General features: G+C 64.6%; 39 protein-coding genes. 7 read left to right on the top strand and 32 right to left on the bottom strand.

The annotated features are described in order from the left end of the window. The first annotated feature begins 144 nt into the window (after positions 1 to 144). A complete protein-coding gene (locus V5F77_RS22955) occupies positions 145 to 507 on the top strand; it encodes a hypothetical protein (RefSeq protein ID WP_429007673.1) in 363 nt (120 codons plus the stop codon). Positions 508 to 562: 55 nt separating this feature from the next. Here V5F77_RS22955 and V5F77_RS22950 read toward each other — a convergent pair whose 3' ends face one another. The 15 genes from V5F77_RS22950 to V5F77_RS22880 form a co-directional block, all read right to left on the bottom strand. Further along, positions 563 to 2089, bottom strand: a complete 1527-nt coding sequence (locus V5F77_RS22950) for an EAL domain-containing protein (protein WP_429007672.1) — start codon at positions 2087 to 2089, stop codon at positions 563 to 565. 550 nt (positions 2090 to 2639) lie between these two features. After that, positions 2640 to 6152 (bottom strand): transcription-repair coupling factor, encoded by a 3513-nt coding sequence (gene mfd / locus V5F77_RS22945; RefSeq protein ID WP_429007671.1) that lies wholly within the window; start codon positions 6150 to 6152, stop codon positions 2640 to 2642. Positions 6153 to 6237: 85 nt separating this feature from the next. Next, positions 6238 to 6540: an FAD assembly factor SdhE gene (locus tag V5F77_RS22940; protein WP_429007670.1), complete on the bottom strand. Its 303-nt coding sequence runs from the start codon at positions 6538 to 6540 to the stop codon at positions 6238 to 6240. 157 nt (positions 6541 to 6697) lie between these two features. Further along, positions 6698 to 7465, bottom strand: a complete 768-nt coding sequence (surE, locus tag V5F77_RS22935) for a 5'/3'-nucleotidase SurE (protein ID WP_429007669.1) — start codon at positions 7463 to 7465, stop codon at positions 6698 to 6700. A gap of 261 nt (positions 7466 to 7726) precedes the next feature. Beyond that, positions 7727 to 9247: a serine--tRNA ligase gene (gene serS, locus V5F77_RS22930; protein ID WP_429007668.1), complete on the bottom strand. Its 1521-nt coding sequence runs from the start codon at positions 9245 to 9247 to the stop codon at positions 7727 to 7729. 101 nt (positions 9248 to 9348) lie between these two features. Then, the gene (tatC, locus tag V5F77_RS22925; RefSeq protein WP_429007667.1) at positions 9349 to 10149 is read right to left on the bottom strand and encodes a twin-arginine translocase subunit TatC; all 801 of its coding nucleotides are present in this window, start codon (positions 10147 to 10149) and stop codon (positions 9349 to 9351) included. Further along, positions 10146 to 10742, bottom strand: a complete 597-nt coding sequence (gene tatB, locus V5F77_RS22920; RefSeq protein WP_429007666.1) for a Sec-independent protein translocase protein TatB — start codon at positions 10740 to 10742, stop codon at positions 10146 to 10148. Before tatB ends, tatC begins: the two co-directional genes overlap by 4 nt. 55 nt (positions 10743 to 10797) lie before the next feature. Beyond that, a complete protein-coding gene (locus tag V5F77_RS22915) occupies positions 10798 to 11028 on the bottom strand; it encodes a twin-arginine translocase TatA/TatE family subunit (RefSeq protein ID WP_429007665.1) in 231 nt (76 codons plus the stop codon). A gap of 172 nt (positions 11029 to 11200) precedes the next feature. Further along, positions 11201 to 12292: an ABC transporter ATP-binding protein gene (locus V5F77_RS22910; RefSeq protein WP_429007664.1), complete on the bottom strand. Its 1092-nt coding sequence runs from the start codon at positions 12290 to 12292 to the stop codon at positions 11201 to 11203. Then, positions 12289 to 13002: an SMC-Scp complex subunit ScpB gene (scpB, locus tag V5F77_RS22905; RefSeq protein ID WP_429007663.1), complete on the bottom strand. Its 714-nt coding sequence runs from the start codon at positions 13000 to 13002 to the stop codon at positions 12289 to 12291. Before scpB ends, V5F77_RS22910 begins: the two co-directional genes overlap by 4 nt. Further along, positions 12999 to 13805: a segregation and condensation protein A gene (locus V5F77_RS22900; RefSeq protein WP_429007662.1), complete on the bottom strand. Its 807-nt coding sequence runs from the start codon at positions 13803 to 13805 to the stop codon at positions 12999 to 13001. The genes scpB and V5F77_RS22900 overlap by 4 nt, the downstream gene beginning before the upstream one ends. A 4-nt stretch (positions 13806 to 13809) precedes the next feature. Beyond that, the gene (gene nagZ, locus V5F77_RS22895; RefSeq protein ID WP_429007661.1) at positions 13810 to 14823 is read right to left on the bottom strand and encodes a beta-N-acetylhexosaminidase; all 1014 of its coding nucleotides are present in this window, start codon (positions 14821 to 14823) and stop codon (positions 13810 to 13812) included. A 134-nt stretch (positions 14824 to 14957) separates the two neighbouring features. Further along, entirely contained in the window at positions 14958 to 15899 is a 942-nt protein-coding gene (locus V5F77_RS22890) for a peptidoglycan DD-metalloendopeptidase family protein (protein ID WP_429007660.1), read from the bottom strand. A gap of 359 nt (positions 15900 to 16258) precedes the next feature. Continuing rightward, the gene (locus tag V5F77_RS22885; RefSeq protein ID WP_429007659.1) at positions 16259 to 17527 is read right to left on the bottom strand and encodes an alpha/beta hydrolase; all 1269 of its coding nucleotides are present in this window, start codon (positions 17525 to 17527) and stop codon (positions 16259 to 16261) included. A gap of 92 nt (positions 17528 to 17619) precedes the next feature. Then, on the bottom strand, positions 17620 to 18273 hold the full coding sequence (locus V5F77_RS22880; RefSeq protein ID WP_429007658.1) for a protein-L-isoaspartate(D-aspartate) O-methyltransferase: 654 nt from the start codon (positions 18271 to 18273) through the stop codon (positions 17620 to 17622). Positions 18274 to 18541: 268 nt separating this feature from the next. Here V5F77_RS22880 and recG point away from each other — a divergent pair, with 268 nt between their 5' ends. Both recG and V5F77_RS22870 read left to right on the top strand, forming a co-directional pair. Continuing rightward, the gene (recG, locus tag V5F77_RS22875) at positions 18542 to 20650 is read left to right on the top strand and encodes an ATP-dependent DNA helicase RecG (RefSeq protein WP_429007657.1); all 2109 of its coding nucleotides are present in this window, start codon (positions 18542 to 18544) and stop codon (positions 20648 to 20650) included. A gap of 6 nt (positions 20651 to 20656) precedes the next feature. Next, positions 20657 to 21085 carry a YbaN family protein gene (locus V5F77_RS22870; RefSeq protein ID WP_429007656.1) on the top strand — a complete coding sequence of 143 codons (429 nt, stop codon included), beginning with the start codon at positions 20657 to 20659 and terminating at the stop codon, positions 21083 to 21085. A 40-nt stretch (positions 21086 to 21125) separates the two neighbouring features. Here the strand turns inward: V5F77_RS22870 and glmS are convergent, their stop codons facing one another. Together glmS and glmU are read right to left on the bottom strand one after the other, a co-directional pair. Next, entirely contained in the window at positions 21126 to 22949 is a 1824-nt protein-coding gene (glmS, locus tag V5F77_RS22865; RefSeq protein WP_429007655.1) for a glutamine--fructose-6-phosphate transaminase (isomerizing), read from the bottom strand. Positions 22950 to 23088: 139 nt separating this feature from the next. Then, positions 23089 to 24432: a bifunctional UDP-N-acetylglucosamine diphosphorylase/glucosamine-1-phosphate N-acetyltransferase GlmU gene (gene glmU / locus V5F77_RS22860; RefSeq protein WP_429007654.1), complete on the bottom strand. Its 1344-nt coding sequence runs from the start codon at positions 24430 to 24432 to the stop codon at positions 23089 to 23091. A gap of 170 nt (positions 24433 to 24602) precedes the next feature. Here glmU and V5F77_RS22855 point away from each other — a divergent pair, with 170 nt between their 5' ends. Further along, a complete protein-coding gene (locus V5F77_RS22855) occupies positions 24603 to 24992 on the top strand; it encodes a hypothetical protein (RefSeq protein WP_429007653.1) in 390 nt (129 codons plus the stop codon). Here V5F77_RS22855 and V5F77_RS22850 read toward each other — a convergent pair. Beyond that, entirely contained in the window at positions 24952 to 26577 is a 1626-nt protein-coding gene (locus V5F77_RS22850) for a glycoside hydrolase family 17 protein (RefSeq protein ID WP_429007652.1), read from the bottom strand. The two genes, V5F77_RS22855 and V5F77_RS22850, sit on opposite strands and share 41 nt — an antisense overlap. 229 nt (positions 26578 to 26806) lie before the next feature. Here V5F77_RS22850 and V5F77_RS22845 point away from each other — a divergent pair, with 229 nt between their 5' ends. From V5F77_RS22845 to gltA, 3 genes are all read left to right on the top strand, one after another. Next, complete coding sequence (locus V5F77_RS22845; protein ID WP_429007651.1) at positions 26807 to 27262, top strand: hypothetical protein; 456 nt, start codon at positions 26807 to 26809, stop codon at positions 27260 to 27262. Between the two features lie 214 nt (positions 27263 to 27476). Beyond that, a complete protein-coding gene (locus V5F77_RS22840) occupies positions 27477 to 30119 on the top strand; it encodes a glycosyltransferase (protein ID WP_429007650.1) in 2643 nt (880 codons plus the stop codon). Between the two features lie 336 nt (positions 30120 to 30455). Further along, positions 30456 to 31766: a citrate synthase gene (gene gltA / locus V5F77_RS22835; protein WP_394081878.1), complete on the top strand. Its 1311-nt coding sequence runs from the start codon at positions 30456 to 30458 to the stop codon at positions 31764 to 31766. Between the two features lie 126 nt (positions 31767 to 31892). Here the strand turns inward: gltA and lpxB are convergent, their stop codons facing one another. The 14 genes from lpxB to V5F77_RS22765 form a co-directional block, all read right to left on the bottom strand. Further along, positions 31893 to 33068, bottom strand: a complete 1176-nt coding sequence (lpxB, locus tag V5F77_RS22830; RefSeq protein WP_429007649.1) for a lipid-A-disaccharide synthase — start codon at positions 33066 to 33068, stop codon at positions 31893 to 31895. After that, positions 33065 to 33925: an LpxI family protein gene (locus V5F77_RS22825; RefSeq protein ID WP_429007648.1), complete on the bottom strand. Its 861-nt coding sequence runs from the start codon at positions 33923 to 33925 to the stop codon at positions 33065 to 33067. Before V5F77_RS22825 ends, lpxB begins: the two co-directional genes overlap by 4 nt. A gap of 82 nt (positions 33926 to 34007) precedes the next feature. Beyond that, positions 34008 to 34814 carry an acyl-ACP--UDP-N-acetylglucosamine O-acyltransferase gene (lpxA, locus tag V5F77_RS22820; protein WP_429007647.1) on the bottom strand — a complete coding sequence of 269 codons (807 nt, stop codon included), beginning with the start codon at positions 34812 to 34814 and terminating at the stop codon, positions 34008 to 34010. Between the two features lies 1 nt (position 34815). After that, positions 34816 to 35331 carry a 3-hydroxyacyl-ACP dehydratase FabZ gene (gene fabZ, locus V5F77_RS22815; protein ID WP_429007646.1) on the bottom strand — a complete coding sequence of 172 codons (516 nt, stop codon included), beginning with the start codon at positions 35329 to 35331 and terminating at the stop codon, positions 34816 to 34818. Then, the gene (lpxD, locus tag V5F77_RS22810; RefSeq protein WP_429007645.1) at positions 35328 to 36395 is read right to left on the bottom strand and encodes a UDP-3-O-(3-hydroxymyristoyl)glucosamine N-acyltransferase; all 1068 of its coding nucleotides are present in this window, start codon (positions 36393 to 36395) and stop codon (positions 35328 to 35330) included. Before lpxD ends, fabZ begins: the two co-directional genes overlap by 4 nt. Positions 36396 to 36458: 63 nt before the next feature. Next, positions 36459 to 38894: an outer membrane protein assembly factor BamA gene (bamA, locus tag V5F77_RS22805; RefSeq protein ID WP_429007644.1), complete on the bottom strand. Its 2436-nt coding sequence runs from the start codon at positions 38892 to 38894 to the stop codon at positions 36459 to 36461. Positions 38895 to 39062: 168 nt separating this feature from the next. Continuing rightward, positions 39063 to 40208: an RIP metalloprotease RseP gene (gene rseP, locus V5F77_RS22800; RefSeq protein ID WP_429007643.1), complete on the bottom strand. Its 1146-nt coding sequence runs from the start codon at positions 40206 to 40208 to the stop codon at positions 39063 to 39065. A gap of 195 nt (positions 40209 to 40403) precedes the next feature. Continuing rightward, positions 40404 to 41576, bottom strand: coding sequence for a 1-deoxy-D-xylulose-5-phosphate reductoisomerase (gene dxr / locus V5F77_RS22795; protein WP_429007642.1), 1173 nt, complete (start codon positions 41574 to 41576; stop codon positions 40404 to 40406). A gap of 10 nt (positions 41577 to 41586) precedes the next feature. Beyond that, positions 41587 to 42399 (bottom strand): phosphatidate cytidylyltransferase, encoded by an 813-nt coding sequence (locus V5F77_RS22790; protein WP_429007641.1) that lies wholly within the window; start codon positions 42397 to 42399, stop codon positions 41587 to 41589. After that, the gene (locus tag V5F77_RS22785) at positions 42396 to 43160 is read right to left on the bottom strand and encodes an isoprenyl transferase (RefSeq protein WP_429007674.1); all 765 of its coding nucleotides are present in this window, start codon (positions 43158 to 43160) and stop codon (positions 42396 to 42398) included. Before V5F77_RS22785 ends, V5F77_RS22790 begins: the two co-directional genes overlap by 4 nt. Before the next feature lie 31 nt (positions 43161 to 43191). After that, on the bottom strand, positions 43192 to 43755 hold the full coding sequence (gene frr / locus V5F77_RS22780; protein ID WP_429007640.1) for a ribosome recycling factor: 564 nt from the start codon (positions 43753 to 43755) through the stop codon (positions 43192 to 43194). 193 nt (positions 43756 to 43948) lie between these two features. Continuing rightward, positions 43949 to 44665: a UMP kinase gene (gene pyrH / locus V5F77_RS22775; RefSeq protein ID WP_429007639.1), complete on the bottom strand. Its 717-nt coding sequence runs from the start codon at positions 44663 to 44665 to the stop codon at positions 43949 to 43951. 20 nt (positions 44666 to 44685) lie between these two features. Beyond that, positions 44686 to 45609 carry a translation elongation factor Ts gene (gene tsf, locus V5F77_RS22770; protein WP_429007638.1) on the bottom strand — a complete coding sequence of 308 codons (924 nt, stop codon included), beginning with the start codon at positions 45607 to 45609 and terminating at the stop codon, positions 44686 to 44688. A 104-nt stretch (positions 45610 to 45713) separates the two neighbouring features. Further along, positions 45714 to 46715 carry a 30S ribosomal protein S2 gene (locus V5F77_RS22765; protein ID WP_394014915.1) on the bottom strand — a complete coding sequence of 334 codons (1002 nt, stop codon included), beginning with the start codon at positions 46713 to 46715 and terminating at the stop codon, positions 45714 to 45716. Positions 46716 to 46866: the final 151 nt, after the last annotated feature.

Below are 46866 nucleotides of genomic sequence, written 5' to 3'. Positions count from 1 at the left end.
TCTCTACCACCGGGGTCGCGACATACCGTGTCGCCTCATTCCGGGAACGCCGCATCAAGCCGGCACCTCCAGACGGACGCCGCCGGTCACGCGGGGGAACCGGGCCGATGCGGCCAGCGTTCAAACGAAGAGGAGAAAGCAGCCATGAAAACAACCATTGCTCTGGCCTTCATAGGCCTTGCTGCCCTTACCGGCCCAGTGGCCGCTCAGGGCGTTGTGCGCGGCGCTCAAGAAGGGGCCGCCGTCGGCGGTAACGCCGCCGGTCCGGTGGGCGCGGCGGTGGGCGGCGCGGTCGGTGGAGTCACCGGTGGTGTTGTGGGCGGCGTGAAGGGCGTATTAGGCGTGCCGCAGAACACCAAGGTAAAAAAACACACTGGCAGCTCTTCGAGCGCAAAGAGCAAAAACCGGCCGGCAACCACGACCGGTGCGAGTACGCGCCCCACGACGGACACCACACCAAACGGGGCCGCAACGACAATGCCGAATCCGGCGCCTGCCAGCAATTGATATCCGGCTCATTAATTAGGGCGACGCCGCGACGCACTTTGCGTCCTGGCTCCGATCAAGCTGCCTGGGCGCGAAGATGCATGAGCACGGCGTCCACTTCCAGTGGCTTAGAGAACAGGAACCCCTGGGCAACCTGCACCCCCGTGCTGCGCAAAGATTCCAACTGACTTTCTGTTTCGACGCCCTCGGCAATGACCTTTACACCAAAGTCGCGTGCGAGCTTCACGACAACATCCACAATGTTCGAATTGTTGCCTACGGTCTCCAGGTCATGGGTGAATGATTTATCCACCTTGATCACGTCCACCCGTATTGCCCGCAGGCAGGCGATATTGGAAAAGCCGACGCCAAAATCGTCCAGGGCGATCTGCGCGCCCAAATCTCTCAGCCGCCCGACAACCTCTTGCACGACGGGCAGCCCATAATCGACCATTTCACGTTCAGTCAGCTCGAACATCACCCGATTGAGACAACATTCGTGCCCACCGAACGCCGATTTTGCCGCATCTACCAAACGTGGGTCGGCAAGCTGATTTGGGGGTACGTTGATCCCCACATAAATATCATCGTTGAGGGTCCTCAGGCGCCGCAGGTCCTTGGAAGCTTGCCGCATCACCCATTCGGTTGTGTCGTGGGCGAGCGCGCTTTTCTCGATCCAGGGAATGAAGGCCGAGGGCTGCAAAATCCCGAATTGTCCGTGACGCCAGCGTAGCAGCGCCTCTACTCCAACCCATTCACCGGTTTCTATCTGCACGGTCGGCAAATACAGCAGATAGAACTCGCTGCGGCGCAGGGCTCCGCGAACCTGCCCGGCGATAGATAGGCGGCGGCGCATCATAGAGAGCGGGCCAATCCAGCACGCTGCACCCAGCGCAACGAACATGCCGATATGCAGAGGAAGGCGCGCGGCCCAATTCTCGGCCAGAGTGAGTTCCGGGACACTCGCACCGACTGTCAGCGGCCAACGCGCCGATGTATGGGAGACGACAGCCTCCGGCTTCCACCATGATGTTTCTGGAAAATGGATCGACGGGCGGACAAGCGTCTCACCTTCACGGAGGGACCCTGCAGCAAAATGGATCGTCGTCATTGAATCGGCCTGAGACAGGATGAACGGCGTTAGGAGACATTGCGCATCCACAAGCGCTGTGGCCATCAGGCCATTCTCACCGCGCACCGCCACCTGGACGATGGCGTTCTCGGATTGCGGCGACTGACATAAGCCTTCACCCGACACGGCGTCCGCAGGGGGAACCCAATGACATAAAACCTGGCTGTCGGTCCGCACTTCGATGCCCTTGACCGACACGGTCCGCAGCAGACGACCGACGATGGTTGCCATCTCGCCTTGGCGGCAATCCGAACGAGTCTCCTCCGCCACAGTACGCATGGCCTGGGCCGTCAAATCGAGGTTTCGCTCCACCCAGGAGACAATCCCGATTGTCTGATTGTGGGCGTTTAACAAAGCATCGGACCGCGCGGCTCTGTAGTCAAGAAAACAAGACACCAGAAAAAAGAACGTCATCACACCGATGAATACAAAAATGAGCTTCGCCTCAGCTCTCTTCGATGTAGGAAACATAACACCGACTTTCGTATTCTTTGTTAGAGGCGAAAACGCAGGGCACAAAGATAAATCACCGCTGAAAAACGGCACTCTTCTCATAACCCTTGGGTGAGCCAAGCCCATTGCCCAGACGGCAAGCTGGCGGCCGCCCGCACATCCCCACACCAAGGAATACCGTCGGCACCGGACCCGGACCGGCGACCGAGGAGAACGGCACCGATCGATGTGAGGGCTTTCGAAACCGACATCTTAAAGAACGCCCGTACAGCGCCCGCAACCTTGTAGAAACCACAACCTAACCACGAGCACAGCCGCGTCAACAGGCCGCCTGACCGCGGTCAGGCCGTGTACCGGACATGGATCCAGCCAACTTAGCTCCCCAGTCCCCGAGCAAGGACATCGACCCTATCACCCCGAAGACAATGCCAACGCAGCCGAGCCCTTTGCCAAGCCCGGGCATGACCATTGGATCATCCCTTTGCAGACTCCCTATCCCCATGTTCACCCTGCCCGATCAGAGGTAGAATTGCACGGATATAAGTATAGATAATATGCCTTATCGGCCTCAGACGACCCTGCGTTTCTCGGTGAGCGCAGCAAGCTTCTTCAAAATGGCAAGGGTCCCCTTCAACCTAGCCTCGGCATTAGGCCATTCACGCAAAAATACCACCTTGAAGTCCGGCCTCACCTTGGCCTGTGGTCCCTCGGCGTTGATCATCTGGACGAGGCCGGAGGGATCGGCGAACTGGTTGTCGCGGAACGCCAGCACCACGCCCTTCGGGCCCGCGTCCACCTTGCCCACATTGGCACGGCGGGCGAGCGCCTTGATCTGGGTGAGGCGGATCAGGTGCGTCACCTCTTCCGGCGCCGGGCCGAAGCGGTCCACCAGTTCGGCGCCGAAGGAATCCAGCTCCGCGTCGGTCTCGATGTCCGCGAGCCGGCGATAGAGCGCGAGCCGCACATGCAGATCGGTGACATAGTCTTCCGGGATCAGCACCGGCATGCCGATGGTGATGTTGGGCGACCATTTGTCGGCCGCGATCTCGGTGATGCCAGCCTTCAGGTGCGCAATCGCCTCCTGCAACATCTCCTGATACAGCTCGTAGCCGACTTCCTTGATATGGCCGGACTGCTCGTCGCCCAAGAGATTGCCGGCGCCGCGAATGTCGAGATCGTGGCTCGCGAGCTGGAAGCCGGCGCCGAGCGTCTCCAGGGATTGCAGCACCTTGAGCCGCCGCTCGGCCTGGGTGGTCATGGGCTTTGCGGCGGGCGTCGTAAACAGCGCATAGGCACGCGACTTCGCCCGTCCGACGCGTCCGCGCAATTGGTAGAGCTGGGCGAGGCCGAACATGTCGGCGCGATGCACGATCAGCGTGTTGGCGTTGGGCACGTCGAGCCCGCTTTCCACGATGGTGGTGGAAAGCAGCACGTCATATTGCCCGTCGTAGAAAGCGGACATGATGTCTTCCAGCGCGGTTGCCGCCATCTGGCCGTTCGCCACCGCCACCTTCAGTTCCGGCACCTGCTTTTCCAGGAACTCGCGCACTTCGGCGAGATCGTCGATGCGCGGCACCACATAGAAGCTCTGGCCGCCGCGATACCGCTCACGCAGCAAGGCTTCGCGGATGGTGAGCGGGTCGAACGGCGTGATGAAGGTGCGCACCGCGAGGCGATCCACCGGCGGGGTGGCGATGAGCGAGAGTTCGCGCACGCCCGTCATGGCGAGTTGCAGGGTGCGGGGAATGGGCGTCGCGGTGAGGGTGAGGACGTGCACCTCCGCCCGCAGTGCCTTCAGCCGCTCCTTATGGGCAACGCCGAAATGCTGCTCTTCATCAACGATCACCAGGCCGAGATCGCGGAAGTGGATGCCCTTGCCCAGCAGCGCGTGGGTACCCACGACGATATCCACATGGCCGTCAGCGAGCCCCGCCTTCACGGCCGTCATATCCTTGCCCGTGACCAGACGCGAGGCCTGCGCGACGTTGACCGGCAAGCCCTTGAAGCGCTCGGTGAAGGTGCGGAAATGCTGGCGCGCCAGCAGCGTGGTCGGCACCACCACCGCCACCTGCTTGCCCGAAAGCGCCACCGCGAAGGCGGCGCGCAGCGCCACCTCCGTCTTGCCGAAGCCCACATCGCCGCACACCAGGCGGTCCATGGGATGGCCGGAACCGAGATCGTCAAGCACCGCCTCGATGGCGGCCTGCTGGTCGTCGGTCTCCTCATAAGCGAAACGGGCGCGGAACTCGTCGTACAAGCCCGCCGCCGGCACAAGCCGCGGGGCTTCCGAAAGCTGGCGCGCGGCGGCGATCTTGATGAGCTCGCCCGCCATCTCGCGGATGCGCTTCTTCATCCGCGCCTTGCGCGTCTGCCAGCCGCCGCCACCCAATTTGTCGAGTTGCGCCTCGGTGTCCTCTGAGCCGTAGCGCGTCAGCAGTTCGAGATTCTCCACCGGCAGGAACAGCTTGTCGCCGCCGGCATAATGGATCTCCAGGCAATCGTGGGGCGCGCCCATTGCCTCAATGGCCTTTAGCCCGACGAAGCGGCCGATGCCGTGGTCCACATGCACCACGAGGTCGCCGGCGGTGAGCGCGTTCAGCTCGGACAGCACATCCTGCGCGCGCCGCGCCTTGCGCTTGGGCCGTACAAGGCGATCGCCGAGGATGTCTTGCTCGCCAAGGATGGCGAAGTCGGGCGTCTCGAAACCTACCTCCAGCCCATAGACCGCAAGCGCCGCCTTGGTCTTCGGCAAGGCATCCAGAAGGGCGAAGCGGGAGATGGGGGTGGTGTCCTTCAGCCCATGATCGGCGAGCACCGTGCCAAGCCGCTCGCGCGAGCCTTCAGACCAGCCGGCAAGGATCACCTTCTTGGTCTTCTGCAACGTGCGCACGTGTTCCACCGCCAGGTCGAACACATTGACCTCGGGATCGGCGCGTTCCGCGGCAAACGAGCGGCCCTGCACGCCGCCAATATCGATCACCTTGCCGCGCGAAGTTTCGGGCGTCGCAAAGGAAGAAATCCGCACCAGGGCCGAAGCAGCAAGCCGCCCGCTCCACTCCTTGCCGGAGAGATAAAGGCGGTCGGGCGGCAGCGGCTTGTAGGTCGCGCCACCCGCCGCCAAACCCAGCGCCTCCTTGCGGGCGCCGTAATATTCCTCGATCTGGCCGATCCGCTCGCCGGCCGCTTCTTCCGTCAAGGGATCAACCACCAGGGGGATACCCTCAAGATAATCGAACAGCGTGTCGAGCCCTTCGTGGAACAGCGGCAGCCAATGCTCCATGCCGGCATGGCGGCGGCCTTCACTCACGGCCTCATAGAGCGTGTCGCCCTTGGTGTTGGCACCGAATTCCGCGAGATAGGCCATGCGGAAGCGGCGCATGGTGTCGCTGGTGAGCTGGAATTCGGCCATGGGCACCAGTTCCAGCGCCGACATCTGGCCCGAGGTGCGCTGCGTCTCCGGATCGAAGGCGCGAATGCTTTCCAGCGTGTCGCCGAAGAAATCCAGGCGGATCGGCTGGACGAGGCCGGGGGGGAACAGATCGATCAGGCCGCCGCGCACGGCATATTCGCCGGTGTCACGCACGGTGGGCGTGCGCAGATAGCCGTTGCGCTCGGCCCATTCCACGATGCCTTCCAGCGCCATGGCATTGCCCGGCTTGGCCGCGAGCGACTGGGCAGCCAGCACTTCTTTTGCCGGCACGCGCTGCACGCTTGCATTGACCGTGGTGAGCAGGATGCTCGCGTCCCCGCCGTGGACGCGGGCGAGCCGCGCCAGCGTAGACATGCGCCGCGCCACGATGGCGCCGTTCGGCGAAGCGCGGTCATAGGGCAGGCAATCCCAGGAGGGAAAAGTCAGCACCTCAAGCTCAGGCGCATAGAAGGCCAGTCCCCGCTCCAGCGCCGCCATCCGCTGGCCATCGCGGCAAAGCACCACGAGGCTCGGCCATTTCGCCCCCTTCTTCGCCGCGAGCGAGCGGGCGAGATCGGCGACGATCAAGCCTTCCAGGCCGTCGGGCACACGCGAGAGGGTAAGGGGGGCACCGGGGGCGATGTCTTCGACGAGGGGACGGGGACGCTTCACGGATCGGTTCCAATTGGGCGGACGGACGCCGGTTCCACGAGCGCGGCGGCCCGGCTTAGTAGGGAGAAACAGGGCAGACGGCGCGCTAGAGCCCGCGCGGCACACCCCGGCCGGACAAATGGAAGCCCTGGAGCCGGCGAAATATCTCGGTGTCTTGCTCAGCCGGCACCGGCACATTGCCGCCGATCCAGCCGATGAGGTCGGGATCTTCCACCTCGATCAGGATTTCGAACTGCGCGACCTCATCCTCGGTCAGTGCCTCGATCTCGGCATCGGCGAAGCGGCCCATGAGTAGGTCCATCTCCCGCGTGCCACGATGCCAGGCCCGGAACAGGATGCGCCTGCGGCGCACATCAAGGCCTGCGCTCGACTTCTCGGTTCCCGTCACGGTTTCGTCCTCCCGCGCGACCCGGATCGCGCAACGGCAAAATGCGGCCGGGCCCTTCAGGACCCGTCCGTGCCTTCGCTTATAGTCGCTTTCAGCCCGCGCTGGCCAGTGCCGGCGCGGGCCTTCCCGGCGACGCCGCGACAGCCTGAATGCAGGACTATTTTTCGTCGAACACCTGGGCAAGGCGGGTCATGAAGGGTTCGTCCGTCATGTCCAGCCGCAGGGGGGTTACCGAGATGCGGCCCTCGTCCAGCGCCCGCAGGTCCGAGCCGGGCACGGTGCCGAACACCCGCCGCTCGAAGCCGATCCAATAATAGGCATTGCCGCGCCCGTCCTGGCGCGCGTCGATGCGCATCAGATTCTGGTCGCGCCGGCCCTGCGCGGTCACGGCGATGCCCTGCACCTCCTCGGGCGGGCGATCGGGGAAGTTCACATTCACCAGGAGCCCCGCGGGAATGCCTTCCTTCAGCAAGGTGCGGATCACTTCCGGCGCATGCGTTTCAGCGGTGTCAAAGGAGGGGTTCATGCGCGTCTTGATGCCGAATGCCTGAGACAGCGCGATGGAGGGGATGCCGAGGATGGTGCCCTCGATGGCACCCGCCACTGTGCCGGAATAGCTCACGTCCTCGGCGATGTTCTGGCCCCTATTGACACCCGAGAGCACCAGGTCCGGCGCCCTTCCCTCCATCAGATGGCGGACCGCCATGATGACGCAATCGGTGGGCGTCCCCTTCACCGCGAACCGCTGCTCCTCCACCTGCCGCAGGCGCAGCGGGTCGCTGAGCGAGAGCGAATGGGCGACGCCCGACTGGTCGGTCTCCGGCGCCACCACCCACACGTCGTCCGAGAGGGTGCGCGCGATGCGCGCGCATGCGTCGAGCCCCGGCGCATGGATGCCGTCGTCGTTCGTCACCAGGATGCGCATGGGATGGGTCCTCTTCTCCGACCGCCTGGTGCCGGCGGCATGGATGGCGCGGACACCACGTTGGCAGACCAGCCAGCGACCGTGCGGCACCCGATGAGCGCTGCTTACCCGGAGTGCCGACCCACTGCAACGAAAGTGGGAGGTATTTGCGTTGGGCTGCTCGCGAAAATGAGGCTGGGCGCGGCCTCGGCAGCAGGCACATGCCCCTCCCCGCAAGCGGGAGGGGGCGCCAGGGGCCCATAAAATCCTGCCGTGCAGCGCCTATTTCAATTTCTCGATTACCTTCAGCCCGCCCATGTAAGGCAGCAGCACCTCGGGCACGGCGACCGCGCCATTCTCCTGCTGGTAATTCTCCAGCACCGCCACCAAGGCGCGGCCGACCGCGACCCCGGAGCCGTTCAGCGTATGGACGAAGCGCGGGGCACCCGCTTTTCCGCTCGCATCCTTGGGGCGGTAACGCGCATCCATGCGGCGGGCCTGGAAATCGCCGCACACCGAGCAGGAGGAAATCTCGCGATACATCCCCTGCCCCGGCAGCCACACCTCGATGTCATAGGTCTTCTGCGAGGCGAACCCCATGTCGCCGGTGCAGAGCGTCACCACGCGATAATGCAGATCCAGCTTCTTCAGCACCGCCTCGGCGCAGGCGAGCATGCGCTCGTGCTCCTCCAGCGACTTTTCCGGCGTGGTGATGGAGACCAATTCCACCTTGGTGAACTGGTGTTGGCGGATCATGCCCCGCGTATCACGCCCCGCCGACCCTGCCTCGGCCCGGAAGCACGGCGTGCAGGCGGTGAGGCGCAGGGGGAGTTCTTCCTCGGACAGGATGGATTCGCGGACGAGATTGGTGAGGGGGACTTCGGCCGTGGGGATGAGCCAGCGCCGTCGTCCCACTTCAGCGGCGTTCGTAGCATCAAGGAAAGTCCTGATAACGAGACTGCCAGCCTCGCCCGCCAAGAAGGCATCTTCTTGCTCGGACGAAATATTCGCAATGCGGCTTGCCAATTCGCGAAGCTCGCTCGGGCGCAAGCTCTGCATCAACCACTCAGAGCCGGGCGAATCCAAGACGCTGTCCGAATTCTTCCAATTTACTTTGGAGGCGGCAAAGAACTGATCTTCTTCGAACTTGGGGAGCTGGGCCGTGCCGAACATGGCGTCATCGCCGACCAAAAGCGGCGGGTTCACTTCCGTATAGCCATGCTCTTCCGTATGCACGTCCAGGAAGAACTGCCCCAGCGCCCGCTCCATGCGCGCCAGGGGGCCCCTGTTGACCACGAACCGCGCGCCGGACAGCTTCGCGGCCGTGTCGAAATCCATCATTCCGAGGCCTTCGCCGACCTCGAAATGCTGTTTCGCCGCAAAATCATAGGCGGGCTTGGTACCGGAGACGCTCTTCTCCACATTGTCGTGCTCGTCCGCGCCATCGGGCACGCTGTCCAGCGGCACGTTTGGGATGGCGGCAAGCTCGGTGGTCAGCGCGGCGTCGAGCGCTTTTGCTTCCTGCTCCAGAGCGGGAATATCCACCTTCAGCCGGCCGACTTCCTCCATGAGGGCAGCGGCGCGGGCTTCATCCTTCGCCGCCTTGGCCTGGCCGACTTCCTTCGACGCCGCATTGCGGCGGGCGAGCAGGCCTTCCAGCGTGGTGAGCGCGGCGCGGCGCTGCTCGTCGAGGACGAGCAGCTTGGCGCGCAGGGCGGTTGCCTCCGCCACATCGACGCGGCGGCGCGTCAAGGCCGTGACGAGGCCCTCGGGCTGCTCGCGGATCCATCTGATATCGTGCATGAAACCGGCTCCGCCGCGAAAAGGCGAAGGCGCGCCGCCGCCCTTTAGGACGGACGGGCATCACCCCGCGCCTGAAACAGTGTGGGATGCGCCCGAAAACCTCAGTCCGCCGCCTCAGCCGCCGTGCGGGCCGCTTCGGCCGCGTTCCGCCGCTTCTCGACGATGCGCACCAGATAGACCGAAATCTCGTAGAGAAGCAGCGTCGGGATCGCAAGGGAGAGCTGGCTGACGACGTCCGGTGGAGTCAGTACGGCGGCCAGGATGAACACGCCGACGATGGCATAGCGCCGCGCCTTCACCAGCATGTCCGCCGTCACCACGCCCACCTGCGCCAGGAGAGTGAGAATCACCGGAAGCTGGAAGCAGATGCCGAATGCGAGGATCAAGGTGGTGATCAGCGAGAGGTATTCGCTGACCTTGGGCAGCAGCGAGATTTCCGCCTGCCCGTTTCCACCCACCTGCTGCATGCCGAGGAAGTAGGTCATGGCGAGCGGCATGGCGACGAAATAGACGAAAGCCGCGCCGATCATGAAGCAGATGGGCGTCGCAACCAGATACGGCAGGAAGGCGTTCTTCTCGTGCTTGTAGAGGCCCGGCGCGACGAACATGTAGATCTGGCTCGCCACCACGGGAAATGAAATGAACGCCGCCCCGAACATGCCGAGCTTGATCTGGGTGAAGAGAAACTCCTGCGGCGCGGTATAGATGAGCTTCACGCCGGCGGAGAACCCGGAGGCAAATTCATAGGGCCACAACAGGATATTATAGATCTGCTTCGCCAGCATGAAGCAGATGAAGAAGGCGATCAGGAACGCGATCACCGATTTAATAAGGCGCGCGCGCAGCTCGATCAGATGCTCGATCAGCGGCGCCTTCGAGGCGTCGATTTCATCCGTGCTCATGCCCGCGATCCATCGGCTTCGGGAGCGGACGGCGCTGCGCCTTCGCCGGGCGGCGCAAGCAGGACCGGCTCGGCGGCTGGGGGCGGCAATGGCACGAGGGGCTCGCTGGAGACGGCGATGGTGGGCACAGCCGGCGCGGATGCGGTCGGTGCGGAAAGGGCCGGCGCCGGCTGGGCCGCCGCAGGACCGACGATCTCAGCCGTGGCCGCCGTGATGGCCGCGGCCGCGCTCATGGCGGCAGCTTCATGGGGCGAAATGGTCTTGGGCGCCGACGCAGGCTCGACCGGCTTGGTCGTGCCTTCGACGGTGGAGCGGATTTCCTCGCGGATGCTGCGCAGCGGGTCAAACACGTCCGACCCCGGGAACGAGGATTTCGCGCTCTCGGCGATATTGCCGATCTCGCTACGCATGTCCGAAAGGTCAGCTTCCCTAAGGGCATCTTGAAACTGCCCCTGGAACTCGCTGGCCATGCGGCGCAGCTTTGTGACTGTGCGCCCCACGGTGCGCAGAACCGATGGCAATTCCTTGGGCCCGATGACGATCAGCGCAACAATGCCGATCAACATGAGCTCCGACCAGCCGATGTCGAACATGACGGCTCAATGCCTGCGGCTCAGCCGCGGCCTCCTCTCGCGCCCGAATGAAGCCTCAGACGGCCTTCTTCTCAGCCTCGGGAGCCGGCGATGCCTGGTGCGGTATCGGACGCGGCGCCTCCGGGGCGGAAGCGGGTGCAGGCGTGTCGTCCTCGGCCATGCCCTTCTTGAAGGACTTGATGCCCTTGGCCACGTCGCCCATCAGGTCGGAGATCTTGCCGCGACCGAACAGGAGGAGCACCACGGCCAGCACGATGATCCAGTGCCAGATGCTCAACGAACCCATAACACTTCCTCCAAATACGTCGCGCGTTCGGCGCCCGGCGCGGCTTTGCGCCGCTCACATGCAATGACTCTAGAGCATGTCCCGGTAAAGTTGAACGACTTTTCCCGATTGGGATGATCGTCCTCCTCACCTTCCGGCCTCCGCCCGCCAAGCGCTCCCCGGCCCACGAGCGTTACCCCTGGGAAGCGGCGAAAACAAGGACTTCGGCGGGATCCACCATCACCCCGATCTCGCGTCCAGGCACCGCACCGGGGGGCGCGCGCAACCGCGCCACCACCGGGCGGTCGCGTCCCTCCACCATCACTTCAACGAGATCGAGCTCGCCCAGGAACCGCCGCTCCACCACCCGGCCGCGAATCCCGCACGGGTTGGCAGTGAGCGTGATGCCCTGCGGGCGGACCGCCACCACCGCCGGCCCGTCTGGCATGCCGACCGGCGCCGCGAAGCTGCCGAGCGGGCTGTCCACACGCCCGGAGCGGACCCGCGCCTCCATCTCGTTCAATTCGCAGAAGAAGCGCGCCGCGCCGATGTCGACTGGCGTACGATACAGTTCCTCCGGCGGGCCGACCTGCACCAATTTACCGTTGCGCAGCAAGGCGACGCGGTCGGAAAGACGCATCGCCTCCTCGGGATCATGGGTCACGATAATGCACGTGGCGCGCGCGTCACGCAGCACCGCCAGCGTATCGGCGCGCACCTGGTCGCGCAGGCGCCGGTCGAGGCCGGAAAACGGCTCGTCCAGCAGCAGGATTCCGGGACGCGGGGCGAGCGCGCGCGCCAGCGCCACACGCTGCTGCTGGCCACCGGACAATTCATGGGGATACGACCCCGCGTAGCGCTCCAGGTCGACCCGGGCGAGCGCGCGCAGCGCCTCCCCTTCCGCTTCCGATTTGCGCAGGCGCGAGAGACCGAACATCACGTTCTGCAGATTGGTGAGATGGGGGAACAGGGCATAATCCTGAAACACCAGGCCGATGCCGCGCCGCTCCGCCGGCACGAAGACGGACGGGCCGGCCATCTCGATGGTATCGACGCTGATACGCCCGCTGTCCGGCCGCTCGATGCCGGCCGCAAGGCGCAGCAGCGAGGTCTTGCCGCAGCCGGAATTACCCAGCAAGCACAGCACCTCGCCCGGGCGAACATGCAGCGTCACGCCGCGCACGGCTTCCACATCGCCATAGGACAGGCGGACATCCTCAAAGCTGAGGCCCTTGGCAATGGCGGCGGGGGTTCGCTGGCGCACGGTTTCGGTCTCGATGTTCATTCCTCGTCCTCGTCACCCGGCGGAGGCGCAAGGGCAAAATCGAGCGGCTCAGCCTCGAGCGGCTCCTCGTCCTCGCGCAAGGTGTCGTCATCCGAGGGCAGCGGGATCGAGAAGCCGGACGGGATGCGCCCATCCAGCAGCCCCGCGCCCTTCAGCTCGTCCAAGCCTGGTAAATCCTGCACGCCATCAAGCCCGAAATGCACCAAAAAGGTGGGCGTGGTTCCATATGTCACGGGCCGGCCCGGCGCCTTGCGGCGGCCGCGGAGTCGCACCCAGCCACTTTCCAGCAGCACGTCCAGCGTGCCCTTGGAGGTGGAAACCCCGCGTATGTCCTCGATTTCCGCCCGCGTCACCGGCTGGTGGTAGGCGATGATCGCAAGCACCTCGATCGCGGCGCGCGACAGCTTGCGCGGCTCCGCCGCCCCGGCCGCCACCACATGGGCAAGGTCGGGAGCCGTGCGCAGCATCCAGCCCCCCGCGACCTTTACGACATTGACGCCGTGGCGGGCATAATCCGCGGTCAGCGCGTCCATCAAAGCGGGGATGTCCGCGTCCGCCGGCAGATGCAGGCGCAACATCGCCGCATCCAGCGGCATCGCGGACGTGAACAGCAGCGCCTCGATCACCCGCAGGTCACGCGCCAGCGCGAGCGCCCGCTCGTCCTCGGGACGAGCATCGAACAGATCGACGCGCGGCGCGGCGCGGTTCATGCTCCGCCCTCTTCCGCCGCCCGGTTACGCAACCAGAGGGGCGCGAAGGGCGCATCCTGGCGCATGTCCAATGTCCCGTCCTTCACCATCTCCAGGCTCGCCGAAAAGCTGGAGGCCAGTGCGGTCGCTCGCTGCTCGGGGGTCGTGAGATAGTCTAGCAGGAAGTGGTCAAGGCGCATCCAATCCCCGGCGACGCCACCCAGCAGCCGCTCCAGCCGCGCCCGTGCTTCGGCCAACGACCACACCGCACGGGTTTTCAGCGTGACATAGGACAGCGCCTGCTTCTGCCGCTGGGCGGCATAGGCCGTGAGCAGATCGTACAGCGTCGCGGTATAGGTGACCTTTTGCGCCGTGTCGCGCGGACGCTCCGGCACCTCACGGGCGAACACGTCGCGGCCGAGCCGCTCACGTGCCATCAACCGTTCCGCTGCCTTGCGGATCCGCTCCAGATGCCGCAGCCGGCGGGCAAAGGCGGCGGCCATCTCTTCAGCGCTCGGCCCGTCCTCCTGGGGCGGGAGGGGCAACAGCAGGCGCGATTTCAGATAAGCGAGCCAGGCCGCCATGACGAGATAGTCGGCGGCAAGTTCCAGCCGCACCTTTCGCGCCGCATCGATGAAGGCGAGGTACTGATCCGCGAGTGCGAGGATAGAGAGGCGGGTCAGATCCACCTTCTGGGTGCGGGCGAGCGCCAACAGCAGGTCCAGCGGGCCTTCGAAACCGTCGATGTCCACCACGAAAGCGCCTTCCCCGGCCGAGGCGGGAATATCCTCGGCGAATTCGGGGGAATCGGGCGCAGTGGACATGGCGTTAGCTGGATATCCCCAAAAGGGTCGCGAGCCGAAGCCGGGCCGCATCGGCGTCGAAGCCGTCGGACGCGACCCGCATTGCTAACGCCCGTTCGGCACGTTCGGCGGCAAGACCGGCGAGCACCGGGGCATTGTCCGCCACCTGCTCCATCTCCGCCAGGGTTCCGTTGCAATGCAGAAGCATGTCGCAACCGGCCGCGATCGAAGCCGCCGCCCGTTCGGCGACGGTGCCCGAAAGCGCTCCCATGGAGAGGTCGTCGCTCATCACCAGCCCCGAAAAGCCGATGAAGCCGCGAATAATCTGTTCCATGACCAACGGAGAGGTGGTCGCCGGCCGTTCCGCGTCCAGCGCCGCATAGACCACATGGGCGGTCATGGCGAGGGGCAGGTCGGCGAGCGGCTGGAAGGCGGCGAAGTCGGTCCGCTCCAACTCGGCGCGGTTTGTTTCCACCACCGGCAACCGCTCGTGGCTGTCCACGCGGGCCCGGCCATGGCCGGGAATATGCTTGACCACCGGCAGAACGCCGCCATCCAGCAGTCCCTCAGCCGCCGCCCGGGCCAACGCGGCAACCTCGGCCGGCGTCTCTCCATACGCGCGGTTGCCGATGATGCCATGCCCCTCGGGCAGGTGGAGGTCCGCGACCGGCAGGCAATCCACATCGATGCCGAGATCGGCGAGGTCTGCGGCGATCAGGCGGGAGTTAAGGCGCACCGCCTCAAGGCCTGCCTGCCGATCGCGAGCATAAATGGTGCCAAAGGCCTCGGCCGGCGGATATTCGGGCCAATGGGGCGGGCGCAGCCGCTGCACGCGACCGCCCTCCTGGTCGATCAGCACCGGTGCCTTGCGGCCAAGCGCATCGCGCGCCTCGGCCACCAGCAGACGCACCTGGTCCGGAGTTTCGACATTGCGGGCAAACAGGATCAGCCCCCAAGGCGCGCGGGCGCGCAGGAAATCCCGCTCCTGTGGCTGCAGCCGGGCGCCGGAAAGGCCGACGATGAAGGCATTCTCGGTCATGACATGGGCCTATCTAGCCGTCGGCGACGCGTCAAGACGCAGCGCTTCGGCTTGGGAGCCAACGAAAAAAGGCCGGGACTGCGCCCGGCCTTAAGGTGGTTCTTGGAGGAACAACTGATCCGGCGAACCTCGGTTCAGAGGCCGGCCACATATTGGCTCGGGTCCACGGGCTGAGAGCCCTTGCGGATTTCGAAGTGGAGCTGGGGCGTCGACACCCCGCCGCTTTGGCCCGCCTTGGCGACGATCTGGCCGCGGCGCACCGTGTCGCCGCGCTTCACCATCAGTTCGCTGTTGTGGGCATAGGCGGTGACATAGCCATCGGCATGCTTGATGAGCACGAGATTGCCATATCCCTTCAGCTCGTTGCCGGCATAAGCGACGGTGCCATCCTCGGCGGCGCGCACGCTGGTGCCTTCGGGAACGGCAAAGTTCACGCCGTCATTGCGGGTGCCGCCGGGCTTCGGACCAAAGCCGGAGATCACCCGGCCGCGCACCGGTGCACGGAACTGGGGACCAGAACTGGGGCTCCGGACGCCGTCGTCGGCATCCTCGGCCGGCGTCACCTTGGCGGCAGTTTCGACTTTGGTCGGCGCGGCCGAAGCAGTCTTGGAAGGCGCCGGAGTCAAGGCGGCAGTAACAGTTGGCGCAGGCGCAGCCGGTGCGGCGACAGGCGGCTTCGCGGCTACCACGGTCTTAGGAGCGGCAGGCTGTGCGGCAAGCGGCGGTTGGGCAGGCACGGCGGTCACCACCGAAGGCTTCGCAGGAACGGGCGCATGGCGGATCTGCGCAAGATTTCCAGCCGTACCCGGAGGCACCACAAGATTCTGCCCGATCTTCAGCTGAGAGTCCGGCGAAATGCCGTTCGCCGTTGCAAGCTGGGCCCGTGTCATGCCGTAGCTCTGCGCCACGGAAGTCAGCGTTTCGCCAGGTGTGACGACATGGCTTGCCGCACGCGCCGCGGTATGCACCGCGGGCGGCACCGCCGGAGCGGCGGCATAATTCCCGGCGCCATAATTGGGAGCACCATAGAGCGGCTGTCCACCCGAGGGCGGCGGCGGCGGGGCCGCATACGCCACCGGAGGACCGGAGGGCCCCAGGGGCGCGGATGTGATGGGGCCCGAATCCACACGAGCGGTCGGCGCTGCGCCGAGCGACCCCGTCACTTCCGGAGACCCCTGGCTAGCCATTGGCCCCGGTGTGGAAAAACGGGAGGTATCCGAGCTGCATCCGGCGAGCGCACCGGAGACCAGCCCGACCATGGCGAGCCGCGCCAAGACGTTTTGTCCCAAGTTTTCGCAGGAAAAAAGCATGTGACCGAACTCGCACGCAACGAACATGCGGCCACTTAAGAGCCCCAGCAGTAAACGGCGCCTTAAGCTGCGGAGCCATCCGCAGCATTTCCTTCAGTGTGACAATTACGCAACGTCCAGTCGGATTATTCTACCTTTGGCGGCGTCGTCAGCAGATGGGTGGCGGATCCAGCCGTGGAGCTGATGTGCCCCGTCAGGCTTTCCACCTGCGCGCCGTAATTGTCGCGGGTGGAGGGATCGATCACCGCCACCGGGGCCGAAAGCACCACGCCAGCCGCCGTGCCGATGCTGGTCGCCGTGCCGGCCGTCACCTGGATGATCCGGTCGCCCACGCCCTCACGCCCATCCGTCATGGTTTGGCCCTGGGCGAGGCGGGCACCGATCATTTTCACCACTTCCGGGCTCTCGGCGAACTTGCCGTGGTTCAGCTTGTCGTCGGTCTGCAGCTTGGTAAGGTCCAGCACCGTGATATTGTCACGCTCGAATTCGGTGCGGAACGGCTCCGCTTCCGGGTTCACCTGTCCGAGGCGGAACGACGAGCCCCAAACCTGCTTGGAAACCTGCAGCGCGCGGTCGTCCTGCGACACGAAAATGGTGAAGTTCGGCTTCGGCGTGCCGAAATCGGCGTATTGGGTGCGGAAAATGTCGACATCCACATCGGGCGCGGCGAGCATCACGTTACGGATCTTCGGCGCGATGCGGCCGTTTCGGATCGCCATTTGCCGCAGCGCCTCGAGCGTCACCCAATTGCCCATCGAGTGCGCGAGAATGGAAATCTCGCCCACAGCGGGATCCTTGGCCAGACTGGTCAGCAAGGTTTCCAGCGCGTCGCGCGAATAGGACGCGCTTTCCCGGTCATATCCATAGGCGAGCAAACTGCCGCGCGATGGCCATGTGAACAGGATCGGCGTCACCGGAGAACGGGAATCGTGGACGATCTGCGCGAAGCGGAAGACCGCGTCCTCGAACCGGTTATTATAGCCGTGGATGAATACGAGCGCCTGCCGGCGCGGCGTCCTCTTGATGCGCTTGTTGAACCAGTCCAACGCCGCACTCTGGGTCAGATTATCAGCCCGCAAGGTGACGAAATCGGTCGCCGGATTGCCGGGCACACTCTTCGGCCACTGGACATCGCCAATCTTCCGACTGCCGTCCGGCGGAATCGAGACGGCGATCTCCGCAAAGCTTAGGGTCTTACCCCGGTCGCCGGAAAACATGTCGAGGCGTGTGGAGGGCGCACGGGTCGTGGCGACCACCATTTCGACGATGCTCGCTCCGGGTACGGTCGCCTCGACCGGAACGAGAATACCCGCCGGCCGGCCACCGCATGCAGCCAGGGCGAGGCTAAGCACAATGGCGATCGCCACCGAACGGCCGCACGAAACGCGTCGCATCGTTTCCCCTGAACTCCCCCGCCGACCCATGCGGACACCCCGTGGATAGAGGAGGGGGAAGAGAGGCGCAATGCACGAAATTTCTGATTTGTTTACAGAGTCGCTGCGGCTCCGGCGACGAGCGGGACGAATCGCACCGGCATCATCTCGGTGGCCGAGAGGCCGCCCGGACCTTTCACGAAGCGCGTCAGCATCTGCACCTCGCTGGGATCGCCCATGGGGGCGACGAGGATTCCGTCGATCCGCAGTTGGTCCACCAAATCCTGCGGCAGCTCCGCCGTCGCGGCGGTGATCAGGATGCGGTCGAACGGCGCGCGCGCCGGCAACCCGGTCCGCCCGTCGCCGACGAAGGCCGTGACATTGCGCAGGCCGAGCACGTTGAAGCGCACCTGCGCCTCGCTCACCAATTGGCGGTAGCGATCGATGGTCGCCACCTGCCCGGCGAGATGGGACAGAACGGCGGCCTGGTAGCCCGAGCCGGTGCCGATCTCCAGCACACCGTGCTGGGCGTTGACGGCGAGAGCCTCGGTCATGGCGGCGACCACGCTCGGCTGCGACATGGTCTGCCCGCACGCGATGGGCAAGGCGACGTCGTCATAGGCATGGCGACGTAGGGCGGGATCAACGAACAGAGCGCGCGGCACCAGTTCCATGGCCCGCAGCACCGCCAGATCCTGAATGCCGCGATGACGCAAACCCAGCACGAACGAGATGCGTTCCTGCTTTTCGGCGTCGGTATCCGCCATGGCGCCGTCTTGCTCCCGAAATTGCTCGACGGACATGTTAGACCACTTTCATTCGGATCGGCGCGGGCATTTTCTCGAAAGCGAGCGCCAACGTCTTGATCGCAGACGGTTTCCCGGCTTGCAGAACATGGGGAGCGCAGAGGTCCGTTGCAACGCCGCAGGTCACTCGCCGATTTCCGCCGCGCCACCATGCGCAGAGCCAGCGTACGGGACAGGCGCGAGCAACACACTTGCGCCATGCGCCCGCCTCGGCCACCTTCGCCGCGCCATGCGCCCGGCCCTGCTCGATCCCCTCTTTGCGCCCCTGACCAGCCTTTCGGGCATCGGCCCCAAACTGGAAAAGCCGTTCGCCCGCCTGCTGGCGCGCGAGACGCCGCGGGTGATCGACCTGCTGTTCCATCTGCCCTCCGGCTATGTGGACCGCCGCGCCCGCCCGCGCATCGCGGATGCCCCGCCCGATACCGACGTGACGGTCGAGGTATTTGTGGAGGACCACCAGGCCCCCGCGCCCGGCCGCCGCGCGCCGCATCGGACGCTTGTGAGCGATTCAAGCGGCGATCTGACCGTGGTGCATTTCAACATCGACCGCACCCGCATCGAGCGCCTGCTGCCGGTTGGCGAGACGCGCTGGCTGTGCGGACGCATCACGCTTTATGACGGCATGCGGCAGATGACCCATCCGGACCGCATCCTCGATGCCGCCGGCCTCGCCAAGCTGCCGCCCATCGAACCCACCTATCCGCTCGTGGAGGGGCTCGCCGCCGGCCATGTGCGCCGGGCCATCGAGGCGGCGCTCACGCGCATCCCCGACCTGCCGGAGATGATACCGGCCGCCGCGCTGCTGGCGGACTTGTTCCACGAGGGCCGCTGGCCGAGCTTCCGCGATGCGCTCCATCGCGTGCACCGGCCGGCGGACCTCGCCGAGGCGCAGCCCACCGGCGCCGCCTGGCAGCGCCTCGCGTTTGAGGAATTGCTCGCCCATCAGGTGACCTTGGCCCTGGTGCGGGCCCGGCAGGTCGAGACCGGCGGGCGGGCGAGCATCGGCGACGGGCATATCACCCGTGCCGTGCGAAGCGCCCTGCCCTTTTCGCTCACCGGCGCACAGGAAACCGCGCTCGCCGCCATATCGGCCGATATCGGCTCGGAAAAGCGCATGCTGCGCCTGCTCCAGGGCGATGTCGGCTCGGGCAAGACCGTCGTGGCCCTGCTGGCCGCCGCCGGCGTGATCGAGGCCGGACGTCAGGCGGCGCTAATGGCGCCGACCGAAATCCTCGCCCGCCAGCATCTGGAAACCATCGCGCCGCTGGCCGCTAAGGCCGGCATCGAAACCGCGATCCTCACCGGCCGGGAGAAGGGGCGCGCGCGCGAGGCGATTCTCGCCGGCCTTCGGGAGGGGCGCATCGGCCTCGTGCTCGGCACCCACGCGCTGATCCAGAACGATGTCGCTTTTGCCGATCTCGCGCTCGCCATCGTGGACGAGCAGCACCGCTTCGGCGTGGAACAGCGCCTCGCGCTCTCCCGCAAGGGGGAGGCGGTGGACATGCTGCTGATGACCGCCACCCCCATTCCCCGCACGCTCGTGCTGACCTTGTTCGGCGACATGGAAAGTTCAGAGCTGCGAGAGAAGCCGCCAGGGCGCCTGCCCATCGACACGCGCTCTGTCTCCATCGAGCGGCTCGACGAAGTGGTCGCCGCCGTGGGGCGGGCCCTTATGCAGGGTGCGCAATGCTATTGGATCTGCCCGCTGGTGGAGGAAAGCGACGTCTCCGACCTCGCCGCCGCCAGCGAGCGCGCCGAGAGCCTGCAGCATTATTTCGGCGACAAGGTCGGCCTCGTCCACGGCCGCCTTTCCGGGGCGCAGAAGGATGCGGTGATGGCCCGCTTCGCCAGCGGGGAAACGCGCATCCTGGTGGCGACCACGGTGGTGGAAGTGGGCGTGAACGTGCCCAATGCCACCATCATGGTGATCGAGCATGCCGAGCGCTTCGGCCTTGCCCAATTGCACCAATTGCGCGGGCGCGTGGGGCGCGGCGACAAAGCCTCCACCTGCCTGCTGCTGTATCGCGGCCCCTTGAGCGAAACCGCCAAAGCGCGGCTCGCCATCTTGCGCGAGAGTGAGGACGGCTTTGCCATCGCGGAAGAGGATCTGCGCCTGCGCGGCGAAGGTGACGTGCTCGGCACACGCCAGAGCGGCTTTCCCGGCTTCGCCCTCGCCCGGCTGGATGTGCACGCGGCCCTGGTGCCGCAGGCGCGGGAAGTTGCCGCGCGCATCGTCGGCGCCGATCCCACGCTCGGCGGGGCGCAGAGCGCGCCGGTGCGGATGATGCTGTATCTCCACGAGCGGGATGCGGCGATGCGCTTGCTCTCGGCCGGCTGAAGGACGATGGTCCCGCCCGATATGCCAGCCACCCCCTCCCCCGATCCCCGCGCGCGTCCCACCGATCTGCGCGGGATGCTGATGCACCGCGCCATTTTCGCGGCGGGCTGCGTGTTTCTCACGCTCGGCGCGATCGGCATGGTGGTGCCCATGATGCCGGGCACGGTGTTCTTGATTCTCGCCGCGTGGTGCTTCGCTCGCACCTCGCCGAGGTTCGAGGCCTGGCTGCTGAACCACCGCTATCTCGGGCCGAGCGTCGCCCGCTGGCAGGAAACCGGCGCCATCCCCTGGCCGGTGAAGCTCCTCGCGCTCACCAGCTTCGTCGGCACCTGGAGCGCGTCCTGGTATGTGGGCGCGCCGACGGTGGTGTTGATCGGCCTCGGAATATTCTTCAGCGTTCTGGCGCTTTTCATGGTGACGCGGCCGTCAAGGTGAGACGGCGGCATCCCGAACCTGACGCCGGCCCCACCCCCTATCACTCCACCGTGACGGATTTCGCCAGATTGCGCGGTTGGTCCACGTCGGTGCCCATGATTACCGCTGTGTGGTAGGCGATGAGTTGCACAGGGATGGAATAGACCAGCGGTCCCACCGTCGCCGGCATTTCCGGCAGGATCAGCTTCTGGATCGCGTCCACATGAATCTGCGCGGCGCCGGCGGGATCGGTGACGAGGATGATCTTGCCACCGCGCGCCGCCACCTCCTCCATGTTGGAGACGGTCTTGTCGAAGATCCGGTCGGAAGGTGCGATCACCACCACCGGCATCCTCTCGTCGATCAGCGCGATCGGACCATGCTTCAGCTCCCCGCCGGCATAGCCCTCGGCGTGGATGTAGGAGATTTCCTTCAGCTTCAGCGCGCCTTCCAGCGCCAATGGATAATTGGTGCCCCGGCCGAGATAGAGCACATCCTTCGCCTTTGAGAGGGTGCGGGCCAGCACCTCGATCTCCGGGCTCAACTTTAGTGCCTCGGTCATCAGGCGCGGCACTTCCATCATGGCGCGCACCAGCCGATGCTCATCCTCGGCGGAAAGATGCCCTTTGGCACGCCCAAACGCCACCGACAGACACAGCAGGGTCGCAAGCTGACAGGTGAAGGCCTTGGTGGAGGCTACGCCGATTTCCGGTCCCGCCAGGATCGGCAGCACCACGTCGGCCTCGCGGGCGATGGTGGATGTCGGCACGTTCACCACCGCCACCACCTTCTGTCCGCACTCCTTGGCATAGCGCAGGGAGGCGAGCGTGTCGGCGGTTTCGCCCGACTGGGAGATGACGATGGTCACTCCCCCCGGCGGCAACGGCGTCTCGCGATAGCGGAATTCCGAGGCGATGTCGGTGCTCACGGGAATGCGGGCGAAACGTTCGAACCAGTATTCCGCTACCGCTCCAGCATAGAGAGCCGTGCCGCAGGCGGTGATCGACATATGACTGACGTCGGCAATGTCAAACGGCAGCTCCGGAAGGCAGACGACTTCCTCGGCAATGTCCACGTAATGGCTGAAAGTGTGGGCGATGACCTCGGGCTGCTCGTAGATCTCCTTCGCCATGAAATGGCGATGGTTGCCCTTGTCCACGACCAAGGTGCCGGCAGCCACTTTCTGGATCGTCCGCTGAACGATCGCGCCGCGCTCGTTGCGAATCTCGACGCCGCCACGATGCAAGATCGCCCAGTCGCCTTCCTCAAGGTATGAAATGGTATCTGTGAACGGGCCGAGTGCTATGGCATCGGAGCCGAGGAACATTTCCCCTTCGCCGTAGCCGATGGCCAGCGGCGAGCCGCGCCGGGCTGCAATCATGAGGTCGTCAAAGCCGTCAAACACGAAGGCGAGCGCGAACGCCCCCTTCAGGCGCGGCAGCACGGCCCCGACCGCGCTCACCGGGTCCACGCCCGCCAGCAATTCCCGGTCCACAAGCTGGGCCACTACCTCGGTGTCGGTGTCGCTCTTGAAGCTGATGCCGCGGCCGATCAGCTCTTCCTTTAACTCGCGAAAATTCTCGATAATTCCATTGTGCACCGCCGCGACACGCTTGGTGGCATGGGGATGGGCGTTGCGCTCGGAGGGCTTGCCGTGAGTCGCCCAGCGGGTGTGCCCGATGCCGGTGTGGCCATGAAGCGGATGCCGATCCAGCTTCTTTTCGAGATTTCGCAGCTTGCCCTCGGCGCGGCACAAGGTGAGGTGGTTATCTTCCAGAGTCGCGATGCCGGCGGAATCATAGCCGCGGTATTCCAGGCGGCGGAGCGATTCCACCAAGTTTTCCGCAACGGGCGTCTTACCAAGAATGCCGACAATGCCGCACATGACCGATTGCGCTCCGTGAAAATTCCACCCTAGGCCGTTTAAAGCCTGCTTCGCCTTTCCCCGCCACCCCAGGTGGCGCAGCGCAGCATCACTTCCTCTTTCGCTTCGTGACCTGCAAAGCTCCTCAGCGCGGAAGCGCTTAGTCCTTGCGCCTGGTTCGCTCGCGGAACCCTGGCGCCCAGCCGGGCTTCACCACCTGACGGCCGCGAGCAATGGCCAGCGCATCCTCCGGCACATCGTCGGTGATCACCGAACCGGTGCCCACATAGGCGCCGGCGCCAATCGTTACAGGGGCCACAAGCGCCGAGTGCACACCGATAAAGGCTCCCGCGCCGATCTCGGTCCGCGACTTGGTGAACCCGTCGTAATTACAGGTGATCGTGCCAGCGCCGAGATTGCTGTCGGCGCCCACATGGGCGTCTCCCACGTATGAAAGATGGTTGACCTTAACGCCGCGTTCAAGGTGAGCCGCCTTGGTCTCTACGAAATTGCCGATGCGCACTCCCGTATCGAGCCGTGTGCCCGGCCGCAGCCGCGCATAGGGGCCGATCGTCACCCCGCTCTCAAGGTGTGCGCCTTCCAGATGGCAGAAGGAGTGGATCACGACGTCGTTGCCCACCCGCACGCCCGGCCCGAACACCACGTGCGGCTCCACGACCACGTCGCGGCCGAGCTCGGTATCGGCGCTGAAGAACACCGTCTCGGGGGCGACCAGGGTCGCGCCGCCGGCCATGGCGGCAAGCCGAAGCCGCTTCTGGATGATGGCTTCCGCCTCCGCCAGTTGGATGCGGCTGTTGACGCCCGCCACATCCTCGGCCTCGCCCTCGGCGGCGATGGTGGCGTGGCCCTGAGCGCGGGCAATTTCCACCGCGTCGGTGAGATAATATTCGCCCTTCGCATTGGCATTGCCGATGCGGTCAAGCAGGTCCAGCGCATGGGCGCCCGACAGCGCCATTAGGCCGGCATTGCAGAAATCGATCTCGCGTTCCGCGGAGGAGGCGTCCCTTTCCTCACGGATCGCCAGCAATTCCCCACCATGGGTAATGAGACGCCCATAGCCTGTGGGATCGGCCGCATGGAAGCCGAGAGCCACCACGGCCGCGCCGCTCGCCAGCGGCGCGCGCAAAGCGAGCAGGGTCTGCGGACGCACCAGGGGTGTGTCGGCATAAAGCACCAGCACATCGTCCACCGGCTCAGCCAGCGCGGCGCGGGCCGCGAGCACCGCATGGGCGGTACCTAGCCGCTCCTCCTGCAGGAACACATGGGCGTGGGGAGCAATGCGGTGCGCTTCCTCTGCGACATCTGCCCGTCCGGGACCGACCACCACGGCGACCCGGGTGGCACCAGCCGTGCGGGTCGCCTCCAACACATGGTGCAGCATGGTACGGCCGGCGATCTTATGGAGCACCTTGGGCAGGCGCGACGCCATGCGTGTGCCTTCGCCAGCGGCCAGAATCACAACAAGAAGACTGCGTTCGCTCATGGGAATCCTCGCGCCACGACCAACGCGGCCGTTCTAGAGCGAAACGGGCAGGCTTGTCGCCATCCGATCGAGAAACCAGCCGAACGCGGCGGGGCCCGAACGGCGCGGCAGGAGTTGTCACCGCCCCCCGATGATGCCATCTGGCAGGGACGAAATCGCAGGATGCTCCCATGGACACCGCCACCGATCGCAGCTTCCGTCCCGGACCGCGCGCCATGAACTGGCTGATTGCGCTCGGCATGGGCGCCACGGGCTGGGCGATCTACGTTCGCTATTTGGTGATTGAACCATCCAGCGTCGGACTCGCCTGCGACGTCGGACTTGCCACCTTCCAGTGCAAGGTGCGAGCGGTCACCATCGCCCTGTTCGGCTGGTCTGTATTCGGCGGCATCGCCCTCCTGGCCGCTCTGGCCCAGCTCTGGCGACCGCATCTGATCACCTTCGCTATCGGCCTTGCGTTCGCTGGCATCGCGCTGGTGCTCTACAACAACATCGCTGGGGCAATCGCTGCGATGCTGCTCATCCTTTCGCTCGCGCGGCCCGGACCCGCCACAGCGTAAAGGCCAGCACCAGACAGATCAGCCCGAACCAGACCGCCTGCCAGTTCTTCAGCGTTTCGTTGAGCGGCACGAACAGGCCGGCAACCAGCAGCCACCAGAAGGCTGTGCGCTCCGCCATGCCCGCACCCGCACCTGCCGGCAGTCGCAATGCGGCAAACAACCCGAGCGCCGCCGCGACCGGAGTCAGCGCATTGAAGGGAAAATCCTTGTAGCGGGGGTCGAATACCAACTCGAATGCCGCTTCGCCGATAGCGAGCACACCAAGGACGAGAATCACCGCCGCCGCCACCGCAAATCTATCAGCGTCGCTGCGACGCGCACTGTCGAGGGCGGTCGCGAGCGATGGCAACCTTGTGCCCGCTCCGATGGCGGCGGGAATCACCGCCAGTGCCGCAAAGGAGACCGCGACGAATGCAATATTGCGCGTCCAGCCGATCCAGCCCAGGCTCTCCAGCGGCAGGGTCGCGAGCGCAGGGCCGAAGGTCGCCCCACCAGCAAACGCAATCAGCGCCACGGCGACCCAGTCGCGCGGGCGCACGGTCTTTCCCCGCCGCTGCGCGCCAAAAAGTGCCGCACCGAAGGCAAGCGCCACGATCGCGAGACCTGCCACCGCCTGTCCGCGCCAGAACGAATGGTCCTGCACCGGCTGGCCCCAATGGAATTTCGGCTCACGCGTGCCGGCATCGATCAGCCCCCAATGGCCGCCGACCGTGCCTTCGTTGGCCCGCTTCCAGGGCTGATCAAACGCCTCGATGACGTTCACACGGTAGCCCTTTTCCTTCGCCAGCTTCAGCAGCTCGTGCATCACCAGCGCCTGCTCGGAGGGCGCCGGCAGCGCGCCCTCACGCATGCGTCCGGCACTGGGCCAGCCGGTCTCGCCGATCAGGATCTCCTTGCCAGGAAACAGCTTCGCCACATGCTGCCGGGTCTCGTCGATATGTCGCGCCGCCTGGTCTGCCGCCACCGGGACGTCCTCCCAATAAGGCAGGATGTGGACTGTGATAAAATCGACGTCTGCGGCCAGGGCCGGCGCGCGCTCCCAGAACTCCCATACATCGGCATAAGTCACGGGCGTCGCGCCGACGCGTGATTTCACATCGCGCAGAATGGCGGAAATGTCGGACGACGAAAGTTCGCCACGCAGCATCACCTCATTGCCGACGACCACGCCCTCAATCACGTCGGGATATTGCTGCGCCAGTTTCACCCCGGCATCAATCTCACCCTTGTTCTTCGCGCGATCGGACCCGAGCCAGATGCCCTGGAGCACCTTGAGGCCATGCTTACGGGCCAGTGGAGCGACCTTGTCGAGACCCATCTCGACTGAATAGGTACGCACGCAATCGGTGATCTTGGCGAGCTGGGCGAGGTCCTCGTCGATCTGCTGTTCCGGGATATCCAGTCCCTTGACTAAGGGCGACTGTCCGTCACGGAACGGCGCGTAGGATACGCACTGGAGCTTTTCGCCAGCGGCGAGCGGAGACGGCGGCATCGCCACTGGCCGTCCCATCCAAAAGGCAAGAGCGACCACCGCAGTGCAGACGACGAGGGCAAGCAGGGCCGGCAATCGCAAAGACGATGTCATGAAATCTCCCGACGGCTGGGCCGCTGCGCTGATCCGCGACATAAAGCTTCAAGAGAAGCCTGTGAAGCCATTGCGGTCCCAGCGGGGCAAGGCGCAGGTGGAGCACTGCCTTCCACAGCCAAGCATGCCGGCGCCGATTGTTTCCGAAGCGTCCTCATGCTGACAAATTCCCCACATTCTTCTAACGTGCATCCGCGGATCGCCTTCCGCCCCTCAGCCTTCGAACCCAATGGCCAATATGGACCGTTTCCGTCTTACGCTCCTCGCGGGCGCCCTCTTCCTCGCGTTCGCCGGCCCTGTATCCGCCCAATCGCAGGGAAATGACCAGAAGCCCGCTGCTCCGGCCGAGCAGATCACACCGGAACAGCAGGCGGCGCGTGACGCGCAGCGCCGGTCCGTTGAAGAATTCACCGAAGCCGCGAAACTGCCGGGCAATGCCGGTCTGCCGGAATGTGTCTGGACCGGCCGGCGTATTGCCGCGCTCCTGTGGCGCGACGATATCGACACGGCGCGGCGCCATCTCGACATGTACGAGCGGTTCGGATGCCCCACCGAGCATCTCAAGTTGGCCTTCCGTTGCCTGGTGCGCCAGGGCAACATCGATCAAAAAGCGCAAGAGCGCTTGGGTGCCCGGGTTCACCAATGTTGGGTTAATCCCGACTATGTTGCTGCACCAGCGCAATAATTAGATCACCGGGTGGCCTCCGGGCCGCCCATAGGCCGCCATACTTCCCATTTACCTCTTGATTTGAGAGGTTTAGTGTCTCGATGCAGTGCCGCGAAAATGGCGCTGCCGACCTTGGGGCAGGTCGAAAGGGTGCTCCGAGGCTTAAGATTAGGAACCGATCTCATAAGCCTGCGTTAACGGTTCGATTTCCCTTTCGAGTGGGTCTCCGCCAATGCGTCCCGGCCTTGCTGCTGCTGCAGCCATCATCACGGTTGTGCTCGGATTTCACGCCGCGATCTGGTATTCCTTGCGCCCGGAAGCTAAGGCGCCGGCGGTGACGGAGCGCTTTTCCAGCCTCTCCTTTGCACCCTACAGCCGAGATGTTCGCCATCCCGACAAGGGTCCGCCCGTGACCGCGGAGCAAATCCGCTCGGACGTGAACGCCATTGCCGACTACACCCGTGCGATCCGCACCTATTCCTCCACCATAGGGCTGGAATTGGTCCCTGCCATCGCTGCCGAGCGGGGTCTGCGCGTAACCGTTGGCGCGTGGATCGACAAGGACGAGGTCCGCAACGAGAAGGAACTCCGCGCGGCGGTGGAACTCTCCAAGCGCAATTCCAACGTCGAAGGCTTGGTGGTCGGGAACGAAACCATCTTCCGCGGTGAAAAGACCGCGGCCGAAATGGCCGAGTTGATCCGCAAGGTCAAGCGCGAGACCAATACCCCCGTCACCACGGGCGAAATCTGGAACGTCTGGCTTGACCATCCCGAGCTGGTGTCCGCGGTGGATTACATCGCCGCTCACATCCTGCCCTATTGGGAAGGCGTGCCGGCCGATCAGGTCGTGGACCGCTCTATAGATATCTACAATCGTCTGCGCGCGGCATATCCCGGCAAGCGCATCGTGATCGCAGAGTTCGGCTGGCCCAGCGCCGGATTCAACCGCGATGGTGCGGTGCCCGGCGAGCTCGCCCAGGCCAACGTCATCCGCACCTTCACCGCGCGCGCCGAGGCGCTTGGCATCGAATATAACCTCATCGAAGCATTCGACGCGCCCTGGAAGAGCTTCGAAGGCTCGGTCGGTCAGTATTGGGGGGTGTTCGACGCCAACCGTCATTTGAAGTTCCCGCTGAGCGGCCCGATCCAGCCCAACACCTTCAACCAGACGATGATTCTGGCCCTGCTGCTCGGCATCGTATTCTCCCTCCCGATGCTGCGCGCATCGCAGAGCATTACGGTCTCCCAGGGAATGGTGCTTTCGGCTGCCGCCAACGGCGTCGGGGCCTGGATTGCACTGGTGTTCAACCATTGGGCGACCCATTACGTCACGGGCGGTAACTACGTGACGCTGATGCTCTCGGTGCTGCTGCTGGTGCCGCTGGTGATCGTATTGCTATACCGGATCGAGGAGCTTTCAGCCGTGGCCTTCGGCCCCGCTCCGGCCCGCCTGATCGAAGCGCGCCCGGCTGCGACGCTCGCGCGCTATCCCAAGGTCTCGATCCATATTCCGGCCTATCGCGAACCGCCGGAAATGCTCAAGCAGACCCTGGATGCGGTGGCGCGGCTGGATTATCCCAACCTTGAATGCGTCGTCGCGCTCAACAACACGCCCGACCCGGCGATGGTGGAGCCGATCCGCGCCCATTGCGCCACGCTCGGTGAGCGCTTCAAGTTCCTGAACCTCGAGAAGATCAGCGGCTTCAAGGCCGGCGCCCTGCGCATCGCGCTTGAGCATACCGCCCCCGATGCCGAGATCATCGGCGTGATCGATGCCGATTACGTGGTCGCGCCCAATTGGCTGAAGGATCTCGTTCCGGTGTTCGAGGACCCGACGGTGGGGCTCGTGCAAGCCCCGCAGGATCATCGTGACGCCCACCTCAGCCCGATGCACGAAGCCATGAACGCGGAATATGCCGGCTTCTTCGACATCGGCATGGTCCAGCGCAACGAAGACGACGCCATCGTCGTGCACGGCACCATGTGCCTGGTGCGTCGCGCGGCCATGATGGAGGCCGGCTCCTGGTCGTCCGACACCATCTGCGAAGACACCGACCTCGGCCTGACCATCGCAGAGAATGGTTGGAAGACGCATTACACCCGCACGCGCTACGGCTGGGGCCTGCTGCCCGACACGTTCGAGGCATTCAAGAAGCAGCGTCATCGCTGGGCCTACGGCGGTTTCCAGATTATCCGCAAGCATTGGTCTCGCTTCCTGCCGGCCCGCTCGCGCCTGACGACGGCCCAGCGCCGCCACTTTCTGCTCGGCTGGGTGGCATGGCTCGGCGCGGAATCGGTCGGGGCCCTTGCGGCGATCCTTTCGCTGCTGTTCGTCCCGTTCGTGTTCGCATTCGGCATCGCAGTGCCCGCGCATATCCTGACGCTGCCAATCATTGCGACGTTCGTCGTCTATGTCCTGCACTTCATCGCGATGTACCGCATGCGGGTCGCGACCACTCCGCTGCGCATGCTGGGGGCGGCGATCGCGGCGATGGCCGTGCAGTTCACGGTGGCAAAAGCTGTGTTCGACGGCTTCCGCTACAAAGACCTTGCGTTTGCCCGCACGGCCAAGGGTGGCGGCTGGCTCTCGGGCGCGGCCCGCTCCTTCCCGGCCCTGCCCGAAGCGGTCGTGGGCAGCTTGCTGCTGGGCTCGGGCGTGGCGCTGCACATGACCAACTGGCACGTGGTGCGCGAGGTCGATCTTTATGCGCTCGCTTTGGTCGTGCAGAGCCTGCCGTTTCTGGCTGCCGCGCTAATCGGCCTCGGCGAAGCCTCGCGGCTGAATGACTTCGCCACCTGGCGTACGCTTAAGACCCGGGTGGCCACGGTCACGCGGCGCCTATCGGCAGCCCGTCCGCCCGCCGTTGCTGACTAACATCGGCAGCCTGCCATTGGAGCGCCCGGTTCCTGGAAATCCAGGAGGCCGGGCGTTCTGCTTTTCGGGGGCCGTTTCGCTTCTTTCCGCTGGGTCCGGGAGGCCTTTTTTCCGCATCGCGGCAGGTTGAAACCGGTTCGGATGGGAAAATTTACCCGCTCCGGATTGGCACAAATTCAACGTCGTCAACGGATGACGCCGTATACCACAGCGTGTTGCGCTTCCAGGAGGCATGGTCACGCTTGCGGCAAAATTGGGGAGGGTTTACGACTGCGCGCCAGACCCTTCGCATCCGCGAAGGTGGTACCATTTCCCCGTATACAGATGGGAGACCTTATGGACGCCACCACCAAAACTGCAGGTTCAGCCGCCAAGCTGACAGTGGGTGAGAAGAGCTGGGACCTGCCGGTCAACGGCGGAACCATCGGCCCCTCGGTCGTCGACATCTCCAAGCTGTATGGCCAAACCGGGATGTTCACCTACGACCCGGGCTTTACCTCCACGGCGTCGTGCGAAAGCAAGATCACCTATATCGACGGCGATGAAGGCGTGCTGCTTTATCGCGGCTATCCCATCGAGCAGATCGCCGAGGGCGGCGACTTCCTGGAGACCTGTTATCTCCTGCTCTATGGCGAACTGCCCACCGCTGCGCAGAAGGCCGATTTCGATTATTCCGTGACCCGTCACACGATGGTTCACGAGCAGATGACCCGGTTCTTCCAGGGCTTCCGCCGCGACGCCCACCCCATGGCCATCATGGTGGCCTCGGTCGGCGCGCTCTCAGCCTTCTATCACGACTCCACCGACATCTCTGATCCGCAGCAGCGGCTGATCGCGTCGATCCGTATGATCGCGAAGATCCCGACTCTTGCGGCGATGGCCTATAAATATTCCATCGGCCAGCCGTTCGTGTATCCCCAGAACTCCCTGGATTACACCTCGAACTTCCTGAACATGTGCTTCGCTGTTCCGTGCGAGGACTATAAGGTGAGCCCGACGCTCGCCCGCGCCATGGACCGGATCTTCATCCTCCATGCCGACCACGAGCAGAACGCCTCCACCTCCACCGTGCGCCTCGCCGGCTCCTCGGGTGCCAACCCGTTCGCCTGTATCGCCGCCGGCATCGCCTGCCTGTGGGGACCCGCCCATGGCGGCGCAAACGAAGCGGCCCTTAAGATGCTCACGGAAATCGGCCGTCCCGAGCGGATTCCCGAATTCGTGAACCGCGCCAAGGACAAGAACGATCCGTTCCGCCTCATGGGCTTTGGTCACCGGGTCTATAAAAATTACGACCCGCGCGCCAAGATCATGCAGCAGACCTGCCACGAAGTTCTTACCGAACTCGGTATCAAGGACGATCCGCTGCTGGACGTGGCCATCGAGCTGGAGCGCGTGGCGCTGCACGATGAATATTTCATCGAGAAGAAGCTCTATCCGAACATCGATTTCTATTCCGGCATCACTTTGAAGGCGATGGGCTTCCCGACCACCATGTTCACCGTCCTGTTCGCTGTCGCCCGCACGGTCGGCTGGATCGGCCAGTGGAAGGAAATGATCGAGGATCCGGGCCAGCGCATCGGCCGTCCCCGTCAGCTCTACACGGGCGCCGAACGGCGCGATTATGTGCCGATGGCCAAGCGCAAGTAAGCCATTCGTGAAACACGGGCGCCGGTTTCGACCGGAGCCCGTTCGCCTGAGAGCGCGGCCGGAAGGCCGCGTTTTGCGTTTTGGAAGGCCTTCTCACCTGCCCGGCACCGACTTGCGGATTTCGCGTCAGCGCGGCGCGGCAATGGTGGCGAGCACGACGCGTGCCGCCCTCAGGCTCGGGGCCTCATCCTCGGTGCCGAAGATTTCGTCCAGGCGTGCAAAGGCAGCAATCTGCCGATTCCGATCCGCCCCGTCATCCAGCAGCCGGCCGAGGGCATTGGAGAGCCGATCGGGCGTACAATCACGCTGCAGAAACTCCGGCACCGCATTCTCGCCGAGGATCAGATTGGGCAGGATCACACTCGGTAGCTTGAGGATATAAGGGGCAATCACCGCCTCCCACGCTGCCACCTTATAGGCCGCGACAGTCGGGACGCTGGCAAGCGCCAATTCCAGCGTCACTGTGCCCGAGGCCGCCAGGGCCGCGCGCGCAGCGCGGAACGCAGCATATTTCTCGTCCGCATCGGTGACGATCCGCGGATGCACCGGCCAGCCGGCCACAACCGCTTCCACCAATGGCAGAAGACGCGGCAAGGTGGGCAGCACGAATTCCACGGGGCGGCGCGCCGCAAGGCGACCCAGGGCCTGGCCGAACACCACCCCGAGACGTTCTACCTCACTACGGCGGCTTCCCGGCAGAACCAGCACCAGCGGCGGCTCATGTGATGCACGCGAGACATCGGAAGCGCTGGCGCGCAAGTCCGCCAGGCGCTCCAGCAGGGGATGGCCGACATAAGTGGTGGGCGGCCCGCCGAGTCGCAGATGGACGTCCGGCTCGAAAGGAAGCAGGGCCATCAGATGGTCAATGGAAGACCGCATGGCCTTGGCCCGCCCCGGCCGCCACGCCCAAACCGTGGGCGAGACATATTTCACGATCGGGATCTGGCGGTTGCGCCGACGCACGCGGGCCGCGACGCGATGGGTGAAGTCCGGCGCATCAACCAGAACGAGCACGTCCGGCGGAGCGGCACAGATGACATCCACGGTCTCGCGCAGACGCCTGAGGATCGTGGGCAGCTTGCCGATCACCTGGCCGAAGCCGATGGCGGTGAGATCGTCCATGGGAAACAGGCTGGTAAGCCCGGCCGCCTGCATTCGCGCGCCGCCGATGCCCGTGAAGGCGACCCCGTGAGGCGCGAGTCTGCCCAGCCCCTCCATGACGGCACCACCAAGTACGTCCCCGGACTCCTCCCCGGCAAGGATGAAGACACGCAGCGGCCGGGCGGGCAGGCCCGAACTCACGCGGCCCCCTGCGGCGCGACGCCAAGCACAAACAGGCCTGCTGCGTCTGCCGCCCGCACAAGCTCCTGCGGATCCGGCACGATCACCCCGCCAGCCTCGAAAGCGATGCCTGCGAGGCCTGCCTTTGCAGCGCACGTCACCGTTCCGGGGCCGAGCGAGGGCAGATCGACGCGGCGGTCCTGATCGGGCTTTGGCGCCTTCACCAGCACGCCTGCACGCGCGGGAAAGCGCAAGCGCCCGCTGGCCCGGAGCGCCTCATAACGAGCAAGCACGGCATCAGTGCCTTCTGCCGCCTCGACGGCGGCGACCAAGCCGTTGACCACGATGACCCCCTGCCCCACATCGAATGGGCCAAGCGTGCGAACGACCGAGAGGCCGAGCGCGATATCAGCCTGCTGCTCGGCGCTCGGCTGCACATGGCCCAGCACCCCCTCGGGCAGTAGCAGCCCAGGCACCGCTTCGTGCGCGCCCATGAGGTGAAAGCCCTGCTCCGCCACCAGACCAAGAACGCCTGATAACAGGTGATTATCTCCGCCGCGCAAAAGGCGCGCAACGCGCGGAAGGAGGCGGATGGTGGTCCAATCCAATCCAAGATCAGAGAGGCGCGGTCGCGTGAGCGTACCCACCATCACCACGTCGCGCACCCCATGGGCGCGAGCGACGGCGGAGACGGTGCCGAGCGAGCCCAGACGGAACCAGTGATGAGGAAAGCGCTCCAGCGCCGGATCAGCGAAACCCTTCATCAGCAGCAGAAGCACGTCCCGCCCCTGGGCCACGACAGCCTCGGCGACCGCAGCGGGAAACGCACCGCCACCGGCAACAATAGCCAGCGGCCCGGTGGACTGGGGTTGCGTCATCGCCGAACGGCCGCTCCCCCCGCCGGCTTGCGACGGGGCCCACGCCGGAAGCCCTTGCTGTGCCGGCGCCCGTATCACTGGATCACTCCTCGTGCACGACACCACGCGCAGGCTGGCAGAGCGAGCGGTTCTTGCCCGCATCTATAAAAGCCAGGATCTCGCGTGCAAAGGCGGATGCCTCGGCCTGCTCGCGCAGCCGCGCAAGGCGATCGGCGAATACGCCGCCGCCAAAAAACAGATCGCGATAGGCCGCGCGCGCGGCGTGAAGATCTGCGCGGGTGAAGCCGCGCCGCTTCATACCAATTGTGTTGAGCCCGACCAGCCGCCCCGCCTGGCCGAGCACATAAGCATAGGGGATCACGTCCTCGCGCACGCCGGTGATGCCGCTGACCATCACCTGGGCGCCGATGCGGGTGTATTGATGGACCGCGCACAGGCCGCCGAGGAACACGTGGTCGCCCACGTCCACATGACCACCGAGGGTGGCATTGTTCGCGAAGATTACGTGATCACCGACATTGCAGTCATGGCCTACATGGGCTGCAGTCATCAGCATGCAGCCATCGCCGATGCGAGTGACGCCCCGCCCGCCCGCCGTGCCGATGTTCGCCGTGACATGCTCGCGGATCACGCAATCCATGCCGATGGTCAGCGCAGTGCGCTCGCCCTTGTAATGCACGGATTGCGGCGGCGTTCCGAGCGAGGCGAAGGGAAAGACCTCCGTGCGCGCGCCAATCGTCGTCTGCCCCTGAATATTCACATGGGAGATCAAGCGAACGCCGGCATGAAGGGTAACATCTGGCCCGACCGAACAGAAGGGGCCGATTTGAACATCATCGGCAAGGATCGCACCGTCGGAGACGCGCGCAAGAGGGTCGATCAAAGGCACATCAGAATCCGGTAATCATCGCGCCGAGACGCGCCTCGGCGACCAGCTCGCCGCCCACTTTCGCCTCGCCGCGATACCACCACATGTTGCGGCGACGCGAGATCTTGGTCATGTGGTATTCCAGCACGTCGCCCGGCACAACCGGACGGCGAAACTTCGCTTCATCGATGGTCATGAAATAGACCAGCGGAGGCGGCAGGTCGGCCGGGCGGTCGGGCTTGGACAAGATGCAAATGACACCGGCGGTCTGCGCCATGCCCTCGATGATGAGAACGCCGGGCATTACCGGATTGCCGGGAAAATGGCCCTGGAAATGGGGCTCGTTCGCCGTGACATTCTTCACGCCGACGCACGAATTGTCGCTGTCGATCCGCTCCACCCGATCCACGAGGAGGAAGGGGTATCGATGAGGAAGGCACAGGAGGATTTTCTGCAGGTCGGCGCTCGTGAACACCTTGCTTTCCGAAGGCGTCTCATCGGCAGTTAGGGCCTCAGGGCTGCTGCTGGCATCGCTCATTGGTCCCCCCCTTCATCGCCGCGCAAGGTGCTTGACTGCCCAAGTTTCTTCAGCGCGGTCACTTCCCTGAACCATTCGCGCACTGGCTTCGCCGGTGATCCGCCCCAGCGCGCACCGGGGGGGACATCGTCCTTCACATTGGAGGAAGCCGCGATTTGCGCAGCATCACCAATGCGAACATGTCCGATCACGCCCACTTGGCCACCCAGCATGACGAAATCGCCCAGGGTGGTGCTGCCGGAAATCCCGGTCTGCGAAACGATTACGCAATGGCGCCCGATCACCACATTATGGGCGATCTGGACCAGATTATCGATCTTGGTACCTTCACCGATCACCGTATCGCGCAAGGCGCCGCGATCAATGGTGCTTCCAGCCCCGATCTCCACATCGTCCTGGATCACGACGCGGCCAATCTGCGGCACCTTGAGGTGCCCCCGAGGGCTTGGCTGGTAGCCGAAACCGTCCTGGCCGATCCGCACCCCGGAATGCAGAATCACGCGATTGCCGACCAGGGCATGAATGAGTGTGGTGCCAGCGCCGATCGCGCTTTCCCGGCCGATGCGCACGCCCGCGCCGATCACAACATTGGCGCAGATCACCGACTGTGCGCCGATCTCGACGTCCGGCCCGATCACAGCGCCGGGATCGACAGTGACGCCGTCCTCAAGCCGGGCCGTCGGATGGATGAAGGCGCCGGGCGCGATGCCCTGATGACCGAACACAGGTTGCGGCCGAAGCGCGGCGGGAAACAGGGAACGGGTGACGGAAACGAAAGCCAGCGCTGGGCGGGGAGAGATTAACACCACCATGCCCTCGGGGGCGCCCGCAGCGAGCTTTTCTGTCGTGATGCAGACACCCGCGCGGCTCACCTCGAATTCGGGACGATAGCGCGGCGAATCGAAAAAGGCGAGGTCGGACGGCCCTGCATCAGCCAGGGTGGAAACCCCGTGCACCAAACGGCTCTCCGGCAGTTCGCCAGCCAGACTGCGCGCTCCGCTCAAGGCCACGACCTCCGCAAGGGTCAGCGGGGCCGGCAGTGGGAAGAAGAGAGGATCGCTCATGTTTCAAGATACGCTGCGGGCGTCAGGCGGATCGACCGCCGACGCCCGCATAAGAGGACAGGATTAGAACTTGGTGCCGCCCGAGAAGCGGAACGCCTGGTCCTTGTCATACGTCTGCTGGCTCAGCACCCAGGCATAATCGAAACGCAGCGGCCCGAAGGGCGACTGCCAAATCAAGCTGGCACCGACCGAGGAACGCACGCCGTTGTCATCATACACGCAGATGTTGCCTGTCGAGTTCTTGGACCCCGCAGGGCAAGTGACCATGTAGGCAGAAGGGGCGCCAACGAAAGACGTCGGCCCAGTATAGTCATACAGCGAACCGGCGTCCGCAAATACAGCGGCTTTCAGACCGATGTCCTTGGGCAGGAAGGCGAGCGGGAACTGCACCTCGGCCGAAAGGCCCCAGTAGGTCGTACCGCCCAGCGAGTCCTGCGACAGAGAGGCCATGTCGCGTGGTCCGATGCCGCTGGGAGCAAAGCCGCGAACCAAGTTCGGACCCATGAAGAAATTGTCCATGATCCGCAGATCCTGGTCACCCCATGCATTCACATGGCCAGCTTGACCGTGCAGCAACAGCACCCAGTCGTTGAGCAGCGGGTAATAGTAGCGCACGTCGCCAGCGGTGCGGATGAAGTTCACGTCGCCGCCGAGACCGGCGAAGTCCTGCTTCACCTCGGCATACAGGCCCGAGGTGGGGTTGATATTGCTGTCCAGGCCGTTGAACGACAGCGTGTAGCCCGCCGCCGACGTGATGGTCGCACCCTGTGCCACCGCCTCGATGATGGCCCAGGAGGCTGTCCCCGCGCAGGTCAGGAAAGGATCGTTGTAGATATTACAATCGAGGTTCAGCTCGCGCTGATAGAGATTATAGCGCAGCGCAAGGGTGATCTCGTCGGTAATCGGAAGACCGAACCGGAACCCGCCACCCAGCGTGGTGCTGTTATAGGAAGTGTAGCTGGTGGCGCTGGTTTCCTTCCAATAGAAGTCCACGCCCGCCGCGAGCCGATAGCCCAGGAAGTAAGGCTCGGTGAAGGAGAATTCCGCGCCCTGGGCATTCTGGCCGAAGGAGCCGGAAATCTTCACATATTGCCCACGGCCAAGGAAGTTCTTCTCACCCAGCGAGACCTCGGCGATGAAGCCGTCGGAGGTCGAATAGCCACCCGACACAGCGAACTCGCCCGTCGGCTGATCTTCCACATCCACCACCAGGATAATGCGGTCCGGCGCGGAACCGGGCTCATTGGTGATCTTGACGGTCTTGAAGTAGCCGAGGTTGCGCAGGCGGCGCTCAGCGCGATCCACCATCACGCGGTTATAGGCATCGCCTTCGCCGATATCGAACTCACGGCGGATAACCCAGTCGCGGGTACGGGTGTTACCGCGCACTTCGATGCGCTCGACGTAGACCCGCGGACCCTCTTCCACCACGAACAGCACATTGATGCGCTTGTTCTCGAAGTCGCGATCACCACGCGGCCGCACCTGAGCGAACGCATAGCCCCGCTTAGACACTTCGATGGTCACGTTCTCGACCGACTTCTCCACCAACTCCGCATTGTAGACCTGTCCGTCGCTCATACGGAGCGCGCTACGCAGGTTTTCGGCGGGCACATCGCGGATATTAGAGACCACGTCCACCTTGCCGAAGCGGTATTGCGCACCCTCATCAAGATTGAAGGTGATCACATAACCAGCCGGCGAGCCGCTGGTGGCAGGAACCAGCTCGGCGGTCGCGGAGACGATGCGAAAATCGGCATAGCCGTTCTTCAGATACCAGCGGCGCAGCAACTCCTGGTCCGCATTCACGCGGTCCGGATCATACACATCCGTGGACTTCAGGAACGACAGCCAATTGGTGGTCGTCGTGGTGATCACGTCCTTCAGTTTGAAGTCCGAGAACGCCTTGTTGCCGACGAACTTGATGTCCTTGACGCCGATTTTTTCGCCTTCGGTGATCTCGAACACAAGATCGACGCGCCCATTGCCGCGATCAATTGTGACCGGATTGACCTTCACGTCGCTGCGGCCTGCGCGGCGATACACTTCGATGATGCGCTGAGTATCGGCCTGTACCACCGCCTTGGACAAAGTGCCGCGCGGCTTGGATTGGATCTCCGCCAGCAGCACGTCGTCCTTGAGCTTCTTGTTGCCCTCGAAGGCGATGCGGTTGATCACCTCATTCTCGACCACGCGCACTACCAGCCCACCACCCTGGTGGGAGATGTTCACGTCAGAGAACAGGCCGGTCGCATAAAGTGCCGCAAGGCCCTCGTTGATCTTCGCGGGCGAAAGCGACTCGCCAGGCTTGACCGCAAAATAAGAGCGGATCGTCGCCGCATCCACGCGGCGATTGCCTTCAACGACGATGTTCGAGGCTGATTGGGCGGCCGCGGGACCGGCGATAAGGATGGAACCGGCGGTCGTCGCCATCGCTGCAGTAAGAGCGATGCCGAGGACGGCGGCCAGTTTCACGATGACTCGGACCCGAGCAGTCATATGGCGCGCAACCTTGAATTCGTTGTTCTCGAACCCGGGCGCCGAGGCGCTCAGATTCTCACCGTCGAGGCGCTTGTACAGGCTTTTCCCCGCACTGCAAACGCCTGTCGAACCAGCGGCTTCCGCTTTTCCGCCGACCGTGGCCGCTGCGCCACGACCGGCCTGTCATCACATCGTGGCCAAGTGCAGCACATCGTTCCATGTGGCGAAAACCATCAGCATCAACACGATGGCGAGGCCGATGCGAAAGCCGATATCCTGCGTGCGGGGACTTAGCGGCCGCCCCCGTACCGCTTCGACAGCGTAGAACAGCAGATGGCCTCCGTCCAACAGCGGGATCGGAAAGAGGTTAAGAAGTCCGATTGAAACCGAAAGAACCGCTGCCAGAGACAGGAGCGCACCGATTCCATAAGTGGCTACCTGCCCAGAGACCTGGGCGATGCGGATCGGCCCGCCTAATTGGTCAGCCGATTCCCGCCCGGAGACCAGCCCGCCGAGATAATCGAAGGTGCGTGCGACCACGAACCAAGTCTCCTGCGCGCCGAGGGCAACGGCTTCCACCGGCCCATAGCGACGCGTCGTCACATCAGCGGCCGCGAGCGAGCGGGAAATACCGAGCAAGCCCATGCGATGAGCGTTGCCAAAAGCGTCCTTCACCTCACGCAATTGCGGGGTGGCGGTGAGGGACAGCTCGGCGCTGCCGCGCTCAACCTTGAAACTCAGGGCGCTTCCTGCGTTGGAGCCGACGATGCGTTGCATGTCGGCAAAGCTCTCCACCGGGGAACCGTCGATGCTGAGAACGAGGTCGCCCGGCACGAACCCGGCCTGCTCGGCGGCACTACCGGCCGCCACCTGGTCCACCCGAGGCGCGGTCACCTGTCGGCCGAACACCATGAACACCATGGAAAAGATGACAATGGCGAGAATGAAATTGGCGATCGGCCCCGCCGCCACGATTGCGGCCCGCCAGGCGAGCGGCGCGTAGAAGAAGCTTTCCTTACGTTCCTGCGGGCTCATCTGCCGCAGCGCGGAAGTGTTCGGAGTGCTCGCGGCATCCTCATCGCCGAAGAATCGCACATAGCCACCGAGCGGGACGGCGGCGAGGCGCCAGCGGGTACCGTGGCGGTCGTTGAAACCGACGATCTCCGGCCCGAATCCGAGCGAGAAGGTCAGCACCCGCACACCCGCACGGCGCGCGACCCAAAAGTGGCCGAGCTCGTGAAAAAATACCACCAGGGTCAGAACGAACAGGAACGGAACCACATAGCCGAGGAGCGAGGTGCCCCAGGCGCCCAGACTCGAAAAAACTTCCATCGTCCGTTCCTCACGTGTGCCACTCCGGCCAGCGGCAGAAGGCCGCGCGGGCGGGGACACTGAATGTTTGGCGAAGGCCCGCAGGGGCAGATTCGCGATCCGCAGGAGTTGGAGCTTGAAGCTCCATCGCCGAGACTTAGGATGCCTTTGCGGCAAACTTAGGCAAGAGCGAAAGCGATAATCCCCCGCCGCTCGTCAGGTGACCGCTGCGGTCGCATATTTCGGCAGCAGCGACAGCGCGAGGCGGCGCGCCGTCCCGTCGACCTCCAATGCCTCGTCGAGGGAAGTCGGCGGCCGGCCGGCTGGCAAAACGGAAAGCGTCTCCTCCACGATCGCGGCGATGCCGAACATGCCGATCGCGCCCTCGAGGAAGGCGGCGACCGCAATTTCGTTGGCGCCATTGAGGATGGTCGGAGCCGTCCCGCCCGCTTCCATAGCCTCCATCGCCAAGCGCAAAGCGGGGAACCGTTCGAGATCGGGTGCTTCGAAGGTCAGCCGGCCGACCTTGGTCAGATCCAACCGGCGGCATGAGGTCTCCAGCCGATCGGGAAAACCCAGGCAATGGGCGATCGGCACACACATGTCGGGAACAGCGAGCCCCGCCACCACCGACCCGTCGCGGAACGACACCAAACCGTGCACCACCGATTCGGGGTGCACCACCGCATCGAGCTGCGCCGCGGGCAGAGCGAACAGGTGGTGTGCCTCGATCAGTTCCAGCCCCTTGTTCATCAAGGTGGCGGAATCGATGGTGATCTTGGCGCCCATGGACCAATTGGGATGCTTCAGCGCATCCGCCGCCTGGGCACGGGCGATCTGCTCGCGGCTGGCAGTGCGGAACGGACCACCCGAAGCCGTGATGGTCACTCGCTCCACATCACTGCGCGGTCCTGCGCCCAGCGCCTGATAGATGGCGTTATGCTCGGAATCCATCGGCAGCAGGGTGGTGCCGGTCCGGGCGGCCTCAGCGATGAAGAAGGCGCCGGCGGCCACCAGGCATTCCTTGTTGGCCACAGCGAGCCGCCTGCCTGGGCCGAACGCGGCCACCGTGGGTGCAAGGCCGGCGACGCCGGAAATTGCCGCGACAACGAGATTCGCTTCGCGCTGCGCGGCCTCAAGGATGGCGCCCTGCCCGGCTCCCGATTCGATGCCTGAGCCGGCAAGCAAAGCAACGAGTTCCGCGCCTTTAGCCGGATCGGCAATGGCGGCAAAGCGGGCTCCGAGATCGCGGGCGACCTGCGCAAGGGCTTGGGCATCGCGCCCCCCGGCCACCGCCTCGACGCGATAGCGGCCTGGCGCTTCCTTCAGCACCTTGACCGTGCTGCGGCCGACGGAGCCGGTCACGCCGAGAATGGAAATGACGATCATAGAAAAAGACCTACCACAAAAGCAGCCCCGCTGCAGGGGCTAGGTCGTTGCGGGCAAAGCCGATCAGGCCGGCGAGCAGAACCGCTGCCAGGAACCCATCAAGACGATCGAGCACACCGCCGTGGCCGGGAATGAGGCTGCCGGTATCCTTCACACCGAAGGTGCGCTTGAAGGCGGATTCGGCAAGGTCGCCGGCCTGCGCGACAGCGCTCAGCAACACCCCGAGCACAAGCCAGACTGGATTGAAAACGAGCCCCGCCGCCAGCAGCAGCGCGATACCCGCGAACATGCCGCAGATGGCACCGCCGATGGAGCCTGACCACGTCTTGTTTGGGGAAAGCCGTGGCCAAAGTTTCGGTCCGCCGACCGCACGTCCTGTAAAATAGGCCCCGACATCGGTGCTCCACACGACCGCGTAGAGGAACAGCACCGCGACCAAGCCAAGCTGATCGGTGTCGCGCAGCGCGACGATGGGCAGGCTTGCAGCCGCCCCGCACAGCACACCTCCGCCGGCCCAGAGCCGGCCGCGCGCCGTAACAATGGCCAGGACCGCCCCGCCGCCACACAGGGCTATCGCCACCGCTCCCGATCCAGTCGCTGCGAGAACCGCGCTTGCGGCCAGCACAGCTGCCGCTCCGGTCGCGATCGGCAGAACTCGTGGCACGAGACGCGCCACGGTTCCGCATTCATAGACCACGGCTATTCCCGCCAGCGCCCAGATGAGGGCAAACGGCCAGCTTCCGTACCAAGTTAAGGCCAGAACAGTCGGCGCCAGGATGGCCGCGGACAGGGTGCGCCGGGGAAGGTCTTTTCCGCCGATCACGTGCGCACGCTGCCGGCGCGGGCGGCAATGCCGCCGAACCGACGGTCACGCCGGGCATATTCCTCAATCGCGCCGACAAGAGCCGCGTGGTCGAATTCCGGCCAATAGATGGGCAAGAATACCAGTTCCGAATACGCGCCCTGCCAGAGCAGAAAATTGGACAGCCGCTGCTCACCACTGGTGCGCACGATGAGATCGGGATCGGGAATGCCCGCGGTGTCGAGATGGGCGGAAAGAGACTCTGCTGTAATATCCTCGGGCCGGATCCGGCCGGCCACGGCATCGGCCGCGAGGCGTGCCGCAGCGGCGGCGATTTCCTGCCGCCCGCCGTAATTGAACGCCACCACGAGCGTAAGGCCGGTATTGTCCTTGGTCAGGGCTTCGGCCTCGTCCAGGAGCTGGCAGATATCGCGCGCCAGTTCCGCCCGCTCGCCGATGATTCGGACGCGCACGTTAGCGCTGTGCAATTCCGCAAGATCGTGGCGCACAAACCGCTTAAGCAGGCCCATGAGATCGGAGACCTCACTCGCCGGGCGCGACCAGTTCTCGCTAGAGAAGCTGTAGATGGTGAGATAGCGGATGCCGATCTCGCGCGCCGCCCTGACGCAGCGGCGCAGGGCTTCAAGCCCGCGCCGATGGCCTTCGAAACGGGGCAGGTTACGGGCCGTCGCCCAGCGCCCGTTGCCGTCCATGATGACGCCGACATGCACCGGAATGCATGCGTCACCCATGGCTGGCGTCGCTGAGGCGCCGTTGCGCACCGACATGGCCCCGTTCCTCTTCATGCCATCCTCAGACCGAGAGGATTTCCTTTTCCTTGTGGGCGAGGGTCTGGTCCAGTTCGGAGATCACCTCGTCCGTGGCCTTCTGTACCTGGGTGGAGAAGCGGTCCAGATCGTCCGCGCTGATCTCGCTGTCCTTTTCGAGCTTCTTCAGCAGATCCATGCCGTCACGACGCACATGGCGCACAGAGACGCGCGCCGCTTCCGCATATTTATGAGCGACCTTAACCATTTCCTGGCGCCGCTCCTGGTTAAGCTCGGGAATGCGAATCCGCATCACCTGGCCTTCGGTGGAGGGGTTGAGGCCGAGGTTGCTGTCGCGGATTGCCCTTTCGACCGCGCTGACCATGGAGCGATCCCACACCTGCACCGACAACATGCGCGGCTCCGGCACGGAGACGGTGGCCACCTGACTGATGGGCATATGCGTTCCGTAGGCATCCACCTGGATCGGCTCGAGCAGGCTTGCGGAGGCGCGGCCGGTACGCAGGCCGCCAAGCTCCTGCTTCAGCACGCCCACGGCGCCCTGCATGCGGCGCTTGAGATCGGCAAGGTCGAATGCATCCGTGCTCATGGCATATTCCTGTTCTTCATTCTCCCGGCGCAAAATGCCGGTCCAGTGCTTCGCACCGCGCCTGAGGCGCAGCCGCCAAATCCATGCATCAGGCGGGCGAACGCCCCGCCTCCGGCACCTGTCCCATGCCGAGCCGAGCGGCCCGACGCGAAAGGAATGGCGCGGAAAGATGGGGGCTTTCCCCTGTCCGCCGTCAGGGCGCGACCACGGTCACGTGACCCTCGCCCTTAGCGGCGGCCACGATGGCACCGGGCTCGCGAATAGAAAAGACGATTATTGGCAACTGCGCTTCGCGAGCAAGGGCGAACGCGGCGGCATCCATCACCTTCAGATCATAGGCCAGGGCTTGATCGTGGGTCAGGCGGTCGTAACGGCGGGCATTGGGGTCGAGCTTGGGATCGGCGGTATAGACGCCATCCACATTTGTCGCCTTCAGCACCGCGTCGCAGTCCAGTTCCGCCGCCCGCAACACCGCCCCGGTATCGGTGGTGAAATACGGATTTCCGGTGCCGCCTGCCAGCAGCACCACACGCCCGCGCCGCAAATGCCGCATGGCGGGCTGACGGGCATAAGGCTCGCAAACCGTAGGCATGGGGATGGCGGAAAGCGTCCGCGCCGGTTCACCCGCCGCCTCGACTGCCTGCTCCAGGGCAAGACAGTTCATGATGGTGGCCAGCATGCCCATGTGATCGGCGGTGGACCGGTTCAGGTCCTCGCCCGCAACCCGCGCGCCGCGCAGGATGTTGCCGCCGCCGACCACCACGGCAACCTCGCAGCCGAGCGCGCGCACGGCTACGAGGTCGCGAGCGATCCGCGTCACCGTGGGAGGGTGGAGCCCAAACGGCTCCGGTCCCATCAAGGCCTCGCCTGAGACCTTGATGAGGACGCGCGGATAGGGAAGCTCGGACATGGCCCCCTCCCCCGACGCGGTCAGGACTGACCCGCTGCGGCAGCGACTTCCGCGGCGAAGTCGCTCTCTTCCTTTTCGATGCCCTCGCCGAGCGCATAGCGCACAAAGCCCGTGAGCTTCACCGGCGCCCCGACGCTGCCTTCAGCTTCCTTCAGCACTTGCGACACCGACTTGGAGCCATCGTGCACGAACGGCTGTTCCAGCAGGGTCACTTCCTTGAAGAAGGTCTTGATGCCGCTTTCGGCAATCTTGTCCTGCACGTTGGCAGGCTTGCCCTGGTGCTTCTCGAGCAGGATCGCCTTCTCGCGGGCGACCACGCTTTCGTCGATGCCGGAGGCATCGAGCGCCAGCGGGCTGAGCGCTGCGACATGCATGGCGATCTGCCGGCCGAGGGTGGAAAGCTTCTCCACGTCGCCCTTGGATTCCAGCGCCACCAACACGCCGATGCGGCCGAGGCCCTCGGACACCGTGCCGTGCACGTAAGAGGCGATCAGGCCGTGCTCAACCTGCAGCTTAGCGACGCGGCGCAGGGTCATGTTCTCGCCGATGGTGGCGATCAGCGTGGCCAGCTTCTCAGCCACCGTGACGCTCTCGCCCGGGAAATGGGCGCTGGCGAGGGCTTCGAGCGAGCCATCGGTATTGAGGGCAATCTTAGCGGCTTCGCGCACAAACGCCTGGAAATCGCCATTGCGGGCGACGAAGTCGGTCTCGGCATTCACTTCCAGCGCGACGGCGTAATGGCCGGAAGATTCCACCGCCACGAGGCCCTCGGCGGCCACGCGGCCGGCCTTCTTGGCGGCCTTGGCGAGGCCCTTCTTGCGCAGCCAGTCGATGGCGGCCTCGACGTCGCCGGCGGTCTCGGTGAGAGCGGCCTTGCAGTCCATCATGCCGGCGCCAGTCTTGTCGCGCAGTTCCTTCACGAGAGCTGCTGTGATCGCGGCCATGCTCAGCTTCCTCTTCTTCTCATGCCACGGCCGGCAAGGGGTTGCCCAAGCCGGCCGCCGGAGCGCTTATCGCCCCTTCACTCAAATGACCTCCGGAGAAGGGATCACTCCACTTCGGCGGAGAACTCCTTCGCCTGGGCGATCCAGCCATCGACGCGGCCGGGCAGGCCCACTTCCTCGCCGATATGGTGCGCGTCCTGCGCATCCAGGCCGGCGATCTGGGTGAAGTGGAAGATGCCGAGATCGTTCAGCTTCTGCTCAATCTCCGGGCTCACGCCCGTGAGCTTCTTCAGGTCGTCGGCAACGCCGCGCGGACCGGACAGGGGCTCGAAGGTGGACCACACGCTCAGCTCGGCGGGCAGGTCTTCGATCAACGGCTCTTCAGCCGCGCCCACATCGCCGAAATCGCCGGCGCCGCGGGAAATGCCGTCGATAGCGGCGCGGGCAACCAGATCGCAATAGAGCTGGATGGCGCGGCCGGCGTCGTCATTGCCGGGAACCGGGAAGGCGATGCCGTCGGGATCGCAATTGGTGTCGAGGATGGCCGCCACCGGGATGCCGAGGCGCTGGGCCTCCTTCACGGCGATGTCTTCCTTGTTCGTGTCGATCACGAACAGCAGGTCGGGCAGGCCGCCCATGTCGCGGATGCCGCCGAGTGCGCGTTCCAGCTTCTCCTTTTCACGGGAGAGCGTCAGGCGCTCCTTCTTGGTGTAGCCGGAGCCCGCTTCGGGACCGGCCAGCATCTCTTCCAGCTTCTTGAGCCGGGCGATGGAATTGGAAATCGTCTTCCAGTTGGTGAGCATGCCGCCCAGCCAGCGGGAATTCACGAAATACTGCGCGGAGCGACGGGCGGCATCAGCCACTTGGTCGGCCGCCTGACGCTTGGTGCCGACGAACAGCACACGGCCGCCGTTGGCCACAGTGTCGGACACGGCCTGCAGCGCGCGGTGAAGCGCGGGCACGGTCTGCGACAGGTCGATGATGTGGATGTTGTTGCGGACGCCGAAGATATACGGCGCCATCTTGGGGTTCCAGCGGTGGGACTGGTGACCGAAATGCACGCCAGCTTCCAAAAGCTGACGCATGGAATAATCAGGAATTGCCACTTGTACTCTCCGGTTGAGCCTCCGCGGACGTACCCTCGACCCGTCAGGGACGAAGACACCGGATTGGCCAATTGGCCGATTGTCCGCGTGCGGAATGGCGCGGCTTATAGGCGAAGGGGGCCAAAAGGGCAAGGGCACGCCCGATCTCGAC

The sequence above is a fragment of the Roseixanthobacter psychrophilus genome, assembly GCF_043195195.1.
In the GTDB taxonomy this organism is placed as follows: domain Bacteria; phylum Pseudomonadota; class Alphaproteobacteria; order Rhizobiales; family Xanthobacteraceae; genus NCEH01.
The sequence above is the reverse complement of the archived record's forward strand: the minus strand, read 5'-3'. Positions and strand labels throughout refer to the sequence as shown.

Coding starts and splice junctions, on each gene's coding strand:
- V5F77_RS22955 (WP_429007673.1), top strand. CDS start 145: ATGAAAACAACCATTGCTCTGGCCTTCATAGGCCTTGCTGCCCTTACC.
- V5F77_RS22950 (WP_429007672.1), bottom strand. CDS start 2,089: ATGTTTCCTACATCGAAGAGAGCTGAGGCGAAGCTCATTTTTGTATTC.
- surE (WP_429007669.1), bottom strand. CDS start 7,465: ATGCGCATCCTGGTGACGAACGACGACGGCATCCATGCGCCGGGGCTC.
- serS (WP_429007668.1), bottom strand. CDS start 9,247: ATGCACGATATCAGATGGATCCGCGAGCAGCCCGAGGGCCTCGTCACG.
- tatC (WP_429007667.1), bottom strand. CDS start 10,149: ATGAGCACGGATGAAATCGACGCCTCGAAGGCGCCGCTGATCGAGCAT.
- tatB (WP_429007666.1), bottom strand. CDS start 10,742: ATGTTCGACATCGGCTGGTCGGAGCTCATGTTGATCGGCATTGTTGCG.
- V5F77_RS22915 (WP_429007665.1), bottom strand. CDS start 11,028: ATGGGTTCGTTGAGCATCTGGCACTGGATCATCGTGCTGGCCGTGGTG.
- V5F77_RS22910 (WP_429007664.1), bottom strand. CDS start 12,292: ATGAACATCGAGACCGAAACCGTGCGCCAGCGAACCCCCGCCGCCATT.
- scpB (WP_429007663.1), bottom strand. CDS start 13,002: ATGAACCGCGCCGCGCCGCGCGTCGATCTGTTCGATGCTCGTCCCGAG.
- V5F77_RS22900 (WP_429007662.1), bottom strand. CDS start 13,805: ATGTCCACTGCGCCCGATTCCCCCGAATTCGCCGAGGATATTCCCGCC.
- nagZ (WP_429007661.1), bottom strand. CDS start 14,823: ATGACCGAGAATGCCTTCATCGTCGGCCTTTCCGGCGCCCGGCTGCAG.
- V5F77_RS22885 (WP_429007659.1), bottom strand. CDS start 17,527: ATGCGACGCGTTTCGTGCGGCCGTTCGGTGGCGATCGCCATTGTGCTT.
- V5F77_RS22880 (WP_429007658.1), bottom strand. CDS start 18,273: ATGGCGGATACCGACGCCGAAAAGCAGGAACGCATCTCGTTCGTGCTG.
- recG (WP_429007657.1), top strand. CDS start 18,542: ATGCGCCCGGCCCTGCTCGATCCCCTCTTTGCGCCCCTGACCAGCCTT.
- V5F77_RS22870 (WP_429007656.1), top strand. CDS start 20,657: ATGGTCCCGCCCGATATGCCAGCCACCCCCTCCCCCGATCCCCGCGCG.
- glmS (WP_429007655.1), bottom strand. CDS start 22,949: ATGTGCGGCATTGTCGGCATTCTTGGTAAGACGCCCGTTGCGGAAAAC.
- glmU (WP_429007654.1), bottom strand. CDS start 24,432: ATGAGCGAACGCAGTCTTCTTGTTGTGATTCTGGCCGCTGGCGAAGGC.
- V5F77_RS22855 (WP_429007653.1), top strand. CDS start 24,603: ATGGACACCGCCACCGATCGCAGCTTCCGTCCCGGACCGCGCGCCATG.
- V5F77_RS22850 (WP_429007652.1), bottom strand. CDS start 26,577: ATGACATCGTCTTTGCGATTGCCGGCCCTGCTTGCCCTCGTCGTCTGC.
- V5F77_RS22845 (WP_429007651.1), top strand. CDS start 26,807: ATGGCCAATATGGACCGTTTCCGTCTTACGCTCCTCGCGGGCGCCCTC.
- V5F77_RS22840 (WP_429007650.1), top strand. CDS start 27,477: ATGCGTCCCGGCCTTGCTGCTGCTGCAGCCATCATCACGGTTGTGCTC.
- gltA (WP_394081878.1), top strand. CDS start 30,456: ATGGACGCCACCACCAAAACTGCAGGTTCAGCCGCCAAGCTGACAGTG.
- V5F77_RS22825 (WP_429007648.1), bottom strand. CDS start 33,925: ATGACGCAACCCCAGTCCACCGGGCCGCTGGCTATTGTTGCCGGTGGC.
- fabZ (WP_429007646.1), bottom strand. CDS start 35,331: ATGAGCGATGCCAGCAGCAGCCCTGAGGCCCTAACTGCCGATGAGACG.
- lpxD (WP_429007645.1), bottom strand. CDS start 36,395: ATGAGCGATCCTCTCTTCTTCCCACTGCCGGCCCCGCTGACCCTTGCG.
- bamA (WP_429007644.1), bottom strand. CDS start 38,894: ATGACTGCTCGGGTCCGAGTCATCGTGAAACTGGCCGCCGTCCTCGGC.
- rseP (WP_429007643.1), bottom strand. CDS start 40,208: ATGGAAGTTTTTTCGAGTCTGGGCGCCTGGGGCACCTCGCTCCTCGGC.
- dxr (WP_429007642.1), bottom strand. CDS start 41,576: ATGATCGTCATTTCCATTCTCGGCGTGACCGGCTCCGTCGGCCGCAGC.
- frr (WP_429007640.1), bottom strand. CDS start 43,755: ATGAGCACGGATGCATTCGACCTTGCCGATCTCAAGCGCCGCATGCAG.
- pyrH (WP_429007639.1), bottom strand. CDS start 44,665: ATGTCCGAGCTTCCCTATCCGCGCGTCCTCATCAAGGTCTCAGGCGAG.
- tsf (WP_429007638.1), bottom strand. CDS start 45,609: ATGGCCGCGATCACAGCAGCTCTCGTGAAGGAACTGCGCGACAAGACT.